This is a genomic window from Vibrio sp. 16 (assembly GCF_963681195.1).
Classification (GTDB): Bacteria; Pseudomonadota; Gammaproteobacteria; order Enterobacterales; family Vibrionaceae; genus Vibrio; species Vibrio sinaloensis_D.
Map to the genome: position 1 here is coordinate 288,357 of NZ_OY808998.1, position 57,671 is coordinate 346,027.

At 42.5% G+C, this 57,671-nt stretch carries 67 protein-coding genes and 2 pseudogenes (2 of these 69 cut by a window edge); 8 read left to right on the plus strand and 61 right to left on the minus strand.

Going from position 1 to position 57,671, the window contains the following annotated elements; genetic code table 11:
- On the plus strand, window positions 1–767 hold the 3' portion of the coding sequence (locus tag U9J37_RS15520; protein WP_005472311.1) for a DEAD/DEAH box helicase. Its footprint begins 400 nt before the window's first position; the window shows 767 of its 1,167 coding nt (coding positions 401–1,167); its start codon lies off the left edge, out of view; its stop codon occupies window positions 765–767.
- Window positions 768–805: 38 nt separating this feature from the next.
- Here U9J37_RS15520 and U9J37_RS15525 read toward each other — a convergent pair whose 3' ends face one another.
- Window positions 806–2,146, minus strand: a complete 1,341-nt coding sequence (locus U9J37_RS15525) for a diguanylate cyclase domain-containing protein (protein WP_043886934.1) — start codon at window positions 2,144–2,146, stop codon at window positions 806–808.
- A gap of 8 nt (window positions 2,147–2,154) precedes the next feature.
- On the minus strand, window positions 2,155–3,126 hold the full coding sequence (locus tag U9J37_RS15530) for an ABC transporter substrate-binding protein (protein ID WP_005472347.1): 972 nt from the start codon (window positions 3,124–3,126) through the stop codon (window positions 2,155–2,157).
- 177 nt (window positions 3,127–3,303) lie between these two features.
- Here U9J37_RS15530 and yqfB point away from each other — a divergent pair, with 177 nt between their 5' ends.
- The 5 genes from yqfB to katG all read left to right on the plus strand — a co-directional run bounded on the left by yqfB (window position 3,304) and on the right by katG (window position 8,517).
- On the plus strand, window positions 3,304–3,618 hold the full coding sequence (gene yqfB, locus U9J37_RS15535; protein ID WP_005472405.1) for a N(4)-acetylcytidine aminohydrolase: 315 nt from the start codon (window positions 3,304–3,306) through the stop codon (window positions 3,616–3,618).
- A 140-nt stretch (window positions 3,619–3,758) separates the two neighbouring features.
- On the plus strand, window positions 3,759–4,349 hold the full coding sequence (locus tag U9J37_RS15540; RefSeq protein WP_005472420.1) for a TetR/AcrR family transcriptional regulator: 591 nt from the start codon (window positions 3,759–3,761) through the stop codon (window positions 4,347–4,349).
- Window positions 4,350–4,424: 75 nt separating this feature from the next.
- The gene (locus tag U9J37_RS15545; RefSeq protein ID WP_005472345.1) at window positions 4,425–5,456 is read left to right on the plus strand and encodes an NADPH-dependent curcumin/dihydrocurcumin reductase; all 1,032 of its coding nucleotides are present in this window, start codon (window positions 4,425–4,427) and stop codon (window positions 5,454–5,456) included.
- Between the two features lie 8 nt (window positions 5,457–5,464).
- A complete protein-coding gene (locus U9J37_RS15550; RefSeq protein ID WP_005472360.1) occupies window positions 5,465–6,082 on the plus strand; it encodes a glutathione S-transferase family protein in 618 nt (205 codons plus the stop codon).
- Between the two features lie 260 nt (window positions 6,083–6,342).
- The gene (gene katG / locus U9J37_RS15555) at window positions 6,343–8,517 is read left to right on the plus strand and encodes a catalase/peroxidase HPI (RefSeq protein WP_005472375.1); all 2,175 of its coding nucleotides are present in this window, start codon (window positions 6,343–6,345) and stop codon (window positions 8,515–8,517) included.
- 188 nt (window positions 8,518–8,705) lie between these two features.
- On the opposite strand, the gene U9J37_RS15560 is transcribed toward katG, so the two are convergent.
- A complete protein-coding gene (locus U9J37_RS15560; protein ID WP_005472244.1) occupies window positions 8,706–9,590 on the minus strand; it encodes an NAD(P)-dependent oxidoreductase in 885 nt (294 codons plus the stop codon).
- Window positions 9,591–9,805: 215 nt separating this feature from the next.
- Here U9J37_RS15560 and U9J37_RS15565 point away from each other — a divergent pair, with 215 nt between their 5' ends.
- The gene (locus U9J37_RS15565) at window positions 9,806–10,450 is read left to right on the plus strand and encodes an HAD family hydrolase (RefSeq protein WP_005472354.1); all 645 of its coding nucleotides are present in this window, start codon (window positions 9,806–9,808) and stop codon (window positions 10,448–10,450) included.
- A gap of 161 nt (window positions 10,451–10,611) precedes the next feature.
- Window positions 10,612–11,472, plus strand: coding sequence for a glutathione-dependent disulfide-bond oxidoreductase (gene yghU, locus U9J37_RS15570; protein ID WP_005472226.1), 861 nt, complete (start codon window positions 10,612–10,614; stop codon window positions 11,470–11,472).
- 73 nt (window positions 11,473–11,545) lie between these two features.
- Here the strand turns inward: yghU and U9J37_RS15575 are convergent, their stop codons facing one another.
- The 58 genes and pseudogenes from U9J37_RS15575 to U9J37_RS15855 form a co-directional block, all read right to left on the minus strand.
- Window positions 11,546–12,001 carry a GNAT family N-acetyltransferase gene (locus tag U9J37_RS15575; protein WP_005472204.1) on the minus strand — a complete coding sequence of 152 codons (456 nt, stop codon included), beginning with the start codon at window positions 11,999–12,001 and terminating at the stop codon, window positions 11,546–11,548.
- 840 nt (window positions 12,002–12,841) lie between these two features.
- Entirely contained in the window at window positions 12,842–13,318 is a 477-nt protein-coding gene (locus U9J37_RS15580) for a hypothetical protein (RefSeq protein WP_232280823.1), read from the minus strand.
- Between the two features lie 219 nt (window positions 13,319–13,537).
- Window positions 13,538–14,002, minus strand: a complete 465-nt coding sequence (locus U9J37_RS15585; RefSeq protein ID WP_005472301.1) for a hypothetical protein — start codon at window positions 14,000–14,002, stop codon at window positions 13,538–13,540.
- A gap of 24 nt (window positions 14,003–14,026) precedes the next feature.
- Complete coding sequence (locus U9J37_RS15590; RefSeq protein WP_005472240.1) at window positions 14,027–14,404, minus strand: hypothetical protein; 378 nt, start codon at window positions 14,402–14,404, stop codon at window positions 14,027–14,029.
- Between the two features lie 101 nt (window positions 14,405–14,505).
- Window positions 14,506–15,192, minus strand: coding sequence for a DUF4336 domain-containing protein (locus U9J37_RS15595; RefSeq protein ID WP_043886940.1), 687 nt, complete (start codon window positions 15,190–15,192; stop codon window positions 14,506–14,508).
- 121 nt (window positions 15,193–15,313) lie between these two features.
- Window positions 15,314–15,667, minus strand: a complete 354-nt coding sequence (locus U9J37_RS15600) for a DUF1428 domain-containing protein (RefSeq protein ID WP_005472199.1) — start codon at window positions 15,665–15,667, stop codon at window positions 15,314–15,316.
- Between the two features lie 117 nt (window positions 15,668–15,784).
- The gene (locus tag U9J37_RS15605) at window positions 15,785–16,630 is read right to left on the minus strand and encodes an NAD-dependent epimerase/dehydratase family protein (RefSeq protein ID WP_005472338.1); all 846 of its coding nucleotides are present in this window, start codon (window positions 16,628–16,630) and stop codon (window positions 15,785–15,787) included.
- Window positions 16,631–16,701: 71 nt separating this feature from the next.
- Window positions 16,702–17,325 carry an HAD family hydrolase gene (locus U9J37_RS15610; RefSeq protein ID WP_005472208.1) on the minus strand — a complete coding sequence of 208 codons (624 nt, stop codon included), beginning with the start codon at window positions 17,323–17,325 and terminating at the stop codon, window positions 16,702–16,704.
- 684 nt (window positions 17,326–18,009) lie between these two features.
- Entirely contained in the window at window positions 18,010–18,744 is a 735-nt protein-coding gene (locus U9J37_RS15615) for a Tim44 domain-containing protein (protein WP_043886943.1), read from the minus strand.
- Between the two features lie 168 nt (window positions 18,745–18,912).
- On the minus strand, window positions 18,913–19,239 hold the full coding sequence (locus U9J37_RS21370; protein WP_072036440.1) for a TM2 domain-containing protein: 327 nt from the start codon (window positions 19,237–19,239) through the stop codon (window positions 18,913–18,915).
- Between the two features lie 127 nt (window positions 19,240–19,366).
- Complete coding sequence (locus tag U9J37_RS15620; protein ID WP_005472329.1) at window positions 19,367–19,546, minus strand: IS3 family transposase; 180 nt, start codon at window positions 19,544–19,546, stop codon at window positions 19,367–19,369.
- A gap of 12 nt (window positions 19,547–19,558) precedes the next feature.
- Window positions 19,559–19,840: a DDE-type integrase/transposase/recombinase gene (locus U9J37_RS15625; RefSeq protein WP_086028706.1), complete on the minus strand. Its 282-nt coding sequence runs from the start codon at window positions 19,838–19,840 to the stop codon at window positions 19,559–19,561.
- The gene (locus tag U9J37_RS21375; protein WP_083794653.1) at window positions 19,837–20,010 is read right to left on the minus strand and encodes an IS3 family transposase; all 174 of its coding nucleotides are present in this window, start codon (window positions 20,008–20,010) and stop codon (window positions 19,837–19,839) included. Before U9J37_RS21375 ends, U9J37_RS15625 begins: the two co-directional genes overlap by 4 nt.
- A gap of 52 nt (window positions 20,011–20,062) precedes the next feature.
- Window positions 20,063–20,371 (minus strand): transposase, encoded by a 309-nt coding sequence (locus tag U9J37_RS15630; protein ID WP_005472377.1) that lies wholly within the window; start codon window positions 20,369–20,371, stop codon window positions 20,063–20,065.
- A gap of 192 nt (window positions 20,372–20,563) precedes the next feature.
- Entirely contained in the window at window positions 20,564–21,421 is an 858-nt protein-coding gene (locus tag U9J37_RS15635) for a hypothetical protein (protein ID WP_005472288.1), read from the minus strand.
- Window positions 21,422–21,633: 212 nt separating this feature from the next.
- The gene (locus U9J37_RS15640) at window positions 21,634–22,362 is read right to left on the minus strand and encodes a hypothetical protein (protein ID WP_005472303.1); all 729 of its coding nucleotides are present in this window, start codon (window positions 22,360–22,362) and stop codon (window positions 21,634–21,636) included.
- A 199-nt stretch (window positions 22,363–22,561) separates the two neighbouring features.
- Window positions 22,562–22,891 carry a hypothetical protein gene (locus U9J37_RS15645; protein WP_043886944.1) on the minus strand — a complete coding sequence of 110 codons (330 nt, stop codon included), beginning with the start codon at window positions 22,889–22,891 and terminating at the stop codon, window positions 22,562–22,564.
- A 155-nt stretch (window positions 22,892–23,046) separates the two neighbouring features.
- Entirely contained in the window at window positions 23,047–23,541 is a 495-nt protein-coding gene (locus U9J37_RS15650; RefSeq protein ID WP_005472212.1) for a GNAT family N-acetyltransferase, read from the minus strand.
- Between the two features lie 170 nt (window positions 23,542–23,711).
- Window positions 23,712–24,086, minus strand: a complete 375-nt coding sequence (locus U9J37_RS15655) for a hypothetical protein (RefSeq protein ID WP_005472198.1) — start codon at window positions 24,084–24,086, stop codon at window positions 23,712–23,714.
- A 206-nt stretch (window positions 24,087–24,292) separates the two neighbouring features.
- On the minus strand, window positions 24,293–25,270 hold the full coding sequence (locus tag U9J37_RS15660) for a hypothetical protein (RefSeq protein WP_043886945.1): 978 nt from the start codon (window positions 25,268–25,270) through the stop codon (window positions 24,293–24,295).
- 166 nt (window positions 25,271–25,436) lie between these two features.
- Window positions 25,437–25,796, minus strand: a complete 360-nt coding sequence (locus tag U9J37_RS15665; RefSeq protein ID WP_005472422.1) for a hypothetical protein — start codon at window positions 25,794–25,796, stop codon at window positions 25,437–25,439.
- A 350-nt stretch (window positions 25,797–26,146) separates the two neighbouring features.
- Window positions 26,147–26,362 carry a hypothetical protein gene (locus U9J37_RS15675; protein ID WP_005472258.1) on the minus strand — a complete coding sequence of 72 codons (216 nt, stop codon included), beginning with the start codon at window positions 26,360–26,362 and terminating at the stop codon, window positions 26,147–26,149.
- Between the two features lie 138 nt (window positions 26,363–26,500).
- Window positions 26,501–26,977: a GNAT family N-acetyltransferase gene (locus U9J37_RS15680; RefSeq protein ID WP_043886947.1), complete on the minus strand. Its 477-nt coding sequence runs from the start codon at window positions 26,975–26,977 to the stop codon at window positions 26,501–26,503.
- Between the two features lie 142 nt (window positions 26,978–27,119).
- Window positions 27,120–27,581 carry a GNAT family N-acetyltransferase gene (locus U9J37_RS15685; protein ID WP_043886949.1) on the minus strand — a complete coding sequence of 154 codons (462 nt, stop codon included), beginning with the start codon at window positions 27,579–27,581 and terminating at the stop codon, window positions 27,120–27,122.
- A gap of 140 nt (window positions 27,582–27,721) precedes the next feature.
- A complete protein-coding gene (locus U9J37_RS15690; RefSeq protein ID WP_005472400.1) occupies window positions 27,722–28,420 on the minus strand; it encodes a hypothetical protein in 699 nt (232 codons plus the stop codon).
- A gap of 154 nt (window positions 28,421–28,574) precedes the next feature.
- Window positions 28,575–29,639: a cupin domain-containing protein gene (locus U9J37_RS15695; protein ID WP_005472328.1), complete on the minus strand. Its 1,065-nt coding sequence runs from the start codon at window positions 29,637–29,639 to the stop codon at window positions 28,575–28,577.
- A gap of 167 nt (window positions 29,640–29,806) precedes the next feature.
- On the minus strand, window positions 29,807–30,577 hold the full coding sequence (locus tag U9J37_RS15700; RefSeq protein WP_005472219.1) for a hypothetical protein: 771 nt from the start codon (window positions 30,575–30,577) through the stop codon (window positions 29,807–29,809).
- 146 nt (window positions 30,578–30,723) lie between these two features.
- On the minus strand, window positions 30,724–31,215 hold the full coding sequence (locus tag U9J37_RS15705; protein WP_043886953.1) for a hypothetical protein: 492 nt from the start codon (window positions 31,213–31,215) through the stop codon (window positions 30,724–30,726).
- Between the two features lie 137 nt (window positions 31,216–31,352).
- Window positions 31,353–31,676, minus strand: coding sequence for a DUF6572 domain-containing protein (locus U9J37_RS15710; protein ID WP_005472320.1), 324 nt, complete (start codon window positions 31,674–31,676; stop codon window positions 31,353–31,355).
- A gap of 140 nt (window positions 31,677–31,816) precedes the next feature.
- Entirely contained in the window at window positions 31,817–32,182 is a 366-nt protein-coding gene (locus tag U9J37_RS15715) for a VOC family protein (protein ID WP_005472418.1), read from the minus strand.
- Window positions 32,183–32,930: 748 nt separating this feature from the next.
- Window positions 32,931–33,269 carry a hypothetical protein gene (locus U9J37_RS15720; RefSeq protein ID WP_005472227.1) on the minus strand — a complete coding sequence of 113 codons (339 nt, stop codon included), beginning with the start codon at window positions 33,267–33,269 and terminating at the stop codon, window positions 32,931–32,933.
- A gap of 213 nt (window positions 33,270–33,482) precedes the next feature.
- Window positions 33,483–33,758 carry a hypothetical protein gene (locus tag U9J37_RS15725; RefSeq protein ID WP_009698364.1) on the minus strand — a complete coding sequence of 92 codons (276 nt, stop codon included), beginning with the start codon at window positions 33,756–33,758 and terminating at the stop codon, window positions 33,483–33,485.
- A gap of 266 nt (window positions 33,759–34,024) precedes the next feature.
- Complete coding sequence (locus U9J37_RS15730) at window positions 34,025–34,426, minus strand: hypothetical protein (protein WP_005472314.1); 402 nt, start codon at window positions 34,424–34,426, stop codon at window positions 34,025–34,027.
- A gap of 221 nt (window positions 34,427–34,647) precedes the next feature.
- The gene (locus tag U9J37_RS15735) at window positions 34,648–35,055 is read right to left on the minus strand and encodes a hypothetical protein (RefSeq protein ID WP_043886957.1); all 408 of its coding nucleotides are present in this window, start codon (window positions 35,053–35,055) and stop codon (window positions 34,648–34,650) included.
- A 143-nt stretch (window positions 35,056–35,198) separates the two neighbouring features.
- On the minus strand, window positions 35,199–35,861 hold the full coding sequence (locus U9J37_RS15740) for a hypothetical protein (protein WP_005472268.1): 663 nt from the start codon (window positions 35,859–35,861) through the stop codon (window positions 35,199–35,201).
- 134 nt (window positions 35,862–35,995) lie between these two features.
- Complete coding sequence (locus U9J37_RS15745; protein WP_050937202.1) at window positions 35,996–36,553, minus strand: hypothetical protein; 558 nt, start codon at window positions 36,551–36,553, stop codon at window positions 35,996–35,998.
- Between the two features lie 145 nt (window positions 36,554–36,698).
- Window positions 36,699–36,986, minus strand: a complete 288-nt coding sequence (locus U9J37_RS15750) for a carboxymuconolactone decarboxylase family protein (protein WP_039485575.1) — start codon at window positions 36,984–36,986, stop codon at window positions 36,699–36,701.
- 1,785 nt (window positions 36,987–38,771) lie between these two features.
- Window positions 38,772–39,242, minus strand: a complete 471-nt coding sequence (locus U9J37_RS15755) for a GNAT family N-acetyltransferase (protein ID WP_005472172.1) — start codon at window positions 39,240–39,242, stop codon at window positions 38,772–38,774.
- 155 nt (window positions 39,243–39,397) lie between these two features.
- Window positions 39,398–39,793: an ACT domain-containing protein gene (locus tag U9J37_RS15760; protein WP_005472216.1), complete on the minus strand. Its 396-nt coding sequence runs from the start codon at window positions 39,791–39,793 to the stop codon at window positions 39,398–39,400.
- Between the two features lie 157 nt (window positions 39,794–39,950).
- Window positions 39,951–40,379: a GNAT family N-acetyltransferase gene (locus tag U9J37_RS15765; RefSeq protein ID WP_005472374.1), complete on the minus strand. Its 429-nt coding sequence runs from the start codon at window positions 40,377–40,379 to the stop codon at window positions 39,951–39,953.
- Between the two features lie 121 nt (window positions 40,380–40,500).
- On the minus strand, window positions 40,501–41,127 hold the full coding sequence (locus tag U9J37_RS15770) for a LysE family translocator (RefSeq protein WP_043886961.1): 627 nt from the start codon (window positions 41,125–41,127) through the stop codon (window positions 40,501–40,503).
- Window positions 41,128–41,290: 163 nt separating this feature from the next.
- Window positions 41,291–41,711 (minus strand): annotated as a pseudogene (locus U9J37_RS15775) (GNAT family N-acetyltransferase).
- Between the two features lie 139 nt (window positions 41,712–41,850).
- Entirely contained in the window at window positions 41,851–42,324 is a 474-nt protein-coding gene (locus U9J37_RS15780; RefSeq protein ID WP_005472387.1) for a DUF6367 family protein, read from the minus strand.
- A gap of 136 nt (window positions 42,325–42,460) precedes the next feature.
- The gene (locus U9J37_RS15785; RefSeq protein ID WP_043886964.1) at window positions 42,461–42,808 is read right to left on the minus strand and encodes a hypothetical protein; all 348 of its coding nucleotides are present in this window, start codon (window positions 42,806–42,808) and stop codon (window positions 42,461–42,463) included.
- Between the two features lie 157 nt (window positions 42,809–42,965).
- Window positions 42,966–43,386, minus strand: a pseudogene (locus tag U9J37_RS15790) (GNAT family N-acetyltransferase).
- A gap of 272 nt (window positions 43,387–43,658) precedes the next feature.
- Complete coding sequence (locus U9J37_RS15795) at window positions 43,659–44,765, minus strand: SAVED domain-containing protein (RefSeq protein WP_005475768.1); 1,107 nt, start codon at window positions 44,763–44,765, stop codon at window positions 43,659–43,661.
- Window positions 44,765–45,238 (minus strand): Mov34/MPN/PAD-1 family protein, encoded by a 474-nt coding sequence (locus U9J37_RS15800; protein ID WP_198135517.1) that lies wholly within the window; start codon window positions 45,236–45,238, stop codon window positions 44,765–44,767. Before U9J37_RS15800 ends, U9J37_RS15795 begins: the two co-directional genes overlap by 1 nt.
- Window positions 45,231–46,991 (minus strand): ThiF family adenylyltransferase, encoded by a 1,761-nt coding sequence (locus U9J37_RS15805; protein ID WP_005475736.1) that lies wholly within the window; start codon window positions 46,989–46,991, stop codon window positions 45,231–45,233. The genes U9J37_RS15800 and U9J37_RS15805 overlap by 8 nt, the downstream gene beginning before the upstream one ends.
- 2 nt (window positions 46,992–46,993) lie before the next feature.
- Complete coding sequence (locus tag U9J37_RS15810; protein ID WP_005475734.1) at window positions 46,994–48,025, minus strand: nucleotidyltransferase domain-containing protein; 1,032 nt, start codon at window positions 48,023–48,025, stop codon at window positions 46,994–46,996.
- Window positions 48,026–48,389: 364 nt separating this feature from the next.
- On the minus strand, window positions 48,390–49,748 hold the full coding sequence (locus U9J37_RS15815) for an anti-phage deoxyguanosine triphosphatase (RefSeq protein ID WP_005475722.1): 1,359 nt from the start codon (window positions 49,746–49,748) through the stop codon (window positions 48,390–48,392).
- A gap of 314 nt (window positions 49,749–50,062) precedes the next feature.
- The gene (locus U9J37_RS15820) at window positions 50,063–51,145 is read right to left on the minus strand and encodes a DUF6765 family protein (protein ID WP_043887372.1); all 1,083 of its coding nucleotides are present in this window, start codon (window positions 51,143–51,145) and stop codon (window positions 50,063–50,065) included.
- Window positions 51,146–51,479: 334 nt separating this feature from the next.
- Window positions 51,480–52,010: a hypothetical protein gene (locus tag U9J37_RS15825; RefSeq protein WP_043887371.1), complete on the minus strand. Its 531-nt coding sequence runs from the start codon at window positions 52,008–52,010 to the stop codon at window positions 51,480–51,482.
- Between the two features lie 218 nt (window positions 52,011–52,228).
- Entirely contained in the window at window positions 52,229–53,479 is a 1,251-nt protein-coding gene (locus U9J37_RS15830) for a VapE domain-containing protein (RefSeq protein ID WP_005475724.1), read from the minus strand.
- Window positions 53,472–53,714, minus strand: a complete 243-nt coding sequence (locus U9J37_RS15835) for a helix-turn-helix transcriptional regulator (protein WP_005475731.1) — start codon at window positions 53,712–53,714, stop codon at window positions 53,472–53,474. The genes U9J37_RS15830 and U9J37_RS15835 overlap by 8 nt, the downstream gene beginning before the upstream one ends.
- 90 nt (window positions 53,715–53,804) lie before the next feature.
- Window positions 53,805–54,932, minus strand: coding sequence for a hypothetical protein (locus U9J37_RS15840; protein ID WP_005475727.1), 1,128 nt, complete (start codon window positions 54,930–54,932; stop codon window positions 53,805–53,807).
- 72 nt (window positions 54,933–55,004) lie between these two features.
- Complete coding sequence (locus U9J37_RS15845) at window positions 55,005–56,180, minus strand: site-specific integrase (RefSeq protein WP_005475759.1); 1,176 nt, start codon at window positions 56,178–56,180, stop codon at window positions 55,005–55,007.
- A 279-nt stretch (window positions 56,181–56,459) separates the two neighbouring features.
- Window positions 56,460–57,491 (minus strand): hypothetical protein, encoded by a 1,032-nt coding sequence (locus U9J37_RS15850; RefSeq protein WP_005475708.1) that lies wholly within the window; start codon window positions 57,489–57,491, stop codon window positions 56,460–56,462.
- Between the two features lie 145 nt (window positions 57,492–57,636).
- On the minus strand, window positions 57,637–57,671 hold the 3' portion of the coding sequence (locus tag U9J37_RS15855) for a hypothetical protein (RefSeq protein WP_041061568.1). 343 nt of this gene lie beyond the right edge of the window; 35 of the gene's 378 nt are visible here — the last part of the coding sequence; its start codon lies beyond the right edge, outside the window; the stop codon is at window positions 57,637–57,639.

Genomic DNA, 57,671 nt, shown 5'->3' on the forward strand with positions numbered 1-57,671 from the left:
TGCTCGATATGTACGGTAAGCGCGCGGTTCACTTTGAGGAAATCGAGGTGTTGGTAATGGATGAAGCAGATCGCATGCTCGACATGGGCTTCATCGATGACATCAATAAGATTCTAGATCGTCTGCCAACCGATATTCAGCACCTGTTGTTCTCCGCGACGCTTTCTAACAAAGTACGAGACTTGGCGAAAACCGCCGTGCATGACCCGTTTGAGATTTCGATCGCCGCCAATCAAGCATCAAAAAAGAACATCGAACAATGGCTTATCACTGTTGATAAAGACAAAAAATCGGCTCTACTTAGCCACATGATCAAAGAGAATAATTGGGACCAAGCCCTGATCTTTATCGAAACGAAGCACGGTGCAGCCAAACTGGCATCGCAGTTAGAAAAGCGCGGGATCGAGGCAGAGGCCTTCCACAGTGGACGCAGCCAAGCGGTGCGCTCTAAACTGCTGGCTGACTTCAAAGCAGGCAAAATTAAGTACATGATTGCAACCGGTGTCGGCGCACGTGGTATCGATATCGAAGGGCTCACTCGTGTAATCAACTATGACCTGCCGTTCCCTGCCGATGAATACGTTCACCGCATTGGCCGAACTGGTCGTGCAGATGCGCAAGGCGAAGCAATTTCGTTCGTGTCAAAGGACAACTTTAAAAACCTGTGCATGATAGAAGCACGTCTAGGTCACTTGATTGAGCGCCGAGTGATTGAAGGGTTTGAACCACGCAAAGTCGTGCCGATGAACAAAAGACTCAATCAATAGTCCCAATCGAGTAAAGAGGCCAAGTTGGCCTCTTTTCTTTAATCATCGACCACTTTAAGTACATTAGTGGGTTTCTCTTTGGCGAATACGAAGTGGCTGCCTTTACGCTCTTTAGCGATATACATTGCCTGATCGGCCAATTTCACTAAGTCACGATGATTGTCAGTACAATTCGGGTAGACGGCAATACCGATACTGACGCCAACATGATAGCCTTTATTACCGATGACAATCGGCCGCTCAACTTCATGAATGATTTGAGTCGCTTTAGCGGAAATGAAAGACTTGTCCGTTAGTAAATCCAGGCACACAACAAACTCATCCCCGCCGAAACGGCTCACGATATCTGTCTTCCTCGTGACGGTTAAAAGGCGCTCAGAAAGACGTATCAAAACTTCATCACCAATATCATGGCCGTAGGTGTCATTGATCTCTTTAAACTTATCCAAGTCGAGGAAAAGCAACGCAACCAATAGCCCCGTTCTCTCTGCTTTCTCTAGCGCGGTTTGCAAGCGTTTTTCCATCGAGCGTCGATTGAGCAATGCCGTCAGAGAATCATGCTCTGACAAGTATTCGAGCGCATGCGTTTTCTTTTCCAGTTCAAGGGTTTGTTTACTCACCTCGTTCTCCAACTGAGACTTAGTAAACACACTGTGCTCTAACTCTTCATTCATTGCGTTAAACGTTTTTCCCAATGTACTGAACTCATTGTCTAAGTGTTCGCAGTGAATTCGATGGGAAAAACGACGCTTCTTAACACTGTTAATGGCCGTTGAAATCGCGCGTGCGCCAATACGGAAACTTTTAAGCAGCATAAACGCAGCGAAGCTCATACCAACAGAGAACATCACCAGCACAACCGCAAGATAGACCATGGTCTCCTCGATTTTGAGGTTGGTCTGGGAAAGTTCAGTTTCATGTTCGCTCGAAATGTATTCGTACATATTTTGAATCAACATATTGTAACGCCCCGTCAACACCGCTTGTCGCTGCGCGACGAAATCGCGTCTTGCAGACAGCTGCTTGAGCTCGGCTTGAAACTGCTTGTCTTCCGATAGAAGAGCGGTAAGTTGATTGTTTAATCGGTTGAGTTTAGTCACTTTACTCACATTGACGTTGGACATGGCCAATCGTTCAGACAAGCGTTTTTGCTGCTCGACGAGATTAGAAAAGCTTTTGTCGTCTTTATATTCTAAGTAGAGCCATAGCTCACCTTGCAGAGCACTGACTTCCGTCTGGATTTCAAGCAGTTTCATCTGGTTACGTGTTGCGTCAACGTGTTGATTGTACAAACTGTACATTGACCACGCGGATATCACTGTCATCAGAATACCAATCCCAAGTAGCGTATACATTTTAGAAGTGATTGATCCTTTCATTGTCACTCCTAATCCACTGTCCCTAGAAGTTGATAGTCAACCAAAGCTCTGACATCGACAGGATCACCTTCAAGAATGTTGCGTTCTGACGCCCACCTTGCTTGCAGTTGTAAATTTGATAGCAGACTGTAGTCGTTGGTGAGCTCAAAAACGTAGTCATTCCAAGCCCAGTTCACTTGCTGAGGCAATATGCCGAGCTCTTGGCTGATAAGATCGATGCTGTCATCTGGATTCGCTTCTATCCATTCAATGGCATCAGACAGCGCTAACAAGAGCAATCGATCTTGCTCCTTCCTACCCTCTCCTCTTGCGGATTTAGATAACAGATTAAAGGACAATTGATAGACCCCTTCCGTCCCCAAATTGACCAACGGAGAAGCAGACACGAGCGTCGCTCTATAGCCATACGGCTCCCAAATTGAAATCGCATCAACCTGATACGAGAGCAAAGCCGCAACCAACTCATCTGGCTGAATGTACACCCGCTCTACCTGCAAATCCTGTAGAGCATGGGTAATTAACAAGAGATCAAAGTAGAATTCACTAGAACTGGACTTAACAATGCCCACTTTTTTGCCAGCAAGATCCGACAGTTTGCTAATGTTATTCGCCTCGAGTGCTAAAAGTTTGAGGTCATTACTTGAACGGACAAAACTCGACAAAATCGAGACATTGCTATGATGATAACGATTAAACAGTGCCACAGTTTCAGACGCGGTCGCGTAATCAACTTTGTCTTCTTGCAGCAAGTTGGCGCACTTCACTCCGCCTTTACAGGGCATGATTTCAACATCCAGCCCGTGTTTAGTAAAAAAGCCTTGCTCTTGTGCAATAAAAAACGGCGTGCTGAGAGGCGTAAGTGACACAGCAACTTTCACCGAATTCTCAGCTAACCCATGAGGCGATCGTTGCTCCTCAATAAACCACCAACTACTCGCCGCCAATACCACTAAAAAGGCAACAACTGACACAATCTTCATTCGACGCTCCCTTCGAACTTATCACCCTTAAGGATAGTAAATTAGTTGAATATATCTAATCTCTATATCGGTATAAATCCCATCCCTTTATCACACGGTGTGCTAACGTCGTATCTTTTCTTGGTTCCTTCGTAGTATTCTCTGCCACGAAAAATAAGAGTATTTGTAGGACCATTCATGACTTACCCAACTAAAATGACGTTTTTCGAGTTTTTGACGCCCCTAGTCGCGGCAGGAAAGAAGACGATCACCATCAGAGATGAATCGGAAGCCGATTATGTCCCCGGCACCACTGTCGAGGTGTACACACTCGAAACCGATACCAAAGTGTGTGATGTAAAAATCCTCTCGGTAGAGCCTTTACACTTCGACGACATCAACGAGTTTCATGCCGAGCAAGAGTACATTGAACTACCGAAACTGAAGCAGCTTATCCGCGAGATCTATCCAAACAACAACCACTTGTTCGTTATTCACTTCGAACTGGTTTGACAAACATAGGCAGATGCTAGGCACAATCACGTTTATCCCCTCAAGCAAAAATAGCAAGATAGGTGCAAATATTGGCGAGGGGATCGTTGACGATCAAAAAAAAACTAGACGACTGGTCTAATTGCTATTATCCTCTCGCCATGAACTCGAAAACACAAGACACTCGCCAACACATTTTGCACGTTGGTTATGAGCTTATCGTCAACAAAGGCTTTACCGCTGTGGGTCTCTCCCAGCTTTTGAAGTCGGCAGAAGTCCCTAAAGGCTCGTTTTACCATTACTTCAAATCCAAAGAGCAGTTTGGTGAAGCGTTGATCGAAGAGTATGTGCACACCTATATGTCACGTATTCATCCTGTGCTTAATCAAAACGACCTGAGTGGCTACGACTGCTTGCTCGACTACTTTTCACGTTGGCTCAACGTCGAAAATGGCGTGTGCAACGCAAATAAGTGCCTTATCGTAAAACTGAGCGCTGAAGTGTCTGATCTTTCGGATTCAATGCGCGTTTCGTTAGCAAAAGGCGCTGAGTTAATTATTGGAGCGTTAGCGTCAACCATTCAGCGTGGTATCGAGGATGGTTCAATTGATGAAATGAACAGCTCTATGGTGGCTAGACAGCTTTATCAGCAGTGGCTGGGGGCAAGTTTGCTCAATAAGCTCATGCAAGATCAAACCAACCTTGAGCTGTGCTTGCTTACAACTCAGCAACGTTTACGCTCTAACTCATAGAAATCTCCCGTCACACTGTATGACGGGATTTTTTGAAATAACAACTAGACGACCGGTCTAATAAGGAAAACAGCTATGTCTCAACCTACTAATCGACAAATCGTACTCGCATCTCGTCCGACAGGTGCACCAACTCCAGACAACTTCCGACTAGAAAACAATTCGATTCCTACCGTAAAAGATGGCGAAGTCTTGCTGCGCAGTGTCTACCTCTCTCTAGACCCTTACATGCGCGGCCGAATGAGCGATGCTAAGTCTTACGCCGATCCTGTTGCAATTGGCGAGACCATGGTCGGTGGCACCGTGTGTCAAGTTGTAGAATCCAATCACCCAAATTTTGACAAAGGAGAATGGGTTCTAGGATTCACTGGCTGGCAAGATTACGGCATTTCAGATGGCGAAGGTCTTATTAAAATGGGAATGAACCCCAGTCACCCTTCCTACGCGCTGGGCGTAATGGGAATGCCTGGCTTTACCGCCTATATGGGACTGCTTGATATCGGCCAACCAAAAGAAGGGGATACTCTGGTCGTTGCAGCAGCGACTGGTGCTGTTGGCTCTATGGTGGGCCAGATTGGTAAGTTGAAGGGTTGTCGAGTCATTGGTGTTGCAGGTGGCGAAGAGAAGTGCCGCTACGCGACCGAGCAACTTGGCTTTGATGCGTGTATCGACCACAAAGCGGAAAACTTCGCAGAGCAACTTGCCGCGGCCTGTGATCAAGGTATTGATGTCTACTTCGAAAATGTCGGTGGCAAAGTGTTTGATGCGGTGCTTCCGCTACTCAATACTGGTGCTCGCGTTCCACTGTGCGGTCTTATCTCTCAATACAATGCAACTTCGCTTCCTGAAGGTCCAGATCGCATGTCAATGTTGATGGCACAATTGCTGATTAAGCGCATCAAGATGCAAGGTTTCATCATCTTTGATGATTATGGTCATCGCTATGGCGAATTTGCCTCTCAAATGACTCAGTGGTTATCAGAGGGCAAAATTCACTACCGCGAGCACTTGGTTGAAGGGCTAGAAAATGCACCAGGAGCCTTTATTGGCCTGCTTGAAGGGAAAAACTTCGGCAAACTTGTCGTCAAAACAAACGAACCTGTTTAGGAGCAAGTATGATCATTTTACATCACCTTAATCAATCACGTTCTAAACGCATTATCTGGTTGTTGGAAGAACTGGGCGTAGAGTACAAAATCGTCCCGTACCGCCGAGACAGCGTGACTTTTCTTGCCCCACCGGAGCTTAAATTGATTCATCCGCTTGGTAAATCGCCAGTGATTGAAGAGCAAGGTCGAGTGATTACAGAGTCTGGCGCGATTACCGAGTACTTAATCAGCAAATACGCCCCTCAGAAATTCGCGCCAAGTCAAGACAGCGAAGAGTACGTCGAATACCTTCAATGGTTGCACTTTGCCGAAAGCTCTGCCGCGCTTCCTTTGCTACTAAAGACCTTTGTCGCTAAAGATGGAGCGCCAACAAACTTCCTCGCAGATTACGCGGAAGTCGAGTTGCACAAGGTAATGAGCTACGTAGACCAATCGCTTGATGGCAAACGATACCTAGTGGCAGACAAACTTACGGGCGCTGATTTTATGATGTCTTTCATTGTTGAAATCTTGAGTAAGTTTGGATTAGTTGATCGCTACCCCAACATCGCTCAATACGCTCAGCAACTCGAAAGCCATGGCTCATGGCACGCTGCACAAGCATTAGAAGCTCAACATGGCTAAATAATAGCAAGGTGCCGCCGGCGTTAGCGGCACCAATCAAGTGCTTAACCCCTCTCCCAATCAGGTTGTCACGCGTGAACTGCAAACGCATAGAAACCACCTATCAATAACATAGACACAACCAGATTTATCAATCCTGATTCTGCGCCTATTCTGAGTAAAGCAAAACCACAGTGTATTCGTGGTTGTTATTCAGCATTGTTCCGTGGTGAGACCGATAGTGTCAGCGACTGAGCAGTGCAACACACTAGGAGCAAATCATGGACCATAAAAATACTCAATCCGGCGGCCAATGCCCTGTCATGCATGGCGCTGCAACGTCAGCCAACTCTTCCAATGTCGCTTGGTGGCCAAACGCACTCAACCTAGATATCTTGCACCAACACGATCACAAGTCGAACCCAATGGACGCCGACTTTAGCTACCGCGAAGCGCTAAAACAGCTCGATGTTGACGCATTAAAGCTCGACCTTAAAGCACTAATGACCGACAGCCAAGATTGGTGGCCAGCGGATTGGGGTCACTATGGCGGCCTTATGATTCGCATGGCGTGGCACTCTGCGGGTTCTTATCGTATTGGCGATGGTCGCGGCGGTGCTGAAACCGGTAACCAACGTTTTGCTCCTCTTAATTCCTGGCCAGACAATGCCAACCTTGACAAAGCTCGACGCTTACTTTGGCCTATCAAGCAGAAATACGGCAACAAAATCAGTTGGGCAGACCTTATGATCCTTGCGGGCAACATGGCCTATGAATCAATGGGACTCAAAACCTACGGGTTTGCTTTCGGCCGCGAAGATATTTGGCATCCAGAGAAAGACATTTACTGGGGTTCAGAGCAAGAGTGGCTAGCAGACAGCCAAGCCAAAAACAGCCGCTACTCCGGTGATAGAGATCTAGAAAACCCATTGGCCGCGGTCATGATGGGCCTAATCTATGTGAACCCTGAAGGTGTGGATGGCAACCCAGATCCACTTAAAACGGCAGCAGACATGCGAACCACTTTCGCACGTATGGGTATGAACGATGAGGAAACCGTCGCCTTAACCGCAGGCGGTCACACGGTGGGCAAAGCGCACGGCAATGGTGATGCAAGCAAGCTGGGTGACGATCCTGAAAGCGCAGACATTCATGAGCAAGGTTTAGGCTGGAACAACCACGAGTCAAGAGGCGTGGGCCGTGACACAGTGACAAGTGGTATTGAAGGTGCTTGGACAACGCATCCAACTCAATGGGACAACGGTTTCTTCCACCTGCTGTTTAGCTATGATTGGTCACTAACTAAAAGTCCTGCTGGTGCATGGCAGTGGGAACCGGACAATATCAAAGAAGAAGATAAACCTGTAGATGTTGAGGATCCATCGATTCGTCATAATCCTATGATGACCGATGCTGATATGGCGCTCAAAATGGATCCTGAGTATCGCAAGATTTCTGAGCGTTTCTACAAGGATCCAGAGTACTTCTCAGAGACGTTTGCTCGCGCTTGGTTCAAGCTGACTCACCGTGATATGGGACCAAAAAGCCGTTACTTTGGCCCAGATGTTCCAGCTGAAGAGCTAATTTGGCAAGACCCGATTCCAGCTGGTCGAGACGATTACGACGTGAATGCAGTTAAGATGAAAATCGCAGCAAGCGGACTTAGCGTCCAAGAATTGGTCGCAACGGCTTGGGATAGCGCACGTACCTACCGCAATTCCGATAAGCGTGGTGGTGCCAACGGTGCACGTATTCGACTCGCGCCACAGAATCAATGGGCAGCCAACGAACCAGAACGTTTAGCGAAAGTGTTGGCTGTACTCGAGAAGATCGCCCAAGACGCGCAAATAAGTGTCGCTGACACCCTAGTTCTGGCGGGTAACCTTGCCATTGAGCAAGCCGCTCTTGCTGCTGGCGTTGAAGTGGAAGTGCCATTTTCACCAGGTCGAGGAGACGCCTCTGCTGAGCAAACTGACGTCGATTCTTTCGCGGTACTTGAGCCTGTTGCTGACGGCTTTAGAAACTGGCAGAAGCAGCACTTTGCCGTCGCGCCAGAAGAGCTGATGCTCGATAAAGCGCAACTTCTAGGATTAACGGCGCCTGAGATGACGGTGCTGATCGGAGGCCTTCGCGTACTAGGCGCTAACCATAGTGGCTCACAGCACGGTGTGTTTACCCATAACGTCGGCGCGCTAACTAACGATTTCTTCGTGACGTTAACCGACATGCGTTACCGCTGGCAGCCAACTGGACGTAACTCTTACGCTTTGGTTGATCGCGCGACAAATGAGGAAACCTGGACAGCAACACGCGTTGATCTAGTGTTTGGTTCAAACTCTATCTTGCGCGCCTATGCGGAAGTCTACGCTCAAGACGACAACAAAGAGAAGTTTGTTCGCGATTTTGTCTCGGCGTGGGCAAAAGTGATGAACGCCGACCGATTCGATGTGAAGTAACGACAATAGGCGCTTGTTTGAGTCAAGCAAGCGCCTTTAATTTGGCAGGCTGTCGCTTTTTGCTCTAGGGTTAATCTATAGCAACAATGAGAAAGGAGGTGCATTGCACCTCCACACTAAGGAGAGTTGGATATGAATACTTTTGATTTTTTTAAACTATTCGATACCAAAGAACTGTTTATATTCTACTAGTTTGAAGACTGTCCTTTCGCGACAGCTTTCATCAAAACAGACGTATCCATTCGACCCAAGCCCTCTTCTTGTAGGGCTGCGTACTGTTGGTCAACTTTGCGCGTCAGGGGTAAATCCAACCCAACGCGCTCTGCTTCTTTCAGGCAGAATCCTAAGTCTTTGCGCATCCAGTCGATCGCGAAGCCAAAATCAAACTTATCTTGTGACATTGTCACGGCGCGATTTTCCATCTGCCATGATCCTGCTGCACCATGTTTAAGCGTTTCGACCACTTGTTCAATATCTAAGCCTGATTTTTGTGCCAACAGCAACGCTTCACTCAACCCTTGTAAAATACCGCCAATACAGATTTGGTTGACCATTTTACAGCGTTGCCCCTGTCCGTTTTCCCCAAGTAGGCTGATTTGCTTTGCGTAAACGTCCATCACCGGTGAGACACGATCAAACACCTGCTGATCGCCGCCACACATAATGGTTAGCACACCGTTTTCAGCCCCAGCTTGTCCACCAGACACTGGAGCGTCGATAAATTGATGACCGCTATCCTGCGCCGCTTTTGCAAGTTCTACGGCCAGTTCTGCCGAGGTCGTGGTGTGATCCACCAGCACAGCACCCGGCTTAAGACCTGCAATAATGCCGTCATCACCGTAAACGACGCTGCGAACGTCATCATCATTACCGACACAAACAAAGACGATGTCGCTACCTTCAGCGGCTTGTTTTGGCGTCTCACACGCTTGGCCATCATATTCGCCTGCCCACTTTTCAGCTTTGGCAAACGTACGGTTGTATACCTTTGTTGAATACCCAGCCTTACTTAAATAACCCGCCATTGGGTATCCCATCACGCCCAACCCAATAAAAGCGACTGCTTTATCCATGACTTCCTCTCCTAGTTATTCGTTTTTTGTTATGCCAGTGTACTAAACAACGTCTATCAAATTAACTACTTATCACTAAGTCCCTGATACTCTATAGAAACCTCTTATCATTCGATCATCTTTCATAATGATTGAACGCAATAAATCGACTTTTCCAGCAAAACAAAATATGCCACACTCGACCATCAATTTGTTAGTTTGTAGTAAGTAATTCCATGAAATTTCAAGCCGCTATCTTCGATATGGATGGTCTTCTGCTCGATACAGAGCGTGTCTGTATGCGCGTATTCAAGCAAGCATGCGAGACTTTACAACTGCCGTTTCACGAAGCCGTCTACCTGTCCATTATTGGCCGCAACTCTGCCGGTATCGAGAAGATATTCCGCGATGCGTATGGCGAAGATTACGATGCTCTCCACGCTGAATGGCGAGTAAACTACGATGCCATTGTTAAACATCAGGCCATTCCAGTTAAAGATGGCGTGATCGAACTACTCGAGTGGTTAAAAGCAAACAATATTCCCGCCGCAGTCGCAACCTCAACTCACAAAGAGGTTGCCGAAGCCAAACTGCGTCTTGCAGGATTGGACAAGTACTTTAAAAGCCTCACCTGTGGCTGTGAAGTGACTCATGGCAAACCCGATCCAGAGATCTATCTTCTTGCCGCCAAGCGTTTAGGCATCGAGGCAAATCAGTGTGTGGCGTTTGAAGATTCAAACAATGGCGTTCGCAGCGCGGTGTCCGCCAATATGACTACGTTTCAAATTCCAGATTTAGTTGAACCATGTGACGAAGTTCGAGCGCTTGGGCACAAAATCGTAAATAGCCTGCACGATGCGTTAGCCGAACTGAAAAAGTAACCCCAAAGGCGCTCCGACAAACTTGAGAGCGCCTCATTATTCTTCCAAACGCTTTTCAATAACTTTCCGATCTATCAGTTTCTCTGTGTCACTCTTTTTATTTGTTGTTTTTAGCCCAATGATAGTGATTGCCGGATATCAATTTTGGATAAGGAATAACAATGACAACTCAGTATCAACCACCAAAAGTTTGGACTATGGACGACGAAAGCGGCGGCCAATGGGCCAGTATTAACCGTCCAGACTCTGGAGCCCGTCACGAACAGACATTGCCTGTGGGCGATAACCCGATTCAACTCTACTCGCTCGCAACTCCTAATGGTCAGAAAGTAACGATCATGCTTGAGGAACTGCTGGCACTTGGCGTGACTCAAGCTGAGTACGACGCTTATATAATCAAGATTGGCGATGGCGATCAGTTTGGTTCCGATTTTGTTTCGATTAACCCCAATTCAAAGATCCCTGCCATGGTGGACCGTTCAGGTGACGAGCCAATTAACGTCTTTGAATCGGGTAACATCTTGCTCTACTTGGCAGAGAAGTTTGGTCACTTTTTACCGAAAGAGGTCGCTGCAAGAACCCGAGCGCTAAACTGGCTATTTTGGTTACAAGGCTCTGCGCCTTATCTTGGTGGCGGTTTCGGTCACTTCTATGTCTACGCCCCAGAAAAGTTTGAATACCCAATCAACCGCTTCACCATGGAAGCAAAACGTCAACTGGATGTGCTAGACAAACAGCTCGCCAAAACGCGCTACCTTGCAGGTGACGAATACACCATCGCGGATATTGCAACATGGCCGTGGTATGGAAACGTTGTACTTGGACATGCCTATGATGCCGTAGAGTTCTTGCAAGCTGAGGGCTACACCAACGTTTTACGCTGGGCAAAAGAGATCGAACAGCGTGAAGCCGTCCAACGAGGTCGAGTAGTCAACCGTTCGTGGGGTGAAGCATGGGAACAAGTACCGCAACGCAACAGCGCTGCTGACATTGACAAAGTACTTGCCCTAAAACCAGAGTAAAACGAAATAGCGGTTTAGTGACTCACTAAGCCGCAAACATAGGTGCCGTCATCAACAATTGACGTTTTACCCATTATAGAGGACGAGTCATAAATCGACTGTGAGGATCTTCCTTATACCCCCCAAACGGCCCGCAATACTCAAATCCGTATTTCTCATACAGAGATCGAGCTGGTTGAAAGAATGCCTGCGAACCCGTTTCTAAACTGATGGTTTTGTATCCCTTCACGCCCGCTTGCTCTATCACATGTTCCAGTAAGCCAGAGGCAACGCCTTGATTTCGGGCGTTGCTCGATGTTCTCATCGATTTCAGTTCAACGTGTTGGTCGCTGAGTGATTTTATCGCAACACAACCGAGCAGTTTTTCACCGGACCACCCACTATAAAAGGTAATTTCAGGCGCTTTAAGCGCATCCACATCCAATGCATGAACACTTTCTGGTGGTGACGTCGCGTACATATCTTGGAGGTGCTCCTGCAAAAGTTGTAACACTTCACCACCACTCAAGTCATCAATTCGAATTTCCATATTCTCTGCCCTTTTAATTTTTCAAGTCTACTTAATACAAACCTGTGCATCATAGTCGTAAGAGCCACCCGCATCTAAGCACACATCGACGGCGATAAACTGGTTCGCTTGCGCAATGAAAACCAATACTAACACCCAAAAAAGGCTCCCTATCGCGATCAACCAGTTATCACTTAGTCCTTTATTTTTTGTAAATACAGCACGCACAACACGACCTGTGGTTTTAATAATTCCATCGATAATAAGGGTAAAAAAGAGCCAAGACAAAAAGCGAAATACGGATCCTAGTTCGAACTGCACCAGTTCTTCTCCAACAATGTTGTAATATTTCCGTGTAGAATCACTTATTCTCAAACATAAGTAAATATTGTTGTTCGGACTGGTTGTTAAACGGAACGGGAAGACTGACTACTCTGGGCAATATTTCATCACCATCGTATGCAGCGAAAAAACCAAGGCCAAGAACAATGTTATCTGCCATAACCCATCTTGATAAAACGTCATCTGGTTATTAGACCAAACCCTAAGAGCAATATTGAAAAGCTCCCCTTTAATGCCGATCACCACTACCGCAGCGAGGTAATATTTTAGGAACTCAATAATCAGTCTTTTCAGTGATGCCATGACAATAGAAGTTATTCGGTGACTAACAATTCACCAATCATAATGGAAGAATAAACGTGAAGGCAGTTGAAGGGCGGTTATCTTTACTATCTTTCCTGAAACGGAGAGCTAATGCGAGTCAGTGCAAATAATTGGAGTGTAAAATTCAGTTAATCGGTCACTTAGATGAGAACAGCAACGTCTCACCTAAGTGATAATCAACAAAGTGTCAGATTTTTATTGGGGAAGTTCAATGGACGCATTGGCGACATCAAGCCGAGAAAGCTGCGATAAAAACTGAGCAATATTGGCCTTGGCTGAACCTTCATTGGCAATTTTTAAACGCTGCATACCGTCAAAGGCATCGTCAGTTGATGCTGTAAATGCAGCGGTAATGAGCTCATTAAATAGGACTTTCCCGGAGCTCTTTTCAATCAAGCGGTATTGAATGGATGACGTAACTGTCATGTCTAGCCCAGCAAGTGGCTGATCGACTTCAACAATGTCAGCAGACAGCGCGTAGACTGAGTTTTCTGTCTCAGCCAATAGCTGCTGAGACTGTAGCGAGGATTTTAATGCGGTAGAAAAATCATCGCTACCAATTTCTGATTGCAGCAACGGATTGGTCCATTTACCGCCGGAAACCTTATCTATCGTAACAGAGTTCGTTAAATTCTCATCATATTGGTGATTTACCGCACCATCTACTTTCATGTTTTTTACCTGTGCCGGTAACGCACAACCAAAAAGAAGTGCTGCAGAAAGTGTAACGGAAATAGTTTTAAAAAAGTTCATCATTTACCTAATAGCTAACGTTCATTGTCGCCCCAATTGCACACTTGCTTAGGAGTCACAATGCCTTGATTGAAAAATTTAAAAATTACGTAATGAAGGAGGCCACGAAGCTTTCAATTGGAGTAGACAATCAAATACTCATTGCTTTTCGGTTGGGCATTCGCCGTCAACCTTCGGGATCTCAATGCCGTTCAAGCCGATTCGAGCGCCACAATCAAATACGCCACCAGAGCACTGCCCTCCCTCGTCTTTGAAGACGAGCATGTTCCCTTTACGTGAGACGCTCAGCTCACAAAAGAAATCGTATTCTTCATCACTTTCTCGATAGACTAGCACGTCCTCCTCACGCGTCATTTTGAGCGGGCCAGCCGCGTCTTCCGATGTTGAGCCTATCGAGCACACATGGAAGTTGGCACCAAAAAGTGTCCCTTCAACGAAGTAGTCTTCTGCCACTCGAGTAACGAGCATGTATGAGGTTCTCTCTTCAGTTTCACCAGTGACTGCACTGGCAATATCATCTTTGATGAGGTAGCAGCCTTCAAACTCAGACGCATATAACGTTGATGAACATAATAAAACTAAGAATAGCAATCGCTTTAACATAGCGCTCCTCGTTGAATAGATCGTCTACACATCGTCATTGGAGTAAATTGATATGGTTATCGCACCACCGATTTCAGCAAGCTTTGTTACAGACTCTTGCGTAAGACTCGATTGAAAAGCCTTCGAGCTACCTGCAGCTTCAAAACCAACATCAAACACACGTTTGCTCGCACTATCCCATAGCTTTCTTAAGTGCTGAGGTAAGCGATTAACGAGCTGGTAGTATTGATTGACTATCGCGTCCTCAGAGGTTTCGCAGGTTTCGAAACTGCCAAACCACATATCGGCAACCTTCTCCACACGAAACACCATCACTTGATCTCCCCAATGTTCCACGAGAGGTCGAATATCTCGAGAAGACTCGATATCTAGGTCAATATTCAAAAAGTGAGTTTCATGCATCGTTGTGCACCCGATTTAGCTGATGCCGGGATTATATAATCGAACAGCCACGGAGGTGGGATAGGCTTACAGGCGCTTACGTTTTAACCTGTTGTGATGATTTAGATAAGCCAGTCGAATGATCGATTTAAAAATTGTCCAACGTTTTGTTTTACTATTTCACCATGTGACATGACTAGAGTTTGGGGCTTCCACGCAAGCAGTCGCTCAAGATGGAGACGAGCGTCTTCTTTCCCAAACATAAAACTCAAACGCCAGTCTAAGGGCGTTTTTCCGTTTGGAGCCAATATGCCGACACCTCGCGCAACCAGTCTCTGCCAATAGTTAAAATCCTCTCCTGAGAAATTTTCAACCAAGTCCGTGACAATCAAGGTTCTCGAAGTGACATGGAAAAACACGCACTCTTCCATAACAGGCGATCCAGAAAACAACTCTTGTTCAATTTCCCCTGCCCAAAGCGCTTCTGTCGAAGAGTTCAGCGATCCTTCGAAGGTAAGATCTGAGCGCTTTTTTATGACCTCATCGGTTCCAAATAACAACGCTTGAGGGTAAGCACTCAACCAGTCAGAGATAAAGAGATGATGTAAATGGTTGGGCGCAATCAGATACTTTACTTCCCCAAGTTGTGCTATTTGCTCGCTTAACGCTGGTGACATTTTGATCGGACTATGAATCCAAAGCTCGCCAGTTGCCAAACGAATGACGGTCATCCTTGTTTTGAAAGGAAAACCCAAGAAGGATACGGTCGTGCCGTCATATATCCAAATGTTCTCAGCTAATTGTTTCATTCATGTGCCTGCTTTAACCCTAGTTTGTGACCTGAAATCGAGTTTTGCAGACCACTCAAACGTGGGAGTATTACTCCCACTATCAAAACTTCGCTCATTTAAACTCCAAGATGACGCATGTTCAGCTTTCAACGATGATTGTAAAACCGCCATAGATAATACGTTTTCCATCAAAAGGCATGGGGTTGTGTTCTGGACTCATTCTTGGGTCTTTGGTGATCCTCTCCCATGCTTCGTCTCGTCGACTTCGTGATGGCCAGATAACCCATGAGAAGACAACGACTTCATCGGGTTTTCGGTCAACTGCCATAGGAAAAGACGTTACTTCACCCTCAGGCACGTCATCTTCCCACGCTTCAACCACTTGCAGCGCTCCGTACTCCTTGAACATTTGTGCAGCGATCTCGGCATGCACTATGTATTTTTGCTTGTTTCCCTTCGGCACCGCCGCAATAAATCCATCGACATAAGACATGATTAATTTCTCCTAGATTATGAAATATAACCATAGCCCAACCTTACGATGCCGTGTATATCAGTTAGCGCCTAATATCACACGGGTCAGTTTTGCAAAATACTTGGCAAGTAGCTTTTATATGATTCGCCTTTCAAGATAGTGGCTAATCGACTGTTGAGCTTGAAACAATGAGCTTATGGGCACATTAAGGTTAAGTTTTTCGATTTCTAACGCCGAGGATCCATTGTTGGTTTCAAACTGCGCCCAACTGACCTCTTCAACACTTCGTATTGCTTGAAATATCAATAGAAGATTGGCGAACTCTTTTGGAGAGTAACCTTTCGGCTCAGCAATAAAATGTTGTCTTGCAGTCGTCTGTTGTTGAGCAAGCAGCAAATAGAATCGTGCAACGTCGTCGACGTGGACATATTGATTGTGGCCCACTGAGGGAATTGCAACCTGTATGGATTGGTTAGCCCATGATTGCACAATACGTTGCAGTTGACAGTTTTCACCACCATAGACCAGGCTCGGGCAGTAAACGATGTGCCATTGTTTTTGGATGGCATCGTTTATCGTTCGGACGTCCGGTTCCACTACCTTGAGTGGCTGCAACCGAAAGTGCAGTAGGTCATCGCTTGTTGCGTGGCCAAACAGCCAGACACCTGAGGTATGAATTTTTGTCGCGTTATTCGCAGCAAACGTGTCCAACGTTTGTAATAGTTTGAACTCTATCTGTGCAATGTCTTCTGGCGAAAACTCTAACCAATGTGGACGTGCGCAATTGACTATGACATCAAAACAACTGACAAGCTCAGACGCGTTTACTTCTCTACCACTTACGTAGCAAGCTATCTGACCGCTTCGATTGTAAGTGAACACATTATAGCCGCTATAAAGAAAACCCTCGCCGACGTGACGACCAATATAGCCCGTCGCCCCAGCAATGAGCACGCTCTTGGTTCTAGGTACCGCTTCCATGGTTTATTGCCTGTATAGGTGATTGTTGGTGCAAGATTACTCGCCAAATCTCTGTATAAATGGCATGCTAATTACAGTGACAACTCAACACCTTTTGAAAGTAGTGCTAGCTCACATTGATGCGCATTTTCGAACTGAATTCCCTGAATGCCAACGGACTCTGCTCCTTCAACGTTATGTGCCATATCGTCAATAAACACCGTTTCAGAAGCTTCTAAATCATAGTGAGAGAGCAGCGACTGATAAATCTCAGGCTGAGGCTTTAATAAGGCAAGATCCGCTGAAACGATAGCACCATCAAACAGTGGCCAAAAATCATACGTTTCTTTAAGGTGAGCAACAATTTCGTGGACATTATCAGTCAAAGCAAACACGCGGTAACCTGCGGATTTACAACATTGAATCAGCTCAACCGAGCCATGAATCAGTATTTGCGTGCGCTTGACATAATAGAACAATCTCTCACACTCTAACTCTGTAAAACCCAATAATGCTTGATACTGCGCCTTTGCCTCACTCTCAGTTAATAGACCTTTATTTAAGTCTAACCACGTCGGCGATTGAAATATCAGCCTCGCTTTCTCTTCCAACGAATCGATATTTCCAAAAGTGAGCCTAACTATTTCTAGCGGAGACCACCGCACCACAACGTTGCCGATATCAAACACAATATTTTTTATCTTACTCGCTGTCATTACCCTCTCCTTTCAGCCTCACTTCACAATAAACACTTAAAACGATAAACTCATCCGATATCGCTTGCCGAGAGGCAATCTTCAACGTTCATAAATTCGTCCTACAATTTTGCGATTGTAAAAAACCTCGATGTATTTGAAGTTTCCCGCCAGTGTTTAAGTTGTTTTGAGAGCAGATTACCCGAAACCAAATAAGCAACCAAACACCTACCGACTTTTTGTGATACAAGAACCACAAATATCACTATGTTTCTGCCAAGGTACCAACGAGCACGAAATGCAGACCTCTAGCAACAAAGAAGGTTTTGAACCCGAGAAACCCAAAGCTGCAAACTAATGGCAAATTCGAAAACTTCAGTGGACTTGCCCTCGCCACGCTTGAGCCAGTGAAACTCGCCACTAACCGACTCCAAAAACCAATAAGACAACCCAGGAACATTGGCATGTTTTACGGCTGGTGGGTTCAAGAATTTGAGCCTACAATCTTGAATTGCCGACTTAGAAAAACGAATGCTCAAAGAGACCTCAGAAAATGAGAACAAAGAACTTTTCTGCCCGCCGCCTAACGCCGCATTAAGGTGTGAGAAACGCAGACCACCGAACCTAAACCATACAACCTTAAACACAAAACCCAACGACGGGATGAAAAATACCATGCGTTGGGAATCTGTCTTAAACGCTTTGTTAGGCTCTCAGATCACTTACAACTGTAGTTTCAATCTTGGGTAAATACTTGGCTTCTTTGGCATAATCTACGGACATCGAACTACTTTCAATGTTAGAGACTTTCCAAACACCATCAATCAAGGTCAAAGTCCATATTGTTTCAACATCTTTGAACTTTTTGCTCCCTTCGACTATTTCGCCTGTCTCTTTAACTTTCAGGTAATCTTGAGTTTCACCGGTAATTGCAACCACGACTATAGAGCCTTCATGTTCTGCAGATTGATTCCTATGAACAAATAGTAGCGGTTTAATTTGGGACAAATGAGTTACCTTGCAAACATTAACTAACCCTTGTTTTTTCCAATTTTCAAGATGCACTTGTTGCTGATTTTGCCAATACCAATCTGTCATCCAGTCAGAAACAGTCGATAAGTCTTCACTCTCCCAACCTGAATGCACTCGATAAAAACAATCCTTGGCTCTTTCTTGTACTTTTAACCACTCAAACAATTCACTGTAGCCAGCCATAAATCTTAGATCTTTTCTAGCGCGTCTCTCAGCTAATTTCTCCTTGCAAAGGTAGTAAACTATCCAGGGTGAAAAAAAGGTCAGTATACATAGCATTATTACCTTTCCCCAGAAAGTCTCAGATAATGCGCTTGCAATTACCCCTCCAGGACCAGCAAATGCGGGGTCCGCAACTACTAAACATGTAACAGAAATTGCCGACAAATAAATCACTAATTTACTCATTAAACCTCCTTGTATACGATTTGAGCCTAACGCAACGTTAAGTGATGAACAACGCCAACCACCAAACCTAAACCATTGTTCTTTTGACACTAAATCTGACTGGAACTGAAACCGCCAAGCGCTGTGAATCCACCTTAAACGCATTGTTAGGTATATTGCTGGTAAGTACTAGTTGCTATGAATCAAACTTAATGGTCTCCCTTTAGAATCAGTGAAATTGTTGCAAACTCCTATCCTAATGGTGTCTACAATCCACCAAATACCAAACCCACCACCAGTCAAAAACATCAATATACCTGTACCAATTTTTCCATATACAAATCTGTGTATGCCTAACCAACCTAAAAGTAAACAGACAAAGAAGGCTACCACACCATCTGAACTTCGACGCGTAGTAGCTCTGGTGGGAATAAACTCTTGTTTATATTTACAAGCACCACATACATTCACGGTCTCCGGCATCTCCTGACCACAATTTCGACAAAAAACATTCATATATCACTAATTATCCTTAAAATAATTGTTCTTCCGTATACTGGTGTACCCACAAAAAGTAGACAGTACATAACTACATACTTTCGTACTCAACTGGGCTGACATGCCCCAACGCTGAGTGTCTTCTTCAGCGATTGTAAAATACCTCGATGTATTCGAAGATGCCCATTCGGGCTTCTTCGACAGTTTGGTAGTCTTCTGCGTATATCAGTTCGACTTTCAGTCGACTGTAGAACGACTCCATCACCGCATTATCCCAACAGTTGCCCTGTCGACTCATGCTCGGCACACCTCCATGCTTGCGCATGAAGTCTTGATATTAATATGCTCTGTATTGTACACCACGGTCCGAGTGGATAATGACGCCCTTAGGCGGCTTACGTGACTCAAACGCCATTTTTAGGGCATTGGTGATGAGCTCGACGGTCATCGTTGTCCCTAGCGAGCAACCCACGATGCGCCTTGAATGCAGGTCCATCACCGTCGCCAAGAAGAGCCAGCGGCTCTTCACCCAGATATACGTGATGTCCGTAACCCACTTCTGATTTGGCGTCTTAGACTCAAAGTCTCTTCGCAGTAAATTGTCGGCAACAGTCGTCATCGTAGCCACATCCTTGCTGTATTTAAACCCTTGCCATTACGTGCCCTGATACCTTTTTCTTTCATGATATCAGCCACATAATTCACGCAGCAGGAATAGCCAGCTTCATTTAGCTCTTCGGCTATTCGCACTGAACCGTAACGAGCTCGGTATTGGGCATAGATACACAAGACGTGCTGTTCAAAGCGCTCTCGCCGACATAGCTTTCAATAAACTCGTACTTCACTCTTGCTGCTTCGCGAAGTACGCCGAGACCTTTTTTAGGAATTCCATTTCATCTTTGAGTCGCTTGTTCTCGCGCCTTAGCACTCGAAGCTCTTCGGACTCTTTCTTCGAATAATCGACACCATCTAAGGTGTTAAACTGTTTATCAGATAGGCGTGTGAACTGGCGCTTCCAGTTCCGGATCTGCTGGGCACTGATGCCCAGCTCCTTGGCAACGGAGACGGCTGTTCGGCCAGGAAGACTGGCCAAGCGGACTGCTTCTTTTCGGAACTCTTCGGTGTACGCTGGATTACGATGTTTAGCCATAAATCACCTCTCAATTAGACCCTAGATCTAACTCAGTAAAGTGTCTACTAAACGTGGGGGTACTCGGAGGCATAACGCCGCATTAAGGTGTGAGCAACGCTACCACCTAACCTAAACCATGCCACCGTAAACACAAAACCCAACGATAGAATGAAAAATGCCAAGCGTTGGGAATCACTCTTAAATGCTTTGTTATGAAACTTTGTCAAAGTTGTATCGGCGAAGCACAACGTAATCCAAACTACCACACCAAATTACTGGTTTTCCTGTTGTTGCATAGTAGCAATCACCAATGATAAGCGCATGACAACCCTCTAATTGGTCTAACGACTTATCTACCTTAAAGTAAGCTCGGAACTCTTCTGTGATATCAGGATTGATTGAAACACTTAAGCCATCGGTGCGATTACCTGCGTTTAACCAAAGCCTACCATCTGCAGTAAAGCCAGCGTCACTGATAAAGCCCCAATAAACTCGACTTAGCCCGTTGTACCCTTCGTGGACATCTTTAAAGTTTACAAATAACTCGTTCGCTTTTTCTGGTAAACCCTGAATGGGAGCATTAGGTATTGTTACTTTAGAATCAGATGTATAGAGCTTGTCGGAACGAACTAGCTTATATAATGTGTTTTTAAGCGTTAGATGTGCAGGGTAATCTTTACCACCACCATTTTTAACCTCTTTTCCTGATCTTCGCTCTCCCACAGGAGTGTCCGGTTTCGGTGCTGGGGTTTGAACATCCACTTCATAGTTTTTATCTAAGCCAAGATCCAAAACTATGCCTGAGTCTGGATTAGCCGCAGGCTGTCCATCGCCTCCATCGCCATCATCAACGACTTCATAATTTGTCGCATATGTGCAATCTTCAGAATGATGGGCACAGAAATGGGGAACTTTGTTCCCATAACTAGATTTTCTAAACCAAGCATCGCCTTTACAAGAAGTACATTGCAGATTTCGGCGCATAGTTACTATAGCTTTTTCACCTAACGCCCAAAATTCATCTGCGTACCATTCTTTTCCATCAATAGTACAAAAAGCAATATCCATTGTTATTACCTCTTAATTATTTTCGACCTAGCCAAATTGGAAGTTTCATAACGCCCTGTTAAGGTGTGAGCAACGCAATACCGAAGCTCCCGCATACCACCTTAAGCACAAAAACCAACGCATAGTAAAAATGCCACGTGTTGCGAATCACTCTTAAACAGATTGTTAGGCAGTTTCCCCAAGTACTACTTTACTGACAAAACCGTCGGTACTCAGAATCTCTGTTTGAATCCCCCAATATTCATAGACAGCCTGAAATTTCTTTGAAACCTGTCATCATCAGTAACTAAGATGTCAGCGATAGAGCCATAAATCGCATGACTAACATCATGCATTCTTGAACGGCTTTTTTTGACAGCTTCAGGTCTATAGCGAATGCTTTCTAAATAACAAAATGTGATTTCAATGCAACGCTCAAATGCGGTGTGTGACTTTAATATTTCAGGGTAGTTGAAATCTCTCAAGCCAACTCGCCTTGCAGACATAGCCGCTAAAAAATCTAGATGAAACCTGCCATTTAAAGCTAGAGAGTGCTCCTCCTGCAATAAAATAGAAGAACTTTCATTAGACATTTTTTGTGCCGTTTTACCTGTAGGGTCTGCACTCTTATACCATTCCAACTGCTCACTTTCTTGCTGCTCAAGATGAGAGTTTAAATGATAGAAATCAATAACTCTTTTGAAGCACAAAGACGGGTGTTCAATAGTGATATGCATTGGTATATCCGATCCCGGAAACACCTCTCTATTTCCTGTTAACTCAGATATGCTATCTATTTCTTCGAGTACTCTCTGCTTGACCTCTCGGTTACTTGCCGCCATAAAAGGAACTGCAAGTTCTTCCATATGAGCAGGACTATATAGAAAACTATTCTTCTTTTTTAACTCTAATATCGCATTGACAAGATCAGAACTTTTTCCTGCTAAATACTCAGACAACACGTTCTGATCCAAATATATTTTTTATTTTCCATACTTACTCTTTAACTTTCGTCACAGCTACTGCCTAACGCCGCGTTAAGTGGTGAACAACGCCAACCACCAAACTTAACCCATTGTACCTTATACACTTAAGCTGACATGAACCAAAATCGCCAAGCGTTGTGAATCCGCCTTAAACGCCTTGTTATGTTCACATTACTCAAATAGTATGCCCACATTTTTGGCATTCGATTTTTCTATCTTTTAATGATTGCCCAAAGTTTGATTTCCCACAGTTGTCGCAAAACTTAGCGCCACGTATATTCATAAAAGTTATTAGAGATACAATGGGAACAATTACAATCCAGAATTGATGATTAACAAAGCCCTGCAAGTGTACAATGAACAAAAATAAAGCCCCTGTCACGACAGAGAATAATGGATAGTATTTCCTCTTAAACTGTGCATTTTTATTTATATAGAACAACACAAAACCGAGGAGTGAAACACCTCCCCAAACACCAAAAGCTATTAGTACTTTCTCATCCATTTTCACTATCCATATTGTGTACATAACGCCCAATTAAGGGGTGAGCCACGCGACCACGACACTCAATTTGGACACCGTAAACACTGTACTAAACCCAAACTAAAAATGCCAAGCGTGGGGAATCCCTCTTAAATTGTTTGTTATAAGGCGGACTTTTAGTCAAGCGCCTTTTCTAACCAAACAGAGCTAATGTACTTGCCATTTTTCTTTGCATACTCATTAAATACGCCAACTTCTCGAAAACCAAAACGCTTATGCAAGGCAACCGAAGCGTCATTTGGTAATGCAATACCTGATAGAACCCTGTGGACTCCGTAATCGGAAATTGAGGAGAACAGCTTTGAGTATAATTTTGAACCAACTCCTTTACCCCTTGCTGTTTCTGCAAGGTATACGGTAACTTCCGCTGTATCCTCGAATGCTGAAATGTCCCTGTATGGCTGAGAACATGCAAAACCTAACAACTTGCCATTTTCTATAGCGACGAACAGTTGATGCTTACTATTGTATGAGAACTGAGAAAACCAGTTTAGACGATTTTCCTGCGTAAGTGCGCGATCTTCAAAACGCGCGTTAGTGTGCTCAATATAAAAATTGAAGATGTCTGTGATAGCTGCAATATCACCTAATTTCCCAACTCTAATTTCCACCAAAGTTCCTTTTATTTTCGAGCCTTATAACGCCCTGTTAAGGTGTGAGCAACGCTATACCGAAGCTCCTGCATACCACCTTAAACACTAAACGCAACGGATAGCAAAAATGCCACGCGTTGCGAATCACTCTTAAACAGTTTGTTAGGCGCTCATTTATTAAGCTATACCTAAGTGAATTTGTACGCGAATGCTCTTAAGTTACCAACCATACAGAACACTGAAACTGTAGAACCACCTAAACCATAATCACCAACAAAAATTTCACGCATTTTCTCGCGAACTTTAATTTCTGCTTGCTGCTCAAGCGACTCATCTTCGTCTGCCCGAATTTTCATTTGTATATAGAGAGTTGTGTTAACATAATCTACTTTCACAAGATCATCATCATTTTCCATAGCGGCATCGATGTTTTGATCGACTCTTGAACGGTCACCTGACACATTGTAAGTAATGGTGATATGAGTCCATTCATTACGCTTATGGTTTAATACTTCACCTGGTCTAAAGTTTGAATTCTCGAGTTGTAACTTGGTTATCGTCATAACAGCTCCTTATTAATTTTCGGCATATGGCAGATTAGAAATAAGGGCAAAAATACTGAATTCAAGAACTATGTTATTGATTTATATAAAAGTGTGAGCTATGACGCCTAACGCCGCATTAAGGTGTGAGCGACGCTTGGCTATACTTGAGCGAAGCGAAACTGCCAAGCGTTGCGAATCACTCTTAAATGCTTTGTTATGCAGACTTATTTTTTGACGCCAAAGTCACAAAACTTACCTATGACATTTTTGTCAAAATCACCGAGACGGACAGAATTACAAGCACGTGTTAAGTATTGAATAACAGATTCATTCGTTTCCTCTACGCTATAGTTAATGCTTGTTCCGTCATTTGTATTTACTCTAGCATAACCAACATACCGCCTACCTTCGACATTAGCATCAATCGCCAAAACCACTGATCTATTCGAAAATTCTTCGCCACTACTGCTTCCAGGATCATCGAACGGGACACCATAAAACTCCGCTGCTACCGGATTTATGGAAGTAAGAACAACCGTAGAAATCCCTTCAAGTGCAGCTATTGTATTGCTACCCAACTCTTGCTGAGTGAGGTTCATACTCAAAGTTGCCAAGTAAAGCCCATAATTTGTATAGTAGGCTAGTTCACTAAAACAGTATTTGTCTCCTACATTACACTCCACAACATCAAGAAACTCCACAGGATTTAATACACGTTTGTTCGGTGTATCATGGGGTAGCAACTCTGTTCCTAGAAACACTTCATAATTCGAACCCAACAGAACTACGGTTTTATTTTTCTCAATGATTAATCGTTCGTCTTCTGATACTAGGGTAATAGAGTAAGTGAACTTAAGTGTTTTCCCTTCGGGGTTATGTGAGGATAAACGCGCAGAGAACAAGCTACTACTTTTTTCAGAGATAAAATAGTTAACACCTTTCCTTATTGCTTTTGCAGAAATATTACGATTTTCTCCCATAGAATTTTCGATGAGACGACCAGTTAGTAAGTTTGCAATAGCATGAGAATTCAGCGACAAGTATGTACACTCGTTGTTCTCTGTACATGAAGCTATTGTGGTCGCTGGATAGTAATTCATTACGGATACTTCTCCTGAATTTACTACCTTATACTCTGTTGCGTTTACTTTAAGCGCAACTAATCCAAGTAAAATTAACCTTATTACATTGTTTTTTGTCAAAGTTTTCTCCACACATTAGCTGCATAACGCTGCGTTAAGGGGCTAGTAACGCTACAACGTAACCTTAAATGACCGCCCTATTCACTTAACTTTATTTGGCACTAAAACCGCCTAGCGTTAATAGTCCCTCTTAAACGCTTTGTTATAAGGTTCGGGTACAACAACGTTATACCCAAAGCTTTTCATCTATAATAGCTTTTAGCTCTTCGCTTAATCGCTTTAGGTTGTCGTAATCTTTAAGCTCTATTTTGCCGGATGATCGTGTTTTCAATATTATGTTAGTGACATTTCCGCCCTTTTCTTTAACTTTTAAGGAAGTAACTTGATCCCAAGGTAAAATAGTTTTACTACCAAGGTTTTGAAAACTCACTCCGTCACTTTCAATAACCACTCGATGACTCTTCGCCCACTTTAAATAACGTATTACACCGTAGAGTCTCGCACCGACTGCGAACAACCCAGAAAAAACAACTATAAAAATGACTTTAGACCAATCAAAGTCTTCACCATATTCCGGTGTAGACATTAGACTTCCTAAAAACAGGATAAAGACTAACGTCCAAATGGGACTTAGCTTTTCCTTTCTGAGCTTTTTGTTGTCGATTTTATACACTTTATTGATATCCAATTAACCTTATAACGCCCTGTTAAGGGGTGAGCAACACAATACCGAACCCGCCGCAGACCACCTTAAACACCAAAACCAACGCATAGTGAAAATGCCACGCGTTGCGAATCCCTCTTGAACAGTTTGTTATGTGTGTTATTTTCGCTTACCATTCCGGTCTTTGGTAACGCGAATGCTAAAGGCTTTTAGTTTATCCGACTCTACTACCTGCATTATTGTAAGACGATCGGAGCTTGCATAATTCAGCTTTAAGCAAGCTTAAACTCTTTCACTTCAAGTTTTTCTACAACAAGAACAACGTCTCGATTATCAGCATCCTTTACCAAAGCTTCCTCTTCTGGGTCACTTGAGTCGAACCACTCAAGGTTTGAACCAAGCTCGTCAATATTATCAAGTACCCATACTTCCCCATCCTCCAGAAAAGTAACTGAAATTGGAAACTTGGGTTTATTCTCTAACTTCATGATGGAATTCCTCAACACACATAACGCCCAATTAAGGTGTGAGGCACGCAATACCGAAGCCACTGCATACCACATTAACCACTAAAACCAACGCATAGTAAAAATGCCACGCGTGCCGAATCACTCTTAAATTGTTTGTTAGGTGCGTAGCCAAAGTTGGTAAAAGTCTGTTTCATCGTGCTTAGGATTCTCACGCACGAACTCCCAACCATGGCGCTTATAGAATGTAAGAGCTCGACTGTTAGTCCGACTTACTGAAAGTACTGCCCGCAAACAACCCGCCTGAATCAAAGTGCTTACTATATAATCCTGCACTTTTGGAGCGAGTCCTGAACCACGAAAATTCGGCCTTAAGTAAATGAGATGCACATAGCCAGTTTCCCGTTCGGGTGAAAAGCTACGAAACTCTAGCTGCCCTGCAAACTGACCATCCACAAATATATGGATATAGTACCATCCTGAGTTTGCTAATCGGTCTAAGACTCGTTCGCGATAACCACTAATGAAATCATCAAAACCATCGTAATGCCCAAAACTACAAAAGTACGCATCTTTTCTCGCAGCAACGCATAATTCGAAATCATCAATGTTTATCTGCCGAAAAACAATTTCCATACTTACTTTTTCCTTCAAGCACCTAACGCCGCGTTAAGTGGTGAACAACGCCAGCCACCAAACCTAAGCCATTGTGCCTTAAACACTAAATTTAACTTGAACTGAGATTGCCAAGCGTTGTGAATCCGCCTTAAACGCTTTGTTATACTGCTGTCTGCCGCTCCAGACGAACTTCTATTGCTTTAACGTTTGAGCTGTCAGCCAATTCAAAAATATCTGATTCAATACGCTCTGCAACCTTGAAACCTAGTGCCTCAAAGATCTCTACATTACCAGTTTGCTCAACGCACCAAACTGAGAGCAAGCCTGCATTTGAGAACATGCGCTCTGCTTCTAAAATTAAGCTTCGAGCTACACCTTTTTTACGACATTCAGGCATGACAGAAAGTGTACTTAAATTAAGCGTCTTTCCGGACAACTTAACTTTTATAAGACCCACTAGCTGGTGATCTAAATAATACCCCAAACAAGTCCAATCATTTGTTGAACTAGCTTGGTTTCTTTGAGCTTCGGAAGTTGGACGATAGATTTTTCGTAGCTCGGAGAAGCTTGTTTTTGATAGAGATAAGAGCGCCTGATCTGTGCCACTTATTTGCTTTATCATTGATTTCTCCTTTGCGGTATAACGCCCTGTTAAGGTGTGAGCAACACAATACCAACGCTGCCGCATACCACCTTAAACACCAATCGCAACGCATAGTAAAAATGCCACGCGTTGCGAATCACTCTTAAACAGCTTGTTAGCTATTTTATTTCAGATAAATGTTGAACTAATACTGACCAATTGTGGTAAAAAATGTCATACCTTGGATTTGACAACAACCCATTAGCCCTAACTTGCTCTTTTACACACTTATTATCTAAGATCCAAACATCAAATGTTGCGATCGGACGAGAAACATTTACGGATACTTTTTGAATCTCATGAGTAGGCTTGTCAACTAACACTAAAAAATCGAAATCTGTCGAGTTTAACTTCAATGACGATGTGTTCGAGGAACGATACTTAACTTGGACCGTGCATGACTTCTTAGTCTTGGGGTCTACAACCAACAAGTCATAGCCTGGCATATTAGGGCTAGCAACAGAAACTATGTACCCCAACTCAAGCATAATATAGCCAGCAATATAGAGTTCAGCTCCTTCTCCCTTAACAGCGGCGTCAGACTTACTATCCCGCAAATCCAGCTCACCATAAACACTCGGATAACCATCAAGCTTGTTGCGAGCCCAGCGAAAAGCGGTGTGAAGATTAGCACACGTTTTACTAGTGGCTAGCTCTGTAAAATTTCCGTCTTTCGCACGAATTGTTACGATATACTTGTCACGTTCTCCTACCATTGAAAAACGTTCCGCCCATACGTCGACGGCTTGCCCTTGATATGAATAACCCTCAAACTCTCTAGATGAAATAGCACCATCTTCATCTTTAAGTATCGTCACGAATCTCAAATTGAATTCTCCCTAAATAGCTAACGCCCTGTTAAGGTGTGAGCAACGCAATACCGATGCCGCTGCATACCACCTTAAACACTAAAACCAACGCATAGTAAAAATGCCACGCGTTGCGAATCACTCTTAAACAGTTTGTTAGGTTTTAGCTACCCATCTGCTTGGTTATTATTTTTTTATCTTCCGTTTTTGACTTACTATACTGTTGGTTAATAGCCGATAGATGGATTTCGCTATGAATCGTAAAAATAATTAAAATAGCTAAAACGAACCCTGAAACAAACACGACCAATTCATTATTTAGCAAAACAACAGAAATAAGAAGCAGAATTATCGCTTCAATATTAATCAAAAACTGAAGAAAAAACTGAGGAGATAATAAAATTCGACGATGAGTTATTTTCGTATTAATTTGATGGCACCTGAACCTAAATAGGGTGTACGACAACGTTGCAATAAACACGCTAAAAAACAGGGTTAATCCTCCTACATAAACATTTAAGCCATGAAAATCACTTTGTCTTGAATATAGAGATAACAACCCTCCAATGAAAACCCCAAAGACAGCAGTAGACCAAGAAGGCACTTTCCAAATTAAATTGTCGAAATGTTTATATGACTCAGTATAATTATCATCAAAAGTTAGTTTATTTAGTTCATCTGTAGCATTTTTTTCAATCAAAGGTTCATTATGTGAATCTTCATTTCCAAAATTCGATGCTAGCGCTTTTTTTTCGTAAGAGTTTAGTATCTCACAAGCTTCTGAATCTGAATGCCAGTCAGGTTCTTTTTTATGAACATCATTGTAAGCACTATGCTTAACTGTGTGTACTACCGTCTCTTTTGGTATAAATAGATTGTGCGCAACACCTGGTTTTGTAGTAAACACATCACCTTTATTATACTTAACTGCTGTCACTTCATCCTTAATACATTCTATGTAACCAACCCACCCTTCTTCTACTATATATGTTTCCATTAAGTGGTTGTGATAATGTGGATTTTGCCACCCCTCACTTTCACTAGTTGTTACAGTTTTTATGTATGCAGAGCCGTCTGTTGATAACAATCTAAAACGCAACTCTCCATTAGTATTCATTTTGCCATGTCGAATTGAAACACCATATTTATCGCTTGCTTCCCAGCACGAAATAGTAGATTCAACTCCATTACTTGATTTTTTTGTACCGTAGCATTCTTTATCAATCATAAATATGAACTCCAAACGGGATGAACTTAAACCTAACGCCCTGTTAAGGTGTGAGCAACGCAATACCGAAGCTCCCGCACAACACCTTAATCACTAAAATCTACGCATGGTGAAAATGCCACGCGTTGCGAATCACTCTTAAACAGTTTGTTAGCACTCTTTTTTAGTCACACATTGCTTAAACCTTTATGCTCTTTTCTAAGACCGTTAACCATTAAATCAAGAACCTCGGGTATTTCAGTGACCTCAATATAAGGCGAAATATAGGTTGTCGAGCTACTGCCCAACGCAAACTTAGATACTTTTTCAGAAAAACGTATAGGGTTATAAAAAATCTCAAAGTAAAACCCTAAAAATATCATGCTGATGGAGCTATAAAATTGCCCTCTAACTTCATATTTCCTAGGGAATGGTGAAACAACAAAATTTCTGAGATGACTTTCGTCAAAACCCCCATCTGTTGTATCAATCAATCTCTGTACAATGACAGTACATGAATTCTTTGAAACATTATCCTGCCTAACCAAACTAGATCGAATTAGCTCTAAAAAACGTGGGGCAACTTGAATTGTTTTATAGTTTTCATGTTCTGAAACAGCACCCCGCCAGAAAATAGACAACACGAAGCTTTTAAATTTTTGAGAGTCGATATCGGAAAAATGGACGCCGTCCTCATGTCGAATAGCTTTTCCAACCTTTCCTCTTAATAAGTTCAAACCATATTGATCATAGGTAATGTTTAACTTTACCTCACATCCACTACACAACTGGTCAGTAGCCCAACTGTCCTGCGACTTTCTATTGGGGATTAACTCACCAGAAGAAAGTTCGATAGCCTGACCATTCCCTTGTTTAAACAAAGATCTAAATACTGAATCAGGTATTGCATGTGAATTACATAACTCAGACTTACAAAGGCACAGCTGACACTTTTTCAATGAATACCTCCTGAGTGCTAACGCCGCGTTAAGTGGTGAACAACGCGACCACCTAACCTAAGCTATTGTGCCGTAAACACTAAAGCTGATTCAAACCAAAAATGCCAAGCGTTGTGAATCCGTCTTAAACGCTTTGTTAGGGCACTTCACGCGTGTTTGTTCCACTCTAGTTTTTCTTTATTTCTAGCAATAAGCTCTTCTTCGACAAAAGCACGCATAGTGTCACGCTCAAGAAACAGAAACCTAAGACCAATTTTGTGCCCCTTAGCCACTGATTCTTTAACCTGAGCTAACTTTGAGCCTGTGGCTCCGTTCTTATTTATTAAGTGGGATGTTATACGTTGACGTATTTCTAAAGCTTTGCGCTGACCAATATAAACCGGACTCCAATCACCACCGGTAGGCTGAATAAAGATCGCATAAATATTCGCCTTATTACGCAATTTAGACAATATACGCTTCTCGTTCATAGATTTTATTTCATGAACTTTATCAGTCCACAATGATTCGTTCAGCGGCTCACTTCTTAGTTCTCCCGGGTACAAGAATTCCAATGGCGCTACATCAAGCAATTTGTTCTCGCACTCAGACAAAAAGTCTTCCACGCCATCTATCTTTATACCCATTTGACTTATCATGTACTACCTCTTGTGCCCTAACGCCGCGTTAAGTGGTGAACAACGCCAACCACCAAACCTAAACCATTGCATCTTAAACACTTAACCTGACTTGAACTGAAATCACCAAGCGTTGTGAATCCGCCTTGAACGCCTTGTTAGTTGCAAGTCCCCAACTCGTGCGTAAGACTAAAACCTGCATCACTTACTACTTTTGAAACCAATGAAACGAATTTTTCAGCTTCGCGGTTTGGCTGATACTTTGAAACAATCCTAATTTCAAAAAGCTTGCCCTTTGCTATTGGGTATTGTTCAAGTATTTCTCCAGATTCAATAAATGATAAATATAGATTTAGTTTATCTTGTAGCAGCAATAGCTTTTCATTTTGATCATCCCACTCTAAATGATCGGATATAACCAAAATTACTTTTTCATTGTCATGTGCAATAACATCTACTTTATCAAGCTGCTCAATTGTCATATTTTGTCCTTTGCAACTAACGCCGCGTTAAGTAGTGAGCAACGCCACCACCCTGCCTAAACCATTGTGCCGTAAACACTAAAGCTGAATCAAACCGAAAATGCCGAGCGTTGCGAATCTGTCTTAAACGCTTTGTTAAGCTACTTGTTCTCGGCTATGCGCCACAACACACCGCTAGGGTCTGTGATGCAAAACTCTAGCATTCCCCACGGCTGTTCAACCAATTCTGTCACCTTGGAACCAAACTCTTCCTCTAAATTGAGTTTCAGCACATGCTCATACCAACTTTGGGCATCTTCGACTAAAAGGTGCATCATGAAATTATCACTATGAGCCGGTTCATAAAAGTCTTGGAGCAAAAACGGACAAGAGCCAAATTTGAAGTACGCGATTCCATCAAATTCTGATGCGAGTTCGAAGCCAATACTCTGATAAAAGCGCTTCGAAAGTTCAAAGTCTTTGGCGGGCACAAACGATTTTATTTCTACTGTATTCAGATTTTCCATTTCTAGTACCAATTCCTTTCGACTGTTTGTAGCTTAACGCCGCGTTAAGTGGTGAACAACGCCAACCACCATGCCTAAACCATTGTACCTTAAACACTAAATTCTACTTGAACTGAAATCGCCAAGCGTTGTGAATCCGTCTTAAACGCCTTGTTAGGCGAAGTTTTCCACCAGTGTTTAAGTTGTTTTGAAAGCAGATTACCCGAAACCAAATAAGCAACCAAACACCCACTGACTTTTTGAGATTCAAGAACCACAATATCACTATATTTCAGCCAAGATTCCAACGACCACGAAATACAGACTTTCAGCGATCAAGTTGCTTTTGAGAAAGCGAAACGTAAAGCTGCAAATTTAAAACGAGAACGAAAGCCGCGATTAACTTGCCCTTGCTACACTTTGGAACAATAAAATTCACCACCAACCAACGCTGAAAACCAATGAGGCAACCCACGAACATTGGCATGTTTTACGGTTGGAAAAGTTCAAGAATTTAAGCCGACAATGTTGAATTGCCAACTTAGAAAAACGAATATTCAAAGAGACCTAAGAAGATGAGAACAAAGAACTTTTCTGCCCGTCGCCTAACGCCCAATTAAGGGGTGAACAACGCTTCCCCCCCAACCTAAATCATTGTGCCATAAACACTAAATTTGAAGTAGAAGCAAAAATGCCAAGCGTTGTGAATCCCTCTTAAATTGTTTGTTATGTGCGTACTCTAAGCGACAGTTGAGACATATTTTGAGCTTTACTCCATATCAACTGGTTCCGGATGCACTGGCATTTTTACGGGTACTTTAAAGTTGAGAACTGCCGAGTGACCCGATGAGTTAGAACTGTTCCCTTTGACATTGCCATTGATTACTGCAGCAACAACATTTAACTTAGCTTCACTACCAGCGTTTTCAACAACATTAACTGAAACTTCAAAATCAATAGATTGAAAGCTAGTTAACCCTGTTTCAATGACTGACAGGTTTTCATTTGTATGAGAAACAATTTCACCAAACTCAACTTCAGTTTGAGCATCGTGAACACCACCCATAATGTCTTTCAGTGTTTCGCTAATAAATGTTCTGAGTTCCATATTTCCTCCAAGCACATAACGCCGCGTTAAGTGGTGAGCAACGCAGACCACTAAACCTAAATCATTGTGCCGTAAACACTAAAGCTGAATCAAACCGAAAATGCCAAGCGTTGGGAATCCGTCTTAAACGCTTTGTTATACGAATTTTCCCGATTGGATCAATGGATTAAATTAAAGTTTAGGAATCTGGCTATTTCCTTTGAAGACAATGATTTATCCCCAACCCAATGCATGCCCTTTTCTCACCATCAGCCATGTGAAAAGCATCGATACCAGCAAAGTTGACACAAAAGTAAATTTAACTCCCCCAACTAGCGCTGCCACCATAAGACCTGCTGCTGTAGCAATAACCCGCACTTCATACCCTGACATATTGCGAGATTTACAGGACACACAAGCCACAATGTAGGAAGCTATCATTGACACTCCAAAGATCAAAAACTCAATATGATTTGGCGTGTCCACATAATCTTTAAACAGATACCACATAATTATTGTCACCTATCTTTTAGCACCAAATGCTCTAGAACCTAAAAATATTTATCTTGGATTGAGGATCAGATACTTATTTGAGTGAGCATACTTGGAGCTCTGCCTGATACCTGCGTCGGCACGCATTCGTATAACGCCACGTTAAGTAGTGAGCAACGCCACCACGAAACCTAACCATACCACCATAAACACGAAACCCAACGATGAAATGAAAAATGCCATGCGTTGGGAATCTGTCTTAAACGTTTTGTTATGTTGCTGATTTACCACTCAATTTCAGCCGATATTTTTGTACGAATAAGCTCTATTTGCTTTATATGACAGGAAGCGTTGTGCAATGATTTAAATATTGAAACTAAATATCCAACAATCTCTCCATTCCATTGCTCATCATGCTGAAATACTACGCCTAAGTTTGCATCCAAATTTCTAATCACATCGGTACAATCACGAACCTGTTGCTCTGCTTTTAAGTAATAGAGCATCTCGTCAATGGATACTATTGATGTATCTACCGACCACAAGTCTTTAGTGTTACCAACATCGCTTTTGAAGTAAATTAAGTATTGCTTTGCCCGCTCCAAGTCAGAGATAGCAAACTCAAAATGATGCACAAGACTTTTCTCATGCTTTTCAAAAGACTTTTTTCGTTTAGAAAATATCATTGTTAATAACCTATAAACTCGTTTATCAGAGACCAATATTATCACTGCAGTTTAAGGCAAGCATTGCATAAACTGTTACAGTCTTTGATTAGACTACATAACGCCCTGTTAAGGTGTGAGCAACGCAATACCGATGCCGCCGCATACCACCTTAAACACCAAACCCTACGCACAGTGAAAATGCCACGCGTTGCGAATCACTCTTAAACAGTTTGTTATTGCTATTTTTCTTTCGGGTAAGCAATTAGACCGATAATGTAGGCTACTCCAGTAATAAAAAGCATCGACCAATCTTGCATAAAAATAGCTAACGATAGGTTTAAAGAACCAAAGTTAAAGAGAACTCCTGCAAAATCATTTAATGCTATATCCATAAATAATGTACCCTTTTCTTTATCTTCTTTGCTTCGACTTTTGTGTGAAGCAAATGCATAGATTGAAAATAGGAACAAGCCGGACAAAACCTGATATGTTAAAATCCGATAGTCGGCTAACTGTATAAGTTCCTTACTAGGAACAACCTCATTTAGCTTTAAATCGTTGTCGTATATATATATGCCTACAAATATTAGTATGAATATCAGCCAAAACATTATGTTAGATGCCAACTTTAGAAATGCTAATTTCACTTTTACCTCGATTATTTAAATAGCTATAACGCCCAATTAAGGTGTGAAGCACGCGACCACTATACTCAATTTGACCACCGTAAACACTGAACTTAACTCAAACCAAAAATGCCAAGCGTGCTGAATCACTCTTAAATTGTTTGTTAGCTCTCATTTGCACCGAGTTTTTTAGTCAACCATGTATATGTTGTCATTGGTTCTTCAAAACACGGTTTTGTCACTTTTTCTAGGTTACTTTGAATGACTTCTAGCTTAGTTCGAATGGTATCGTCCTCTGCAAATGAGTCCCAGAATATACCTTCATGGATTCTCATTTGTTCTAGATGCCTTTGAAACTCTTCATCGTTCATAGGGACACGACCTTGGCGTTGCCAATAGTGCGTTGCTAGTTGTCTCGATGAAGCAAAGATACTGTTGAGTACTTTGTTAGTTTCAGTAAAAACATCTTCACTCTCTGCACCAAATGAAGCCATAAACCTATATTTCATCGTTTGAAATTTAGTAAAAACTTCTTTTCTAGACTCATAGCGCTCAAAGACAATATACCCACGATCTAATAACTCTGATTCTTCTTTGCTTTCCACTTCACCTTTGACACGTGATGAGCCTTCGCTCGCTGAGGCAAACGGGCTACGGATTACTGCAATAGCATCTTTAACTTCGAAAAAACCAGCTAATACTTCTTCTGCTAGTTCAATTCTTCGCTTACCAATGAACTCTCGCTTCCAAGCGCCAACCCCAGAAATGATTGCCCAACAAGCGGATATAATCGCTATAGTTTTTGCTATTAATGTTAATGTTTCCATAATTCCTCGCTGAGAGCTAACGCCCTGTTAAGGTGTGAGCAACGCAATACCGAAGTTCCCGCATACCACCTTAAACACTAAACACAACGCATAGTGAAAATGCCACGCGTTGCGAATCACTCTTAAACAGTTTGTTAAGCTTCGGGCTGAGGGGTCCACATAAATACATTTTCATGCACAAAAGACTTTAGTATACCAAGTGACTTTAGTGCATCCGACTTAGCAAGGTCTTCAGCAGATTCAAATCGACCATCGATCATTTTCTTAGCCAATGAGCCATTTTTTAACCCCGCTTTCGCATGAACATAAGGGTTGCGGATTTTCCGCAACACTTCCAATTGTTCAAAAAGAGCTTCACTTATAATTTCAGCTCCCTTTGCAGATTCAAGGATTTTCTTAAACGACGATTCCGCTATTGCATTCTGTCCTCTCATGATGAACTCACCGGACAATGAGTGCTCAATAAAAGCTTGGCACAAGAGTACAACTGCCATGTAATTACCGTTAACGTAACTATTAGCTAATTCATGAAAAGCTAAGCTAGACTGTAAACCACCAGTAAAAAGCATATCTCCCTGTGGCGAAAATAATTCATTTAGCTCTACAAATCTAACAATACGCTCTGGTCTAGTTTGCTCTTCATCTTCGACAAAGCCAGCGATACCCTGTCGTTTTATTTCTTCGTAGTCCATATTGTCCTCATTGAAGCTTAACGCCGCGTTAAGTGGTGAACAACGCCAACCACAACGCTTAAACCATTGTACCTTAAACACTAAATTCAACTTAAACTGAAATCGCCAAGCGTTGTGAGTCCGCCTTAAACGCCTTGTTAGAACGTTACTCAAAGCTATCGAGATCAATATTGTATTTATTTAGGACTTCTTGCATTTGGAGTTTCTTTTGCCCTGCAGCTACCGCCATAACTTTTGCGGTAACATCTGAAATTTCACCTTTTGAAATACCGGCTTTTTTTGCTTCTAACAAATAATACCGAGTGCATGGTAAACAATTCATCGCCATAGCTGCGGACAAACCAACTAATAATTCAGTTCTCGTATCCAAATACTCGTTTTCATGAGTTGAGTGATAAAACTCTTCGTACCCTTTTTGGTGCTTCCCTAGCATAAACATTCCTTATAAGTTCTAACGCCGCGTTAAGTGGTGAACAACGCCAACCACCAAACTTAAACCATTGAACCTTAAACACTTAAGCTGACTTGAACTAAAATCGCCAAGCGTTGTGAATCCGCCTTAAACGCCTTGTTAGGCGAAGTTTCCCACCAGTCTTTAAGTTGGTTTGAAAGCAGATTACCCGAAACAAAATAAGCAACCAAACACCCACTGACTTTTTGTGATTCAAGAACCATAAAAGCCACTATGTTTCAGCCGAAATTTCGACAACCACGAGATACAGACTTTCAGCGATCAAGTTGCTTTTGAGGAAGCGAAACTCAAAGCTGCAAACTAACAGCGAAATTGAAAGCCTAAATTAACTTGCCCTTTCCACACTTTGAGTCAGTGAAACTCACAACCAACCGACTATGAAAACCAATGAGGCAACCCGCAAACCTTAACATGTTTTACGGCCAGAGAGATTCAAGAATTTGAACCGACAATCTTGAATTGCCGACTTAGAAAAACGAATGCTCAAAGAGACCTAAGAAAATGAGAACAAAGAACTTTCCTGCCAGTCGCCTAACGCCCAATTAAGTTGTGAGCAACGCTGCCACATGACCTAAACACTGCACCGTAATCACCAACCAATTGAAACCGAAAGCGCCGAGCGTTGCGAATCAGCTTGAATTGTTTGTTAGGCAAATTTCTCGTTTACTCACTAACTTGGTTTAAAAAAGAATACCTTAAACACGATAAGCAACCAATCACCCACTGACTTTTTGTGATTCAAGAACTACTAAAGCCACTATGTTACAGCCTCACTTTTTACGTTCACGAAATACAGCCTTTCAGCGAGAAAGTAGTTTTTGAACCTGAGAAACTCAAAGCTGCGAACTGACAGCAATAACGAAAGCTTCGACTAACTTGCCCTTTCCACACTTTAAGCCAGTGAAACTCACCACCGACCGACACAAAAACACAATCAGGCAACCCACGAAACTTGGCATGTTTTACGGTTGAAGAGATTCAAGAATGTGAGCCGACAATACGGAATTGCCGACTAAGGAAAACGAACTGTCAGAGGGAACAAGAAGATTAGAACAAAGAACTTTTCTGCCCTTTGCCTAACGCCGCGTTAAGTGGTGAACAACGCCAACCACCAAACCTAAACCATTGTACCTTAAACACTTAAGCTAACTTGAACTGAAATCGCCAAGCGTTGTGAATCCGTCTTAAACGCCTTGTTAGGCGAAGTTTCCCACCAATGTTTAAGGTTGTTTGAAAGCAGATTACCCGAAACAAAATAAGCAACCAAACACCCACTGATTTTTTGTGATTCAAGAACCATATAAGCCACTATGTTTCAGCCGAAGTTTCGACAACCACAAAATACAGACTTTCAGCAATAAAGTTGCTTTTGAGGAGGCGAAACGGAAAGCTACAAACTTAAAGCGAGTACGAAAACCTCGATTAACTTGACCTTTCCACACTTTGAGCCAGTGAAATTCACAACCAACCGACTATGAAAACCAATGAGGCAACCCGCAAACCTTGGCATGTTTTACGGCCAGAGAGATTCAAGGGTTTGAGCCGACAATGTTGAATTGCCGACATAGAAAAACGAAAGCTCAAAGAGAACTAAGAAGATGAGAACAAAGAACTTCCTGCCCGTCGCCTAACGCCGCGTTAAGTGGTGAGCAACGCTACCACCCTACCTAAACCATTGTGCTGTAAACACTAAATTCAAAGCAAACCGAAAATGCCAAGCGTTGAGAATCCGCCTTAAACGCTTTGTTAGCTGCGTAGCTTTTTGGAGAGCAGGTTCTGTTTTGATTCGAATCCGGCGCTAGTATAAAAACCGATAGCTCCTGTGTTATTTGACCAAACATGCAGGTCAACTGAACTAGCGCCAAGAGCACTAGCCCACTTAGAAAAGTAAGAAACTAGCCCTGTAGCTACACCCAGCTTTCGAGCTTCGCTAGAAACGATTAACTCTTCAATATATCCATACGTTCGTGATTGCGTCCAACGACGCTCTTTAACGTCAGTGAGATTCCCCAATAAAGCTCCGACTACCTTTCCATCGTGCTCGCTAACAATAAGCAACTGATTTTCATCAGATAGAATGTCTTGAAGCTCAGTCTCATTTAGTACATCTTCAGTTTTGCGAACAACATCTGGGGCTAAGTCTGAGTTGTGCTCGCTCTCAGCAATGAAAAGGCTAACCAACACATCTAAATCTTTGATTTGGGCTACACGAACCATAAATCTTCTCCAAGCAGTTAACGCCGCATTAAGGTGTGAGCAACGCAACCACGAAACTAAACCATACCACCGTAAACACAAAACCCAACGTGGAATGAAAAATGCCAAGCGTTGGGAATCACTCTTAAATGCTTTGTTAGCAATATGGCTCAACCCTATGCACTGAACTCTTCTAATACTGAAACTGCCGCTTCAGCCTTACCACTTTGAACAAAGATATGATCGTGATAATAAGCTGCAATAACATTAGCGCTAATGCCCTTTGAAGCCAACTTGCTAGCAACTGCTGCTGTAAGGCCAACGGCTTCCAAACTAGAGTGAACCGTTAAAGTGATTTGACTATATACACCATCAAACGACAAACCCGCGGTTTCTGCTACTGACTTTTCTAGGACTAAAGTTAAGCCCTCAGATTCAATGAATGTGGCAACTGGATTTAGGTCAACATGGTCTGCTAGCACACCAGAAACTGTACAAAACACGAACTCTGTTTCCATTAGTTTTGGACTCATAGAACGCAATAATTCGTCTAGGTCTGTGATTCCTGACATATCGATTTCCTCTTATATTGCTAACGCCGCATTAAGGTGTGAGCAACGCAGCCACCAAACCTAAACCATTGCGCCATAGACACGAAACCCAACCTTGAACTGAAAATGCCAAGCGTTGGGAATCACTCTTAAATGCTTTGTTATACGCGTACTGACACTACAACGAAACTGTCATAACCTTATGATTTGGCTCACTTTCAATGTCAACCGCTAACCAACCTAATGACTCGTACAACGATGGTACATTGGTGTAAGCATACAGGTTACTTTGAGTTGCTGCTGATACTTGGCTAACTCCTCGGTTAATCAGTTCGCTAGCAATACCTTGACCACGCCACTCTGGTGAAACATAAACAGCATTAAACCAAATGACTTCTGAGTCACCATGAGGTTCTTTAAAGCACGAGTAAGCAAGACCACCGATAACTTGATTGTCTCTGAGAGCAACAATCACAGTTGGAAGGTTGGCTTCTGGTTTGTAGGTATCTACGAATAGAAAGTCAGACCATTCTGTTTGAAACAGCTTCTCTAGAGCAACCCAATACTTGCTATTTTCATCGCAATTTCTGAATACTACCTTGTTCATATTGGATTATTTCCTCAAAAGCGTATAACGCCGCATTAAGGTGTGAGCGACGCTTGGCTATACTTGAGCGAAGCGAAAACGCCAAGCGTTGCGAATCACTCTTAAATGCTTTGTTATGCCACTATCGCTCACTAATTGCGACTTTGGCTGCCAGTCCAATAAGCAAAGTACCCGACACGCCCTCTAAAATACGTGAATAGTTTTGTGCATTTGGGCGACTAAAGAGCCAACTACCAACCGAAGCATAAAGTACGTTACATGCCGTTGCCAAAGCACTAAAAAGCAACCCAAGTACCAATAATTGCATCGACGCTGAACCCGCTGATGTGTCTATGAACTGGGGTAAAAAGGATAAGAAGAAAAGCGCAACTTTAGGATTTAAAACACTAACAATTACACCTTGTAAGAAGACACTTTTGTTTGTCTCTTCCTTTTCATTTACAGCTATTTTGCTCTGTCCGCGCCACATTGAAATCAACGACTGAATACCCAAGTAAGCTAGATATACAGCCCCTAGCCATTTCACAACACTAAATGCTACGGCCGAACTAAGGATTATTGCTGATAAGCCCAAGCATGCAGCCAGTGTATGTAGAAAATATCCAGTACCAAGTCCGATAGCTGCTTTCATACCAGAGACGAACTTACCTTTCATAGTATTTGATACGATATATATCACATCAGGCCCAGGGATCATGTTGATAGCAAGGCAAGCAACTACAAATAATAATAACGAATTTAAATCCATTGTTTCCTCAATTTTTAATTCTACTCGGGTGGCATAACGCCGCATTAAGGTGTGAGCAACGCTACCACGAACCTAAACCATTGCGCCGAAAACACGAAACCCAAACTTGAACTAAAAATGCCAAGCGTTGGGAATCACTCTTAAATGCTTTGTTATGTGCGTACTAAGCATTACCACTGCAAGACGAGTTAAAAGAAAACATACGTACTTCATCACGTGGAAACCAACCTAGTTTTTCATAGAAATATTGAGCATTCAGGTTTTCATTGGCAACAAATAAGTGAGTTTTAACTATACCAATGTTCGATAATGCATCGACCGCTGAGGATATGAGTTTGGCACCAATGCCTTTGCCTCGACAATTCGCGTTTACAGCCAAATGTTGTACGTAGCCTCGACGACCATCTGTACCCACTAAAAGTGCCACCATCTACAGCGACAAAGCTGAGATTGGGGTTACGTTCTAAGTATTTACCTATGTTTTCTCTAGAGTCTGCATCACGCAGCAACATAGCTTCTGTTTCAGACCAAAGCTCAATAACTTGAGAGTAATCCGAGATATCCATTTCTCTAATCAATGCCATTTTCCCTCTAAGCACATAACGCCCTGTTAAGGGGTGAGCAACGCAATACCGATGCCGCCGCATACTACCTTAACCACTAGAACCAACGCATAGTAAAAATGCCACGCGTTGTGAATCCCTCTTAAACAGTTTGTTATGCCTATACCGCACGGAATAGCTTTGGTAAACAAGGAGCATCCCCGTCAAGAGCCTCGTTAATCTGAACCAATAAGTTAGGGGCAATGGCAGCCTCTTCCAATTTTATAGATGAATCGAGGTTAAGTGTCTCCTTAGCAATAGACTGAACAACATTCAACTTCGCAATATTCTTGTTAAAGGTTTTTTTGTCATGCTTGCTACCATCTTGATTCCAAGCAACCTGTTGATTCTTTGAGTTTAAGTGTTTAGATTGTGCTATATGAACATGCCTTTGTTGATTTAAAGCTGGATTTTCAGCATCTATCCGATACATCCAATTTTTCTTACCCGATTGAGTCCATCTACCTTCATTGATAAACATTTCTTCAGAAATGTTATCGTGCGAAATTTCTATAATGAAATAATCGATCCCATTAGAAATTTCATCAGCATTTTCCAAGTCATTTAAAAAATCCTTAAATGATTTTATTGTCATATTATCTCCTTAGGCATAACGCCGCGTTAAGTAGTGAGCAACGCCAGCCACCCAGCCTAAACCATTGCACCTTAAACACTTACCCCAACTTAGAATGCAAAACGCCAAGCGTTGGGAATCTGCCTTAAACGCCTTGTTATGCTTCTTTTTTACGATTTAGGTATTGGCTATTAACTTTAACGCCATTAGGTGAAATCCAACCCTCGTTCAGGTAAGAGTGATAATATTCTAAAAATTCATCGTGCTCTTCAAATGAATACATTCGACAATTTATATTGTCGAGTAAATCTGTTGTGACTTCGATTACACCATTTTCACGATAAGTCACCTGATTTACTGTCCATGAGAAGTAATCGCCTACAACACGATTACTGAATTTAACAGATTCGCCAACTCTTGGGACGGCGGCGAGGCGAATGTTTTTTAGTAAGTGAGCCCACTCCTTTTTGCTCGCCAAATAGATGTTGAATTCGATTTCTATCAACTCTTTCTCCTGATCTCATGAAGATGCATAACGCCGCATTAAGGTGTGAGCAACGCTACCACGAACCTAAACCATTGCGCCGAAAACACGAAACCCAAACTTGAACTAAAAATGCCAAGCGTTGGGAATCACTCTTAAATGCTTTGTTATGTGCGTACTAAGCATTACCACTGCAAGACGAGTTAAAAGAAAACATACGTACTTCATCACGTGGAAACCAACCTAGTTTTTCATAGAAATATTGAGCATTCAGGTTTTCATTGGCAACAAATAAGTGAGTTTTAACTATACCAATGTTCGATAATGCATCGACCGCTGAGGATATGAGTTTGGCACCAATGCCTTTGCCTCGACAATTCGCGTTTACAGCCAAATGTTGTACGTAGCCTCGACGACCATCTGTACCCACTAAAAGTGCCACCATCTACAGCGACAAAGCTGAGATTGGGGTTACGTTCTAAGTATTTACCTATGTTTTCTCTAGAGTCTGCATCACGCAGCAACATAGCTTCTGTTTCAGACCAAAGCTCAATAACTTGAGAGTAATCCGAGATATCCATTTCTCTAATCAATGCCATTTTCCCTCTAAGCACATAACGCCCTGTTAATGCGTGAACATTAAAAACAAAAAACATTAAATAACAGTATCTTAAACAAAAAACCTCACTATAACACCAACTTTATGTAGCAAATGTGTAGCTTCACGAACGTAAAAAAGCCACCAACAATGAAAGGTAGCATTTCTTCATTCCTAAAACACTATTGGACAAAAGCGTGTCAGTGATTCTACTAATTTAGAAAATTACGAATTAATTCAGGAATGGCTCAACTTCCGTTTGTAGTCAAAATTTCATGCAACCTCACTTTCAACTATTATTGGTGCCGGAGAGGTTTTATTATTGAATTTAAGCCCCCAAGGGTATGGACAAGTCGCTCCATTAACAAATTCGTAAACAATGCACTCAGGGTGATTTCTAGTTATCTGTTGCCCCATAGCAAAGTTAAACGAGGATTGCGCTGCGCAATATATATGGATTCTCCTTACACCATCCTGATTAAACTTGTTTAGAAGCAACCTAAACTCCTTTTTAAACTTAGTCAGTTTGGACAAACTGGACATATTGTCATGACCAATATGAGGCATTCTTATTGTGACAATGGAACTTATATTGGTTGTTTCTCGAGCAACTTTCTCTATATCGAAAGAAATACTAAAGATTAAACATACGTCATCATTTTGCGCTCCTTCATAGTCAGACTCATCTATAATTGGCTGATTACTATCGAAGCTTCTGTTCAAGCAATGCCATTCTTCCAAATCTCGATCGTAATCCCATAACGTCACACTTGTTGTATTACCGATGAAGAAGCCAGAATAAAAACCGAGGCAGACGGGAGGGGTACCACCGTAATGAATAGAGGCAGATTCGTTTCCAGTTGCATCTGATAAGGATGCAACAGCTTTTTTGAGCATTACTCGAGTGTCATTTACTGCTTCTGAAGGATCACACAAAACACCATCTTTATAATGTTCAGATAAATCTATCTTTGCACATCGAACCTTTCCCTTAGCTTTCGTTACAGTAGACAAAAAAGATGAGCTTAGTGGTTTAAACAAAGCAATGTGCTCAACGAGAATATCATTCGCTTTGCCACTATCTTTCAAAGTTTGCAAAGCGTCATACATGATGAGTAAAAAACCAATTATAACGAAGAAACTAGAAAGTAATAATATGAAAGTACCTGTGTCATTCTCAAAGAATGACGCGGTTAACTCATACCCATCTGGAGTTTTAAGGGCTATCTTGAGAGCAGCCGTTACACCTATTGAGCTAAGCCCGCTCACAACTAGAAACTTGCCGATTGTAAATAGTTTGCTTCGGGGTCTAGTGTACCATTTGAACAGCAAATCGCCCCAATGCAATAACCTGTACACCAAATCTTTAAAGAACTCCACTACTTAATGCTCCGTGTCATTAACAAATCAAAACCGGACTCCGCTTCCGAGTATACAAATATCCGAAAGCTCTCGTTACCTACAATACCAAAAAATAGCTTTCGTCCTTCATTACGCTTCATACAAGTCTTCCAATCGTCTATGTCAACAGATGATGGTTCAGGATGAGCTTCTGGATGGGTGTGCCATGTCCCAAGGTATATTTTCTTTCCTCCACTATTTTCAAAAGCACTATCGACCGCTTTTTGGTGCCCTTTATCAAGCATTCTAAAAGAAGTCCTGCTTCTTATATCTTCGGGAAGTGGAGTAGTTATATCAGATACAATGTAAAGTGATTTATTGGTATCGTAGCCACCAATTAACACGCCACAAGCTTCCTTGTCATCACTTTTAAGTTGTTGATGTTCCTTCCATTTCAGAACAACTTCATCGAAAATTAGAAGGGATAGCATACTATCGGGTAATTTAGTCACACAAAATGCCCCTGCAATCACAAATTTCCTCACATAGCGACTCTACTGATAAAGAATTGCTAAAAGACTTGTATCTATACGTGGTCTTGACTCCTGCCTGAGTCACATCGAAGTTGTCTCCTTTCCAACTCACTTTAGAGGATTCAGTCAACCTTCCAAGAAGGAACTTTACTGCAAGGTCTGAAGCGACAAGTGCAGTTTGAGTTGAACAATTAGAACTATATGGCAAAAAGTTCTGGCCACAACCAGCGTGGTTTATCGTCAACTCCTGACCCGCTTCAATAAAATTTAGATTCGAAGCAAGGCCGTACTCACCAGTAGAATAATCAATGTAAGCACACTTTAAGCAACCACTCTTACCAAAACAGTCTAATATCGCATGTCCTCCAACTCCATATCCCTCTAGCCAAGTGTAAATTACTGATACGTTGATGTTTTCTTTCTCAATATAATCCTTAAAGAACCTTTCATGTGTTGGAGAACCAATTGCGATAATAATTAAGTCATAAGACTCTAGTATCCTTTTATCATGAAGAGATACTAGATTTGACGAGTATGCCTCAACATCACACCACAGGTATTGAGATTCGATCTGGCTCTTCATTGCGAGAACTTTAGAATAACCAGTAAGAAATTCGGGTATGCAGTGTCGATAAAGATTTTCAAGTTCGAAAGAGTCAGGGTCGCAAATATGAATTTGACCGACTCCAGAGGATGCTAGTTGCCTAACCAACTGTCCCCCAACCGAACCACAGCCGACTTGAAGCACCTTTTTATCTTTTAAGCCCGAAGCTGCACCACCTCTCGGTGCCACAAAGTCTCTGCTATAGGGTAGCACCGATATAGCATGAATCTCCCATGCTTTAAAAGCATTGAGATTCATAGGAAGTGACGAACGTTTTCCTTTATTCTTGTGCTTAAAGTGAAGTCCAAACCAAGTAATACCAGAAGGTGTTTCCGCACAAAAAACTAACCAGAACTTGTTTCTACGAAACTGGGCTTTTGCCTGAAAGAAAGAAGAAACTTCTTCTTCGAGGCCATTTAACGTACTCAAATACCATTCAATCAATCCATCTTGCTTATATGGTGCAGGATCTAAAGTGTTGAGAGGAAGTATCACAGCATCGCCAGCTTCATTTCTTTTTTCTGACAACGCAGAATTCGTTACTAGCGTTGAAAATTTACCCGGTTTATCTTCAGCGCTAACTCCAATATAGCGTGAATCAACACCAAAATTTTTCTTTTGCATAGGTGCTTTAACAGTGAACTGGAGACTCTGACTACACTGTAAATTTGGTGGTAGCACCAAATCGTACTGTTTATTTAGAGCTACATGGCTCCAGTTCGCTTTAAACTCCCGTAGTAACTCCTCTCGATTCCATGATGGATCACATATGGCTTTAGTTAACATTGATATATGTCGCTCTAAAGATGCCTCAAAAACTAGCTCTGGACGATCAAAGTTAATTGACAGCGATTCATGGTCACCAACACAAATAAACCCTATTTCAGAGACCCCTTCAAGCCCCAAATCACTATCTAACAAAATCACATGAGCTAGCGGCATATGTCGTGAAGCATTCAAGATAAAAAAGGTGGGCAAAGACAAAGGTTGACTAGACCCTTCGCTCACATTGTGAGCGAGAGAAAAGTTCTTTCCCCCAATCGTACAAGACACAACTATGCTATGTTTCTCACCAACTAGAGATATGTTATAGCCAAGAGTCCTTAGATGCTCTATCACGGAATCCATTATTACGCCCCTTGTGAGGTTCCAACCACGCCTGCACTGGAGAAAGAGGCTAAGCTACTTTTAGCACCACTGGAGTCCTCAGGAACTTCAAAGTCAGCACCAAACAATTTGTTCAATATCTCACACTGTTTACTTTCATCGGCTTCCCTTTGAACCTCTCCCAACTTAGTTTGCAGGTTTACAAACTTGTTCTGAAGTTGAGTTCCAGTGTCAGAACTACTGTTAGCGAAGATATCCATTCTTGGTGTAACTGGAAGCATCACAGAAATTTTGTATTTACTCACACCAACCAAATGAAAGTAGCCACTCCTTAAAATTCTATCTACAGTCTCTTTAAGTGCGCGGAGATCATCTGGCTTACCTTCTTGATCAAAACAAGGCTGAAAACACTGTTTAATTATTACTGTAAGCCCGATTGAGTAGACTTTTCTACGGACATCTGCTGAGAATTTGTGATCACGCCATCGTTTGATGTAACGCACAAGTCTAATAAACTGTTGCTGGGTATCATTAGGAGAATATGTATAACTGCTCGTATCATTGATCCAGTTTCTCAATCCCTTAGGATCTGAGTCCGACCATTTCCTATTCACTGAAGTAGAGTTGGCTTTACCTAATGCTAATTTATAACTTTCCCCATCTTTCGCATAAATAGGTATATCAATATGAAGATTCAAACTAGCGTAGTCAGCGGTAACACATGGCTTTTTGATTTTTGCGTTCCTAAAGCCCCTATTATCAAGAACTTCTTTTACTTTTCGCTTTGCAGTAACGGGATCATCGGGAGCTTTATCAAAAGCTACAACTACCGCACGATCTATGTCAAAATCACCATCTAGACTTTGTATCGCTGTATTTGTCGAAAAGGAGCCCTGTAAGAAATCGTCAATAACTGGATATCCTGCACTACAAAATGCTGTTCTTACTTGAGATAAAATACTTGAATCTTTATCTCGCGCATCTCTGTAATCCACGCTCTCCCTAGTTAATTTGATCTTATTGTGAAATTTAATAAAGTGAGTTTGAACTGCCATTTCTTTTAGCTCCCAATGCTAACATCATCATAAATAGCTAATTGGGGCATGTACTTAGATTATCAATAGCAGTGTTTCAATGACGATCAAAACAATGATCGATATCAAACCAGTTTCACTTTTACTAAATCAGCATCAATCAGTCTTAGCTGACCAATCCCCATAAACTAACTCATAAATCCTAGTAACATAGATAGTATTAAAGCTTCCCCCCTGAGGCCACAAACAAGAACTGGTATTACCAAAAGTAAGCCAAGTAAACTTCGGTGAAGTAAGAAGCTGGGGGGTTATAACTTGCTTTGGGGCAGAGCTGAGCCAGCGTATATTTAGCTGGCTCTATGATGGTTACTCCATAGCTAAGCGATTAAAGTCTATCAAAGATAGAGCCTTTCCTTGGACTGAATAATTTCTCGTAAAACTTAGTTGCATAATCATCCGTCATTCCTGATACGAAATCACAAATTACACGCATTTGAGCTGCTACTTTCTTATCTCCATCAAGACCTTCACCAGATTTTTTCCATCTAGCCAGAGTTGCCTTTGGAAGAAATCTTTCTGGATCTTTGGCTAGAGTTTGAAATAATTCAATAACTAGTTTCTGCCCTTTAAATTCTAATTGCTGAACGTTCTCATCTTGAATTACTTTTTCTACAACCAACTTAAATATACAATCTCTGAGTTTCTCTACCTGTTCAGTCAACTCTATGTTGAAGCGTAAAAGTGGGTGCTCACATCCTGAACCATTGTCCACAAACTTAGTACTAGTAATCATTAAGTTTACCAAAGCGCCAATAGCTTCCTTACGCTTATGACTAGCGCCAAATAGATTTGCCAAAATGCTCTTATATCGAAGGGATTCGTTATCATTTGCCACGTCGTTGAACAAGGACTCTTTACCTTGAAAATGTTCTTCCCAAGAAGTTTTGGTTATCATTCCTAGAGAAAGAGCATCTTCTAAGTCATGAAGGCTATATGAGATGTTGTCAGCTAAGTTCATAATTGAGCAATCTAGTGACTTGTACAACGTTAGTTTGTGTGGCTTTTTGTGATCAACTTTAGTCTTGGTAAATTTCTCAATATCCTCTAGAGAAAAGCCATCAGATATGAATTCAAATATGTCCGCATCTATTTCGTGATAACACTTTGGCGGTTTCTGAGTGTTAGCTTCGAAGAGCCAATATGGTAAGTGCTCATCCTTTTCAAACTTATAGGAGTCTTCATTAACCAGTTCCTTGTATGTAACTGGATATTTAAGAATGCCCAGTAACATTCTCCGAGTAGGATTCAACCCGTGATACTCAGTATATTTATCTAGTTTTCCAAGAATTCTTAATGTTTGACCATTTCCTTCAAAGCCGCCATAAGATCTCATACAGTAATTTAACGCTACTTCTCCACCGTGACCAAATGGGGGATGGCCGATATCATGAGCTAGGCATATGCTAGAAATTAGAGCTGATTCTGGCAGGTGTTCCCTTAAACCCTCATCACCATTTTTGTCAAGAAATTGAACAATCCCGCGTCCAATCTGAGCGACTTCCATAGAGTGTGTTAAACGTGTTCTATAAAAATCATTTTCGCCTAAACCCAATACCTGTGTTTTAGACTGCAATCGGCGAAAAGCAGCAGAGTGTATCAGTCTTGATTCATCTCTTTCATATTCACTACGAGTATCATTAGGCCTCGAATCTTGCTCTAATCTTCTTTGTGTTAAACTATTCAATCAGAACCTCCTATTCATCACGTGTCATATTGACAGGTTAGTTTAGTTTAATATGAACTCTTGTAAATCAAGTATCTAGTAAACTTTAAACTACAACACAATGTGAGCCTAATACTTTTCCCCTCCTCACAGCAGATGAGCATACTGAAAAAACAGAGCGTTAGAGTCATCCAATCAGCAACACAAGGAAATACAATTGAGATTAGAATTAGTAGGGCAAATATACATTAACAGTATGTGAATGAGTAAAAGAACTAACAACTAATGGGGCAGCTCTGAGCTACCCACATTAGATCGCTCATTCAAGACAGAGGCTAAGCAACACATATTCCATACTTCGGAAGCACATCCCTGATAATCGCTAGTCTATAGGTTTTCAATGCATCATGGAAAAGCTTCCAGTCCGAATCTAAGAACGAGTCTTTATATTTATACGTAACTAAATCAGCAGATTGAGGCGATGCCATAGCTTTGCCTCTGGCAATTTCTTTCCAACTATTTTTCCCGTTAACCTCAAAAGTTAGTTCTACAGCAGGGAAACCAAACTCTCCATGAGAAATGCGTTTCAGCCATTCTTTATGGCGTTCTTCACCATCTTCATGCTTAATGTCTTGAAATGCTGACTTTAAAATGAGTTTTTGTTCATTGGGTAAATCATCTTGAGCGTCAATATCCATGCTTTGATCTTCATTGATAAAGCATGTAATTGCCTTGTACATTTGGTTCGCAGCACTCAAGAAATCCTCGGTATTGTTTCTTGTGACTCTATCACCACTGCCGTTAATATAGCTCCACTCAGCATAAGGACGATCAGGAAAAGAAAGTGCGGGGCCGTGACCCAATGGCGAAATTGTAGAGATACTCCAGTTAAAGATATTGTCTTTGACTCTAGCCAATAAGCCACTATCTGAATTTGACTCTATATCTTCTACCTCGTTGATCTCGTGACTTACACCTGCGAAGCCCTGATGAGCAAAGGTATCGGCGTAAACATGCATTGCAATACCCATCATGTGTAATCCAAAAGACGATTTCCTGTAAGCAGCAACTGCTCTTAGCATATCTCTTGCTACTGGGCTGTCTGGAGTACAAACCAAACGCTGAATAAAGCCACCCTCTGGAATAGTGTCAGAGTGTTCACCTTGATTACCAGGAAGGAAGTGAAAAGGTATCCATGCTAAATGGTTGGCGAGCTCATTACCATTTCGGTAATCAAGCATTTTGTGAGCGGAAGAAATACGGTCAAACATTGCCCCGTTATCAAACCGAACCGGATCCGAGTTGGTTGCTTCATCAACATATTGAGCACAGTAAGCCAACTTTTCTGCATCGCTATGTGTCATTCCAGCGTATCTAGCAACAACATAAGTGAGTGAATGGTGTCCATCTATTTGCATTTACGTATCTCCTATTGAGCATTACTCCTTCAATATAACCCTTTATAAAATCGAAATATTTTATCTAGGTTGGACTTTAATAAACTTAGGCTCAATGTATTAACAAGCTCTATTAGTCCGTCGGCAGGACTCGGCTTTTATCTATTCATCAACTCTAGCTATGCAATTAGTAAGTTAGAGGGAGCGGTTCTATTGAGGTAAGCACGTTTGGGGGGCATTTTCGTGTATAATGTTCAGTTAGTGCACCGATGAACAAAACTATATTTACCCAAGAATTTGTTCAAATAATCTTTAGAACCAATATTTCAGAAAGTCACAAATAGAGCGCTTCAAGTTAGTCGCATTTAGTATACTTAGACTTGAGGCAACGTTCAGCCATAGCTACTGCGATATTGTTCTGTTTTGCCTTTTCAATTCTAGTCTCATCGAAAAAGATCGCGTCATTTTGTGCTGCAAGAATGATCCACATATCAGAAGTATCTTGATCGCGCTCTACTAATCCAAGGTATCCAGTTTCATAGTAAACAGACATCTGCTTTTGTGCCTGACCAAGCTCTTGAAAAGCAGCTGCCCTATAAAGCTCGAAGGTGAGAGTCTCTTTTTCTTTATAGGTAAGAGGAGCACCGTTGTAACGACCTAGGGACTGAGCATATATAGCCATTCCAAATTGCGCTTCAGCATTTCCGGTTAGCGTTTTTTTAACGAGCTTGTTAAAACTATCCTCAGAAAGAGCAAATTCTCCTAACGAGCCTTTATCAACCCAGAAATTGTTAATTTCTCCAAGTCTAGAAAGCGAATCTCGAGTAATTTCTGCATTGACATTAAAAGATATTATTAGTGCCAAACATATTTTTGTAGCTTTCATATTCACCTCCATGTATTGAATCTAAGCTTACCTCAATTGACCTATTCAAGATGCTCGTTGATATCAATTTTTAGTCGATTTCTAAGCAGAAAAGAACCAAATCGACAGGAAAATTGAAGCCTCCTTTTTGTCAAAATTTTTTATGAAAGATGAAAAAGTTACCCCACCTACCCCACTTCTTATCAATCAGGTGGGGTAAGTGGGGTAGAAATGGCAACTTAGCGAAATGAGGTATTTGGGCGAACATCAGGAAAACAGTATCGGTTCGAGCCGTTAAGCAGTCGCTTCTCAATTTTGCCTTCTTTGTGCAGTTGATTCAGCGCCTTACCCACCATGTTAGCTTTCGATACATCGGCGTTGATGAGTTCGCAGATAGCCTTGGTGGATAACCACGCTCTCGCTTTACCGTGACTCTCTTCAATCTGGTCATTGAGCAGCGTATACCATGTCCCTTTATCCACGTATTGCGAAGAGGCATGAGACACTTGCAGTTGCAGCTCTGGTGGCAACATCCAAGGGTGATGATTCACCATGAGTTGATGTTTCACCTCTAACCAAAACTGACGCAGTTTCTCGGGCTCTTTGAGCGTGAGTTCGCCTGTTGGTTTGTATTCCCAACCGAGCAGTTGATTTAAGCGCGTCATGTCAGTTTCACCCACTAATTCAATTACTGCGTACCGAGTGTTTCCTGTCTCGTCTTTTAGGAAGTCGGTGCCGTTTACCGTAGCAATTAAGCTCGTCTGTCGGTCTTTCTTGATATCAGTGCGCGCATAAGGCGGTCTCACCGTATCCCGTGACCGAGTCACAAACGCTTTAAGTGCCCCTTGGCAGTTTTTGGTTGAGCGCTCTAACTCCCCAAGCTCCACTATCCAAGCGCGAATAACCGAAAGAACGCTGTCTTTGTTGTCTGGGTTAAGCTCGGCCCCTTCTAAGAACGCATTCGGCATGACGTTGGCAATGCGCTCAACAAAGGCCGTCTTTTTAAAGGACTGCTCACCTTGTAAGACTGGCACGAGTTTGGACTTAAAGTTAGGGACAAAGAGACATGCTACACAGCCAACAAGCCAATGTAGCAACACCGCACGGGTGAGCTCCGGCTCTTTTGCCTTTAAACAGCTTAACACCGCGTTAACCCTTGGCTCACCATCCCATTGACCCTCTAGCCAATCAGCGATGGGATGATAGCTACTTTTTAACGCCAGTGCGCTGAAGTGGTCATCTATGGCGCTTTTCGGCATCGAGTAGATAGAAGCAAGCGAGATAAGCTCGCTTCTGACCTCTTCCGGTGTCCCGACAAAGACGCCCTGCTTATAAATATCCGGCTCTAAGGTCATCTTGTTGTGTTTGGCTTCATAGCCTGCGCTATCAAGCAGCGCTTTCAGGTTGTCCGCCGTATTGAGCACAATGCATTGACCGGATTCTTTGTACTTCACATGAGGAAAGTTTGGCTCACAATTGGGGTTAAGCATGGAAGCCCTCCCCTTGTGATAAATGGTCGCGTTTTGTGTGGCTATCCAGCCAGCAATCTAAGTCTTCTTTGAGGTAACGAACCGCTCGACCAATCTTAATGAAGGGTGGCGCGACGGTTCGGTTTTTACGTGGACCTTCCATTCGAGCTTGACGAAGGAAGGAGCGACTCATTCCAATGTAAGCCGCTGTCTCTTGCTCGGTGTATACACGTTTCTCTACGTTGCTTTGAGTCATGTCTGTGTCTCCTGTTGTTCACTGAGACACACGCTAAGACATCAAAACGTCATATGACGTTTACGATGACGAAGACAATGACGTTTTTTATTAAGACACTTCCTGACTTGTCTTAAAGAGACGCTTCGCCCCCGCTAAGACGTTTTTCCTAAACGACTCATACGACATAGTCTTTTCCTTCACGCCTCGTCCGAAGTAAGTGAGAGTGTCTTGAGTCATGCTCTCAATCAACACATCGGTATCAAATTCACGTTGAAACTCATTTTGATTCACGTCTTGTCTTAAAATATTCCACACCGTTATCGCTTTCGCCTCTGGGTGCGCTTCTAAGATTCGAATGACCACATGAGCGAGTGGGTGCGTTAAGTAGCGTTGGTCAACCGAATCTAACCGACGTTTAACCGTTGAACTAACCGAAGGTAATGCGTTAGATGCGCTAGGGGTAACCGAAGCTAATGCATTAGACCCGTTACAGGTAACCGGTGCTAAGCGCTCGTTAGCACTGCTTTCAACGGTTGAAGCACCATTGGAAACACTGGTTTCAACGGTTATAGCGTTACTCAACGCACTGGATTCAACAGGGGTAACCGAAGCGGTAACCGACACTAACGCGTTAGCTTTCAACACGTCAACGCCAAACACGCGTTGGATGTCTTCTAAGTCCACTCTCAATTGTGCAGGCTCTACGGTTACCGGAGTGGTTTTTAAATGGTATCTCGGTGGGCTGTCTTTCACTTCATCGTCCGCTTTCAAGCCAAGCGACCTGTTGAATGTATTGGTTAACGCTTCCAACGAGCTATCAAGCGTTCGAAGCCGCTCGATTTGGGTATAGGCAATAAGCGTTACCGTCGGTTGATTCAATACCCTCTCGTCCAGTTTAAAATCCGCGCTCACCACGTTACCAAATACGGATTTAACAGGTTGCCAATGCGTAATGCGTTGAGGTTCGAGAATAATGGCATGAGTACACGGTTGCGCCTTACCGGAAAACGCAAAGTTGAACGAGGTAGATTCAGTAAAACGAACCACCCCTTCATAGTTGAAAATGGCAGGCACACTTTTCGACGTGGGGTGAATCGCCCCCATCTTTTTGGATTTTAACACCCCACACAGTGGCATCTTCTTTTGCTCCACTGCGTCCAGTACATCCCCTTTAGACAGGGTGGTTTTCTGTGATATCTCATCCAACCGGATAAACCGACGTTTTAGCTCTGTCATCGTCCTTAATCACTCCTTGAGTACTCATGTTCAATACAACCCGTTAAGGTTATCGAATTCACCTAATGCCTATCAACCAATCAGTTGTACCGCGGCGGCAGTATGAGCAGGCGCTAAATGCGCGTAACGCAGCGTCATTTTCAAATCCGCATGCCCCAACAGCTCACGAACTACATTTAAGTCGACGCCCGCCATAACGAGTTTACTGGCGAAATGGTGGCGTAAATCATGAAAGCGGAAGTTCGAAATACCTGCGGCTTTAAGTAGGTTTTGCCAAGGGTACTGAAAGAAGCTCACCCGCTTACCCTCATGAACAAACACATACTCTTCATTGAGGTTTTGAGCGCGCCATTGTGACAGCATGTTAAAGACCGTGTCGTTCATTGGTATGGTGCGCTTCTTCTTCGATTTGGCGTTTTCAGACAAAATGGTGAGATAGCGATTCTCAAACGACACACTCTCCCAACGCAGCGTCAACATCTCGCCTTTACGCATTCCGGTATGCATGGCAAGTGTAATCAATGGCGTAAAGAAATCGGCGTACTGGTGAGAGTCGTTGTCTTCGCATAACTGTGCTTCTCTAGCGGCTAATGCACTAAGTAGCGCTGCCTCTTCTAACTCAGAGAGATAGCGGATACGCGTGTTGTCTTCTTTGGCTATTTTCACGCTCGATAAGTTGTGAGACTCGATGAACTCCCATTCCACCGCCCTATTTAACGCTGCCTTAAGCCGATTAAACGTATACTCTATCGTTGCGGGTGCTCGACCTAACTTACGCTTGTCGGTTACCCATTGCTGAATGTCCCACGCCTTGATGTCTTCCAGTGGTTTATCCGCTAAGAAAGCAAAGGTATTGGCGATGGATTGGTAAGACTGTTTCGCAGTTTTGGGGTTCATGGCAAACAGATAGTCTTTGTAGTGCTCTTCCAGATATTTACCTAACGTTAAACTTCGGCGCACCTCAGCTTTACGCTCTTCAGCGCGCTGGGTTTGAACATCCACACCACTGGCAACCAGCCCCGCCTTTTCCTTGGCTAAGTCTCTTGCCTGTGCAGGCGTCATTGAATCCGCAGAGCCAATAAGATAGTTGCGCTGCTTACCGTTCAGTCTGTAGTAGAAGTAGTACTTAATCGCGCCCTTGGGGGAAATGCGGGCATGAAAACCACTGATTTCTGTATCATTGAGACGTCCATCCTCAATCGTCAATTGCTTGATAGACGTGTTGGTGATCTTCTTCTTGATTGCCATTCAACAAACCTCCGTGTAGCAAATATGTAGCACAAGGATTGTACAAAAGGAGCATTCAATGAACAACCAGAAACAAACCACACAAACTTAAGTTACTGAATTTCAAAACAATTAAGTTCATTCTTGTTCATTGCCGTTTATAGCAAAACAACCAACATTCACACTGTTAAGGTGTGAGCAACGCAATGCAGATGCCCCCGCAAACCACCTTAAACACCAAACGCAACGCATAGCAAAAATGCCACGCGTTGCGAATCACTCTTAAACAGTTTGTTATATTTATTTTGTAACACCTTTACTTGATAGAACACCCTGCTCTTCTTTCACTAAGTTAAGGGTCCACTCTTGAAGCTCTTTTAACGTCTGTCCTTTAACAAAAGGATTGTCTTGCCAAGGGCTTTGTTGAAGAGTTGCCATGGCATAAGCATCACAACTTCTACGGGGGTGAACGGCCGCATAGGTATTAAAGAAGTCATTGTAAATTGCATAGTTTTCTCTGACGATAAAGTCAGCCCAACTAGCCTTAACTTCTTCAGAGCTTTTGATATCGATGACCTCGATTAAAGCAAAGTCTTTAACTTGGTTCTCTTGCCATACATCTAATAACAACTTTCTAGCTTCAGCATCGGTTACAGGCGCACTGTAACCAAATACAGTTACAAAATAAGCGTGTTTTACGTGACGTTGTAGCTCATCCCACTCACCAAATAGTAAGGGGTCTGCACTATAGTTTTTGTCACTTACTGGGTATAAGAGCTTTGAAGGTGTAAACTGCTTTCCGCAAGAATCACAGCGATTATAAACCCAACCCTTGGTCTTACATGGCATACAAGCGCCAATAGAAACGTTGCCATGTAAGAAAACTATTCTAGGCATATTTTCAAAACCAACAGCTCTCATATTTCGTTGATAAGCTTGAGCTAAGAAAGGGTCCCAGTTAAATGTAGCTATAATATCTTTAGGTCTGTGGCTAAGGATTAAGTAATCGTAAATAGTCGGTTCATCAGGTAGTTCCATATCACGGAAATACTCTTCAACAGCAGTCTCAATTTCTTGAACGAGCTCTTCATGCTGACCTGATTTAGATAATTGGTCGTAAACTGCCTCAAAGTTCTCACCATCATATTTTACGCCGTGTTTCTCAAAGAGATAACCGATCCCTAAAACTTCCACAAGGTTGTACATCAAAGGCAACTTGCGACCATTTTTGTCACCGTTTGGAAAAGCAGCAAAGCTTGCTCCCGCCCCCAAGATGACCACGTGAGGCGAGTTGTTCTTATTTTCTGATACATCTAATGCTGGTAATGCCATTTTGAACTCCAGACATGACTATAAATATAACGCCTTGTTAAGGGGTGAGCAACGCACTACCGATGCCACCGCATACCACCTTAATCACTAAAACCAAACGCATAGTAAAAATGCCACGCGTTGCGAATCACTCTTAAACAGTTTGTTATGCCTGTACTCGCAGCATCATCCCACCAAACT

Bases quoted from the DNA above. Each gene is read 5' to 3' on its own strand.
- U9J37_RS15525 (WP_043886934.1), bottom strand. From the start codon at position 2,146: ATGAAAGGATCAATCACTTCTAAAATGTATACGCTACTTGGGATTGGT.
- U9J37_RS15530 (WP_005472347.1), bottom strand. From the start codon at position 3,126: ATGAAGATTGTGTCAGTTGTTGCCTTTTTAGTGGTATTGGCGGCGAGT.
- yqfB (WP_005472405.1), top strand. From the start codon at position 3,304: ATGACTTACCCAACTAAAATGACGTTTTTCGAGTTTTTGACGCCCCTA.
- U9J37_RS15540 (WP_005472420.1), top strand. From the start codon at position 3,759: ATGAACTCGAAAACACAAGACACTCGCCAACACATTTTGCACGTTGGT.
- U9J37_RS15545 (WP_005472345.1), top strand. From the start codon at position 4,425: ATGTCTCAACCTACTAATCGACAAATCGTACTCGCATCTCGTCCGACA.
- U9J37_RS15550 (WP_005472360.1), top strand. From the start codon at position 5,465: ATGATCATTTTACATCACCTTAATCAATCACGTTCTAAACGCATTATC.
- katG (WP_005472375.1), top strand. From the start codon at position 6,343: ATGGACCATAAAAATACTCAATCCGGCGGCCAATGCCCTGTCATGCAT.
- U9J37_RS15560 (WP_005472244.1), bottom strand. From the start codon at position 9,590: ATGGATAAAGCAGTCGCTTTTATTGGGTTGGGCGTGATGGGATACCCA.
- U9J37_RS15565 (WP_005472354.1), top strand. From the start codon at position 9,806: ATGAAATTTCAAGCCGCTATCTTCGATATGGATGGTCTTCTGCTCGAT.
- yghU (WP_005472226.1), top strand. From the start codon at position 10,612: ATGACAACTCAGTATCAACCACCAAAAGTTTGGACTATGGACGACGAA.
- U9J37_RS15575 (WP_005472204.1), bottom strand. From the start codon at position 12,001: ATGGAAATTCGAATTGATGACTTGAGTGGTGGTGAAGTGTTACAACTT.
- U9J37_RS15580 (WP_232280823.1), bottom strand. From the start codon at position 13,318: ATGAAAGTAGATGGTGCGGTAAATCACCAATATGATGAGAATTTAACG.
- U9J37_RS15585 (WP_005472301.1), bottom strand. From the start codon at position 14,002: ATGTTAAAGCGATTGCTATTCTTAGTTTTATTATGTTCATCAACGTTA.
- U9J37_RS15590 (WP_005472240.1), bottom strand. From the start codon at position 14,404: ATGCATGAAACTCACTTTTTGAATATTGACCTAGATATCGAGTCTTCT.
- U9J37_RS15595 (WP_043886940.1), bottom strand. From the start codon at position 15,192: ATGAAACAATTAGCTGAGAACATTTGGATATATGACGGCACGACCGTA.
- U9J37_RS15600 (WP_005472199.1), bottom strand. From the start codon at position 15,667: ATGTCTTATGTCGATGGATTTATTGCGGCGGTGCCGAAGGGAAACAAG.
- U9J37_RS15605 (WP_005472338.1), bottom strand. From the start codon at position 16,630: ATGGAAGCGGTACCTAGAACCAAGAGCGTGCTCATTGCTGGGGCGACG.
- U9J37_RS15610 (WP_005472208.1), bottom strand. From the start codon at position 17,325: ATGACAGCGAGTAAGATAAAAAATATTGTGTTTGATATCGGCAACGTT.
- U9J37_RS15615 (WP_043886943.1), bottom strand. From the start codon at position 18,744: ATGAGTAAATTAGTGATTTATTTGTCGGCAATTTCTGTTACATGTTTA.
- U9J37_RS21370 (WP_072036440.1), bottom strand. From the start codon at position 19,239: ATGAATGTTTTTTGTCGAAATTGTGGTCAGGAGATGCCGGAGACCGTG.
- U9J37_RS15620 (WP_005472329.1), bottom strand. From the start codon at position 19,546: ATGCGCAAGCATGGAGGTGTGCCGAGCATGAGTCGACAGGGCAACTGT.
- U9J37_RS15625 (WP_086028706.1), bottom strand. From the start codon at position 19,840: ATGACGACTGTTGCCGACAATTTACTGCGAAGAGACTTTGAGTCTAAG.
- U9J37_RS15630 (WP_005472377.1), bottom strand. From the start codon at position 20,371: ATGGCTAAACATCGTAATCCAGCGTACACCGAAGAGTTCCGAAAAGAA.
- U9J37_RS15635 (WP_005472288.1), bottom strand. From the start codon at position 21,421: ATGGATATTGCTTTTTGTACTATTGATGGAAAAGAATGGTACGCAGAT.
- U9J37_RS15645 (WP_043886944.1), bottom strand. From the start codon at position 22,891: ATGGATGAGAAAGTACTAATAGCTTTTGGTGTTTGGGGAGGTGTTTCA.
- U9J37_RS15655 (WP_005472198.1), bottom strand. From the start codon at position 24,086: ATGACGATAACCAAGTTACAACTCGAGAATTCAAACTTTAGACCAGGT.
- U9J37_RS15665 (WP_005472422.1), bottom strand. From the start codon at position 25,796: ATGTCTACACCGGAATATGGTGAAGACTTTGATTGGTCTAAAGTCATT.
- U9J37_RS15675 (WP_005472258.1), bottom strand. From the start codon at position 26,362: ATGAAGTTAGAGAATAAACCCAAGTTTCCAATTTCAGTTACTTTTCTG.
- U9J37_RS15680 (WP_043886947.1), bottom strand. From the start codon at position 26,977: ATGGAAATTGTTTTTCGGCAGATAAACATTGATGATTTCGAATTATGC.
- U9J37_RS15685 (WP_043886949.1), bottom strand. From the start codon at position 27,581: ATGATAAAGCAAATAAGTGGCACAGATCAGGCGCTCTTATCTCTATCA.
- U9J37_RS15695 (WP_005472328.1), bottom strand. From the start codon at position 29,639: ATGATTGATAAAGAATGCTACGGTACAAAAAAATCAAGTAATGGAGTT.
- U9J37_RS15705 (WP_043886953.1), bottom strand. From the start codon at position 31,215: ATGATAAGTCAAATGGGTATAAAGATAGATGGCGTGGAAGACTTTTTG.
- U9J37_RS15710 (WP_005472320.1), bottom strand. From the start codon at position 31,676: ATGACAATTGAGCAGCTTGATAAAGTAGATGTTATTGCACATGACAAT.
- U9J37_RS15715 (WP_005472418.1), bottom strand. From the start codon at position 32,182: ATGGAAAATCTGAATACAGTAGAAATAAAATCGTTTGTGCCCGCCAAA.
- U9J37_RS15720 (WP_005472227.1), bottom strand. From the start codon at position 33,269: ATGGAACTCAGAACATTTATTAGCGAAACACTGAAAGACATTATGGGT.
- U9J37_RS15725 (WP_009698364.1), bottom strand. From the start codon at position 33,758: ATGTGGTATCTGTTTAAAGATTATGTGGACACGCCAAATCATATTGAG.
- U9J37_RS15730 (WP_005472314.1), bottom strand. From the start codon at position 34,426: ATGATATTTTCTAAACGAAAAAAGTCTTTTGAAAAGCATGAGAAAAGT.
- U9J37_RS15740 (WP_005472268.1), bottom strand. From the start codon at position 35,861: ATGGAAACATTAACATTAATAGCAAAAACTATAGCGATTATATCCGCT.
- U9J37_RS15745 (WP_050937202.1), bottom strand. From the start codon at position 36,553: ATGGACTACGAAGAAATAAAACGACAGGGTATCGCTGGCTTTGTCGAA.
- U9J37_RS15750 (WP_039485575.1), bottom strand. From the start codon at position 36,986: ATGCTAGGGAAGCACCAAAAAGGGTACGAAGAGTTTTATCACTCAACT.
- U9J37_RS15755 (WP_005472172.1), bottom strand. From the start codon at position 39,242: ATGGTTCGTGTAGCCCAAATCAAAGATTTAGATGTGTTGGTTAGCCTT.
- U9J37_RS15760 (WP_005472216.1), bottom strand. From the start codon at position 39,793: ATGTCAGGAATCACAGACCTAGACGAATTATTGCGTTCTATGAGTCCA.
- U9J37_RS15765 (WP_005472374.1), bottom strand. From the start codon at position 40,379: ATGAACAAGGTAGTATTCAGAAATTGCGATGAAAATAGCAAGTATTGG.
- U9J37_RS15770 (WP_043886961.1), bottom strand. From the start codon at position 41,127: ATGGATTTAAATTCGTTATTATTATTTGTAGTTGCTTGCCTTGCTATC.
- U9J37_RS15780 (WP_005472387.1), bottom strand. From the start codon at position 42,324: ATGACAATAAAATCATTTAAGGATTTTTTAAATGACTTGGAAAATGCT.
- U9J37_RS15805 (WP_005475736.1), bottom strand. From the start codon at position 46,991: ATGGATTCCGTGATAGAGCATCTAAGGACTCTTGGCTATAACATATCT.
- U9J37_RS15810 (WP_005475734.1), bottom strand. From the start codon at position 48,025: ATGGCAGTTCAAACTCACTTTATTAAATTTCACAATAAGATCAAATTA.
- U9J37_RS15820 (WP_043887372.1), bottom strand. From the start codon at position 51,145: ATGCAAATAGATGGACACCATTCACTCACTTATGTTGTTGCTAGATAC.
- U9J37_RS15825 (WP_043887371.1), bottom strand. From the start codon at position 52,010: ATGAAAGCTACAAAAATATGTTTGGCACTAATAATATCTTTTAATGTC.
- U9J37_RS15830 (WP_005475724.1), bottom strand. From the start codon at position 53,479: ATGCTTAACCCCAATTGTGAGCCAAACTTTCCTCATGTGAAGTACAAA.
- U9J37_RS15835 (WP_005475731.1), bottom strand. From the start codon at position 53,714: ATGACTCAAAGCAACGTAGAGAAACGTGTATACACCGAGCAAGAGACA.
- U9J37_RS15840 (WP_005475727.1), bottom strand. From the start codon at position 54,932: ATGACAGAGCTAAAACGTCGGTTTATCCGGTTGGATGAGATATCACAG.
- U9J37_RS15845 (WP_005475759.1), bottom strand. From the start codon at position 56,180: ATGGCAATCAAGAAGAAGATCACCAACACGTCTATCAAGCAATTGACG.
- U9J37_RS15850 (WP_005475708.1), bottom strand. From the start codon at position 57,491: ATGGCATTACCAGCATTAGATGTATCAGAAAATAAGAACAACTCGCCT.